The 49,571-nt window shown below is 67.6% G+C and carries 40 protein-coding genes (1 of these 40 cut by a window edge); 20 read left to right on the forward strand and 20 right to left on the reverse strand.

Annotated features, from left to right (window positions below):
* Window positions 1-977, forward strand: partial view of a polymorphic toxin-type HINT domain-containing protein gene (locus QHF84_RS22465; protein WP_281315416.1) — the 3' end only. Its footprint begins 1,036 nt before the window's first position; 977 of the gene's 2,013 nt are visible here — the last part of the coding sequence; its start codon lies off the left edge, out of view; it ends in the stop codon at window positions 975-977.
* A 73-nt stretch (window positions 978-1,050) separates the two neighbouring features.
* Here the strand turns inward: QHF84_RS22465 and QHF84_RS22470 are convergent, their stop codons facing one another.
* The 3 genes from QHF84_RS22470 to QHF84_RS22480 form a co-directional block, all read right to left on the reverse strand.
* A complete protein-coding gene (locus QHF84_RS22470) occupies window positions 1,051-1,926 on the reverse strand; it encodes a phytochelatin synthase family protein (protein ID WP_281315417.1) in 876 nt (291 codons plus the stop codon).
* A 61-nt stretch (window positions 1,927-1,987) separates the two neighbouring features.
* On the reverse strand, window positions 1,988-2,749 hold the full coding sequence (locus QHF84_RS22475; protein ID WP_281315418.1) for a glucose 1-dehydrogenase: 762 nt from the start codon (window positions 2,747-2,749) through the stop codon (window positions 1,988-1,990).
* Window positions 2,750-3,430 carry a TetR/AcrR family transcriptional regulator gene (locus QHF84_RS22480; protein WP_281315419.1) on the reverse strand — a complete coding sequence of 227 codons (681 nt, stop codon included), beginning with the start codon at window positions 3,428-3,430 and terminating at the stop codon, window positions 2,750-2,752.
* 264 nt (window positions 3,431-3,694) lie between these two features.
* On the opposite strand from QHF84_RS22480, the gene lepB reads away from it, so the two are divergent.
* The gene (lepB, locus tag QHF84_RS22485) at window positions 3,695-4,252 is read left to right on the forward strand and encodes a signal peptidase I (RefSeq protein WP_281315420.1); all 558 of its coding nucleotides are present in this window, start codon (window positions 3,695-3,697) and stop codon (window positions 4,250-4,252) included.
* Here lepB and QHF84_RS22490 read toward each other — a convergent pair.
* From QHF84_RS22490 to QHF84_RS22505, 4 genes are all read right to left on the reverse strand, one after another.
* Window positions 4,233-6,662 carry an ATP-binding protein gene (locus tag QHF84_RS22490; RefSeq protein WP_281315421.1) on the reverse strand — a complete coding sequence of 810 codons (2,430 nt, stop codon included), beginning with the start codon at window positions 6,660-6,662 and terminating at the stop codon, window positions 4,233-4,235. The genes lepB and QHF84_RS22490 overlap by 20 nt on opposite strands.
* A gap of 175 nt (window positions 6,663-6,837) precedes the next feature.
* Window positions 6,838-7,545, reverse strand: coding sequence for a hypothetical protein (locus tag QHF84_RS22495; RefSeq protein WP_281315422.1), 708 nt, complete (start codon window positions 7,543-7,545; stop codon window positions 6,838-6,840).
* A gap of 162 nt (window positions 7,546-7,707) precedes the next feature.
* Window positions 7,708-9,060 (reverse strand): radical SAM protein, encoded by a 1,353-nt coding sequence (locus tag QHF84_RS22500; protein ID WP_281315423.1) that lies wholly within the window; start codon window positions 9,058-9,060, stop codon window positions 7,708-7,710.
* Between the two features lie 99 nt (window positions 9,061-9,159).
* Window positions 9,160-9,984, reverse strand: a complete 825-nt coding sequence (locus QHF84_RS22505) for a metallophosphoesterase (protein ID WP_281315424.1) — start codon at window positions 9,982-9,984, stop codon at window positions 9,160-9,162.
* Between the two features lie 99 nt (window positions 9,985-10,083).
* On the opposite strand from QHF84_RS22505, the gene QHF84_RS22510 reads away from it, so the two are divergent.
* A complete protein-coding gene (locus QHF84_RS22510) occupies window positions 10,084-10,497 on the forward strand; it encodes a DUF3224 domain-containing protein (RefSeq protein ID WP_281315425.1) in 414 nt (137 codons plus the stop codon).
* 52 nt (window positions 10,498-10,549) lie between these two features.
* Window positions 10,550-11,152, forward strand: a complete 603-nt coding sequence (locus QHF84_RS22515; protein WP_281315426.1) for a hypothetical protein — start codon at window positions 10,550-10,552, stop codon at window positions 11,150-11,152.
* A 267-nt stretch (window positions 11,153-11,419) separates the two neighbouring features.
* Here QHF84_RS22515 and QHF84_RS22520 read toward each other — a convergent pair whose 3' ends face one another.
* Entirely contained in the window at window positions 11,420-11,854 is a 435-nt protein-coding gene (locus QHF84_RS22520) for a hypothetical protein (RefSeq protein WP_281315427.1), read from the reverse strand.
* 688 nt (window positions 11,855-12,542) lie between these two features.
* Between QHF84_RS22520 and QHF84_RS22525 the strand changes: the two genes are divergently transcribed.
* Window positions 12,543-13,364 (forward strand): hypothetical protein, encoded by an 822-nt coding sequence (locus QHF84_RS22525; RefSeq protein ID WP_281315428.1) that lies wholly within the window; start codon window positions 12,543-12,545, stop codon window positions 13,362-13,364.
* Window positions 13,365-13,374: 10 nt separating this feature from the next.
* Here QHF84_RS22525 and QHF84_RS22530 read toward each other — a convergent pair whose 3' ends face one another.
* From QHF84_RS22530 to QHF84_RS22550, 5 genes are all read right to left on the reverse strand, one after another.
* Entirely contained in the window at window positions 13,375-16,629 is a 3,255-nt protein-coding gene (locus QHF84_RS22530; protein ID WP_281315429.1) for a serine/threonine-protein kinase, read from the reverse strand.
* 8 nt (window positions 16,630-16,637) lie between these two features.
* On the reverse strand, window positions 16,638-18,059 hold the full coding sequence (locus tag QHF84_RS22535) for a sigma 54-interacting transcriptional regulator (protein WP_281315430.1): 1,422 nt from the start codon (window positions 18,057-18,059) through the stop codon (window positions 16,638-16,640).
* 106 nt (window positions 18,060-18,165) lie between these two features.
* Window positions 18,166-18,732, reverse strand: coding sequence for a hypothetical protein (locus QHF84_RS22540; RefSeq protein ID WP_281315431.1), 567 nt, complete (start codon window positions 18,730-18,732; stop codon window positions 18,166-18,168).
* Window positions 18,733-18,749: 17 nt separating this feature from the next.
* Window positions 18,750-19,520, reverse strand: coding sequence for an SDR family NAD(P)-dependent oxidoreductase (locus QHF84_RS22545; protein WP_281315432.1), 771 nt, complete (start codon window positions 19,518-19,520; stop codon window positions 18,750-18,752).
* Between the two features lie 49 nt (window positions 19,521-19,569).
* Window positions 19,570-20,427, reverse strand: a complete 858-nt coding sequence (locus QHF84_RS22550; RefSeq protein ID WP_281315433.1) for a hypothetical protein — start codon at window positions 20,425-20,427, stop codon at window positions 19,570-19,572.
* Between QHF84_RS22550 and QHF84_RS22555 the strand changes: the two genes are divergently transcribed.
* From QHF84_RS22555 to QHF84_RS22590, 8 genes are all read left to right on the forward strand, one after another.
* A complete protein-coding gene (locus QHF84_RS22555) occupies window positions 20,414-20,596 on the forward strand; it encodes a hypothetical protein (protein ID WP_281315434.1) in 183 nt (60 codons plus the stop codon). The two genes, QHF84_RS22550 and QHF84_RS22555, sit on opposite strands and share 14 nt — an antisense overlap.
* Window positions 20,597-20,943: 347 nt before the next feature.
* Window positions 20,944-21,732, forward strand: coding sequence for a GON domain-containing protein (locus QHF84_RS22560; protein ID WP_281315435.1), 789 nt, complete (start codon window positions 20,944-20,946; stop codon window positions 21,730-21,732).
* Window positions 21,733-21,785: 53 nt separating this feature from the next.
* Window positions 21,786-22,331, forward strand: coding sequence for a hypothetical protein (locus QHF84_RS22565; protein WP_281315436.1), 546 nt, complete (start codon window positions 21,786-21,788; stop codon window positions 22,329-22,331).
* Window positions 22,332-22,367: 36 nt separating this feature from the next.
* Window positions 22,368-22,820, forward strand: coding sequence for a GNAT family N-acetyltransferase (locus QHF84_RS22570; RefSeq protein ID WP_281315437.1), 453 nt, complete (start codon window positions 22,368-22,370; stop codon window positions 22,818-22,820).
* A gap of 91 nt (window positions 22,821-22,911) precedes the next feature.
* Window positions 22,912-25,092, forward strand: a complete 2,181-nt coding sequence (locus QHF84_RS22575; RefSeq protein WP_281315438.1) for a prolyl oligopeptidase family serine peptidase — start codon at window positions 22,912-22,914, stop codon at window positions 25,090-25,092.
* A 108-nt stretch (window positions 25,093-25,200) separates the two neighbouring features.
* Entirely contained in the window at window positions 25,201-25,701 is a 501-nt protein-coding gene (locus tag QHF84_RS22580) for a hypothetical protein (RefSeq protein ID WP_281315439.1), read from the forward strand.
* Window positions 25,702-26,095: 394 nt separating this feature from the next.
* Window positions 26,096-26,800 carry a peptidoglycan DD-metalloendopeptidase family protein gene (locus QHF84_RS22585; RefSeq protein ID WP_348652872.1) on the forward strand — a complete coding sequence of 235 codons (705 nt, stop codon included), beginning with the start codon at window positions 26,096-26,098 and terminating at the stop codon, window positions 26,798-26,800.
* Between the two features lie 164 nt (window positions 26,801-26,964).
* Window positions 26,965-30,396, forward strand: coding sequence for a serine/threonine-protein kinase (locus QHF84_RS22590; protein WP_281315441.1), 3,432 nt, complete (start codon window positions 26,965-26,967; stop codon window positions 30,394-30,396).
* A gap of 47 nt (window positions 30,397-30,443) precedes the next feature.
* Here the strand turns inward: QHF84_RS22590 and QHF84_RS22595 are convergent, their stop codons facing one another.
* On the reverse strand, window positions 30,444-31,400 hold the full coding sequence (locus tag QHF84_RS22595; RefSeq protein ID WP_281315442.1) for a hypothetical protein: 957 nt from the start codon (window positions 31,398-31,400) through the stop codon (window positions 30,444-30,446).
* Between the two features lie 281 nt (window positions 31,401-31,681).
* Here QHF84_RS22595 and QHF84_RS22600 point away from each other — a divergent pair, with 281 nt between their 5' ends.
* Window positions 31,682-33,028 (forward strand): sigma 54-interacting transcriptional regulator, encoded by a 1,347-nt coding sequence (locus tag QHF84_RS22600; RefSeq protein WP_281315443.1) that lies wholly within the window; start codon window positions 31,682-31,684, stop codon window positions 33,026-33,028.
* A 46-nt stretch (window positions 33,029-33,074) separates the two neighbouring features.
* Here QHF84_RS22600 and QHF84_RS22605 read toward each other — a convergent pair whose 3' ends face one another.
* The 6 genes from QHF84_RS22605 to QHF84_RS22630 all read right to left on the reverse strand — a co-directional run bounded on the left by QHF84_RS22605 (window position 33,075) and on the right by QHF84_RS22630 (window position 41,732).
* Window positions 33,075-36,203, reverse strand: a complete 3,129-nt coding sequence (locus QHF84_RS22605; RefSeq protein ID WP_281315444.1) for a beta-propeller domain-containing protein — start codon at window positions 36,201-36,203, stop codon at window positions 33,075-33,077.
* 446 nt (window positions 36,204-36,649) lie between these two features.
* Complete coding sequence (locus tag QHF84_RS22610; protein ID WP_281315445.1) at window positions 36,650-38,086, reverse strand: M23 family metallopeptidase; 1,437 nt, start codon at window positions 38,084-38,086, stop codon at window positions 36,650-36,652.
* A gap of 53 nt (window positions 38,087-38,139) precedes the next feature.
* On the reverse strand, window positions 38,140-39,579 hold the full coding sequence (locus tag QHF84_RS22615) for a glycosyltransferase (protein WP_281315446.1): 1,440 nt from the start codon (window positions 39,577-39,579) through the stop codon (window positions 38,140-38,142).
* A gap of 102 nt (window positions 39,580-39,681) precedes the next feature.
* Complete coding sequence (locus tag QHF84_RS22620) at window positions 39,682-40,182, reverse strand: adenylyl-sulfate kinase (protein WP_281315447.1); 501 nt, start codon at window positions 40,180-40,182, stop codon at window positions 39,682-39,684.
* Window positions 40,179-41,285 carry an aminoglycoside phosphotransferase family protein gene (locus tag QHF84_RS22625; protein ID WP_281315448.1) on the reverse strand — a complete coding sequence of 369 codons (1,107 nt, stop codon included), beginning with the start codon at window positions 41,283-41,285 and terminating at the stop codon, window positions 40,179-40,181. The genes QHF84_RS22620 and QHF84_RS22625 overlap by 4 nt, the downstream gene beginning before the upstream one ends.
* A 42-nt stretch (window positions 41,286-41,327) precedes the next feature.
* A complete protein-coding gene (locus QHF84_RS22630; RefSeq protein ID WP_281315449.1) occupies window positions 41,328-41,732 on the reverse strand; it encodes a CBS domain-containing protein in 405 nt (134 codons plus the stop codon).
* A 193-nt stretch (window positions 41,733-41,925) separates the two neighbouring features.
* On the opposite strand from QHF84_RS22630, the gene QHF84_RS22635 reads away from it, so the two are divergent.
* The 6 genes from QHF84_RS22635 (at window position 41,926) to QHF84_RS22660 (ending at window position 49,422) form a co-directional block, all read left to right on the forward strand.
* On the forward strand, window positions 41,926-42,330 hold the full coding sequence (locus QHF84_RS22635; RefSeq protein WP_281315450.1) for a hypothetical protein: 405 nt from the start codon (window positions 41,926-41,928) through the stop codon (window positions 42,328-42,330).
* Window positions 42,331-42,613: 283 nt separating this feature from the next.
* On the forward strand, window positions 42,614-43,504 hold the full coding sequence (locus QHF84_RS22640) for a PAS domain-containing protein (RefSeq protein ID WP_281315451.1): 891 nt from the start codon (window positions 42,614-42,616) through the stop codon (window positions 43,502-43,504).
* A gap of 104 nt (window positions 43,505-43,608) precedes the next feature.
* Entirely contained in the window at window positions 43,609-43,956 is a 348-nt protein-coding gene (locus QHF84_RS22645) for a hypothetical protein (protein WP_281315452.1), read from the forward strand.
* Between the two features lie 27 nt (window positions 43,957-43,983).
* Window positions 43,984-46,224, forward strand: coding sequence for a TOMM precursor leader peptide-binding protein (locus QHF84_RS22650; protein ID WP_281315453.1), 2,241 nt, complete (start codon window positions 43,984-43,986; stop codon window positions 46,222-46,224).
* A 25-nt stretch (window positions 46,225-46,249) separates the two neighbouring features.
* On the forward strand, window positions 46,250-47,698 hold the full coding sequence (locus tag QHF84_RS22655; RefSeq protein WP_281315454.1) for a SagB family peptide dehydrogenase: 1,449 nt from the start codon (window positions 46,250-46,252) through the stop codon (window positions 47,696-47,698).
* Entirely contained in the window at window positions 47,695-49,422 is a 1,728-nt protein-coding gene (locus QHF84_RS22660; RefSeq protein ID WP_281315455.1) for a S53 family serine peptidase, read from the forward strand. The genes QHF84_RS22655 and QHF84_RS22660 overlap by 4 nt, the downstream gene beginning before the upstream one ends.
* Window positions 49,423-49,571 lie beyond the last annotated feature (149 nt).

A 49,571-nucleotide genomic window follows, 5' to 3' on the forward strand; every position in this document is an offset into this window, starting at 1 on the left:
TGCAAAAGGGCGACGTGCTCCTCACGGCCTCCGGGGCCCGCCCTCGCCTCGCCGCAGCCCCCAGCGAGGCGGATCGGATCGACGCGGCTTTGATCGATGTGGGCTCGCCGGACGATTGTTTCATCGACGACCTCCTCGTCCGCGACGAACGGCCGAGCAAGGCGCGCGCGGGTGAGCCCGAAAAACTCGCCATTCCATCGGCCGGCCCCATCGAGCTCGTCCCCGCGCCCTCCAGCTACGATTGCATGCTCGATGTGAGGCTCCAGGTCCGCGAGCTCCCGCCGGAGGCCCGCGCCGTCGCCATCGTGGCCGCGCCGCGAGAAACATCGCCCGGCGCGCGCGCCAAGCTCGCCTGCGATGCGGGCCCCGTGGTCCGTACGCTCGATCGGCGCCTGCTCGACGCGCTCGTCGGCGAGCGCGCGCTCCGAACGGCAAACGGCGTGGAGCTCGGTGTGGAGCTCTCCGGGGATCCCATCACGTGCGATGGCGGGTATCTTCTCATGCCCTGCGTGCGTGATGCCAAAGGCGTGATGCGGCCGGCGACCGATGCCGTCCATGCGATCGCCGGGTCGTCGTGTTTTGCCGCAGGCACGCCCGTCGCGACGCCGCGGGGCGAGGTGGCCATCGAGCGCCTGCGGCCCGGCGACGCCGTGATCGGGTACGACGTCGAGCGCGGAGCGCGCCGCGTTTTGCAGGTCCGTCGCATGGCCGAGCGCGAGGAGCGGCCGGTGGCGACGTTCCGGCTCTCGAATGGCGAGGAGCTACGCGTGACGGCGGAACATCCGATCTTCGTCGTGGGTCGCGGATACGTTCCTGCGCGCACTCTCGAAATCGGGGAGGTATTGCTTGGCGAGAATGGCGCGCCGGTGACGCTCGAAGCGCGTACCGATTTCGTCCACCGAACGACGGTGTACGATCTCTCCGTGGACGGCCTCCACAATTATTTCGCCGGCGGCGTCCTGGTGCACAACTACTGACGGACGTCCGATACGGATCCAAGAAAAGCGACACTGCGGCCGACAGCGCGCGCCACGCTCCGCAGCTTCATGGTCATGACCCCGACGCGTACGCTCGGAGCTTCCGGCGCGTCCGCCACGCCCCCACGACGGCGCCGAGCCCGAAGCCCACGACGAACACGGCCGCGACGATACCGCCCAGAATGCGCAGCGGACTGCGCGCCGAGCGTTCGCCCGACGGACCCGGCGGCTTTTCCGCCGCGGCCACGGCCAGGTATCCGCGAGAACGGCCGGACACGAGGTCCGTCGTGCGAATCGCCTTGTAAAGCGCCTCGGTCCGCACCCAGGTGGGCGGATACTTGTATCGCGCCACGTCCATCACGAGCACGCGATCCTTTGCGGCGTTGTAGGCGCCGAGCGGGGAATGGTGGCCAGTATACTCCTGACCGACCTCCGAACGTAGATAGTTCACGACGATGAAGTTCGTCGGGTCCGCGAGGTTCTCGGCGAGGCGCTTGCGGAAATCATCGAGCGTCGTTTCCTCGCCGTGGACGACGTCGACGCGCACGGGATGGCAGCGGAGCAGGTCCGCGAGCTGCACGAGCGTGGTCCCGCCCTGCGCGACGGATTCGGGGGTGAACACGGTGCGCGCGCACGTGTTGAAGAAATCGCCGTGCGTATAGGTCTTGACACCGAGCTTGTCGTCGAGCGGCGCGGGGACCTTCAGCGCATTGAGGATCGTGACGGCGCTCGCGATGCCACACGCGGACGGCGTCTCCTGCGTCGTGTGATGTCCCGCGAGGTGAAAATAATCGGCGCGGGCCGCCGATTCGACGAGGAGCGCCTCCCCCTCGGGTGTGTCGAGCGCGACCAGGTCGGCCGGGAGCACGCTCTGCTGCGCATGCGCGGGCGCGGCGGTAAACCAGGTGATCGCGGCCAGCGTGAATGCGGTTCGTCGGACGGTCATCATGGAGGGACCTGCCCACATGAGAGCCGACCTGGCGGCGAATGGCAAGGCCTGCGCGCGCTCGTCACGCGGCGAGAAAGCCGCCGTCGACGAGCAGAGGCGCGCCGGTCACGTATCCCGCGCTCTCGGAGCATAACCAGAGCACGGCCCCGGCCATCTCCTCCTCGGTGGCCATTCGACCCATCGGATGCTGGGCGACGAGCTGATGGACGAGCTCGGGGGCCAAGGTCTCGAACTGGCGCATGCTGGGCGTCGCGGTGACGCCCGCGCAAAGGGCATTCACACGGATTCCCTTCGTCGCAACCTCCAGCGCCACCGACCGCGTCATTCCGACGACCGCGTGTTTCGAGGCGACGTACGCGTGCTGGGCAGGCCTGCCCGCCATGCCGAAAATCGAGCTGATGTTGACGATGGCGCCGCCTCCCGACGCGAGCATTGCCGGGATTTCATGCCGCATGGCCAGCCAGACCCCTCGGGCATTGACGGCCATGACGTCGTCCCACACGTCCTGCTTGGTATCCTCGACCGTAGCCATGTCCCCGCCGCCGGCGCAGTTCACCGCGAAATCGAGCCGACCGAAATGCTCGACCGTTTCTTTCACGGCGCGCGCCACGGCGGCCTCGTCGCGCACGTCGGTCCCGACGAAGAGGGCCCGCGCCCCCTCGGCCTGCAGCGCCGTACAGGCCTCGCGCCCGGCTTTCTCCCCGCGGGCTGCAATGACGACAGCCGCGCCCGCTCGCGCGAATCCGCGCGCCGAAGCGAGCCCGATGCCGGAGCTGCCGCCGATGACCAGCGCGACGCGCCCCGAAAAATCGAATCGGATCATTCACGTATCCTTTCCACGCTGAGGCTTCTCCGCGCCCAAACCTTTTCGAATGAAGTTGACGGCCTGGTGGGCCAGCGTCCGGCGGCGTTTGGGCCCGAGCCGCTTCCGGAGGGAATCCGATGCCAGCACTTCGTGGAGCTCGGCACCGAGCTCCTTCAGCACCACGTCGGTCAAACCAGGGCCGATGATCGTGGCCACGAGGCGCGTCGCGACGTCCAGATCGGGCGCATGGAGCGCGCCACTCTCGGCCCCCGCTTCGAGCATGGCGCGGAGCTCCTGAATGCCTGCCTCGCAAATGGCCTTGTGCAAGCCGCGGACCTCCGGATTCGCCGTCGGATCGGCCGCGGCCGCGGAGAGACGCGCGAGGCGCGGGTGCTCGACCAGGAACGCCATTCCGCGCTCCACGAAATCCTCGAGGCGCATCCAGAAATCACCTTCCTGGCTCGGTTTGCCCACGAACTCGCGCTTCAGGCGCGGCGCCTCCTCGGTGAGGAGCCACCGGTACAGGTCGAGTTTGTCTTCGAAGTATTGATACACGCTGCCCTTGGGGATGTTCGCGCGCCGCGCGATTTGAGATAGCGACGCCTCGGCGTACGTCCGATCCGCGAACTCGACGATGGCCTCGTGCACGAGGCGCGCGCGCCGCTCCTCGGGGAGCCGGAAAAAGGTGCTCTTCGGCATGCGACCGACCAGTCATATGACCGATCGGTCGTACTGTCAAGGCTGCCGTGGACGAGCGGTCGGTCTCCTCGATCGCGCGCGTTCGGGGCGCTCGCGCGGCCGACCGCAAGATCGCGGGAATAGACACGAACGCAGCCGGTTTCAGGCGCGATGGCCGACCCTCGTTCTGCTCGCCCTTCCACCCCTCCCCCCGCACCTTCGTCCTCGTCGTCGCCCCGGTCGGGCCCCGGTCGCCGCCGTCACGTCCTCAAGGAGGTCTTGCCGATGGCCACCGCCGCCGCCGTCATGCTCCTCGCGCGGACGTCGCTCGCCGACCATTACGTCGTTCCGAGCGGCTCGATGGAGCCCACGGTCCACGTCGGCGACCGCATCCTCGTCGACAAACGCGCCTTCGGGGTCCGGCTGCCCGTCCTCGACACGTATGTCCTGCCAACCGCAGAACCGGAGCCGGGGGACGTGGTCGTCCTGGCATCGCCCGAAAACGAAACCACGCTGCTCAAGCGGGTCGTCGCGGGACCCGGGGACATGGTGGCCGTGAAGAGCGGCCGCGTCACGCTCAATGGGCAAGAGGCCCCCGTCAAGCACGAGCCCGGCGGTGATTACGAGGAGCTCGGCGATATACGCCACCCGCTCCGCCTCGGCTTCGGCGGACCGGATTTCGGTCCCGTGCGTGTCCCCGACGGTCATTACCTCGTGATGGGCGACAACCGCGGAAACAGCCACGACGGCCGGGTATTCGGCTTCGTGGCGCGCGACGCCATCCGCGGACGCGCCGTGCGGGTCTTTCTCCGGAACGGCGATTTCACCTGGAAATCTCTCTAGCGCGCCCCGCGGAGACGTCGTCGACCTCCGCGCCCCCGGAGACCCGAGCCTCCCCGATTGGCAACCTCACGACGAACGTCGCCCCTTTTCCCTCGCCGTCGCTCGTCACCCGCACGGTGCCGCCGTGGAGCTCGACCAGGTTCTTCACGATGGCGAGCCCGATGCCGAGCCCGCCGTGCGCCCGCGTCGTCGAGCTGTCTGCCTGGCGAAACCGCTCGAAGACGTGCGGCAGAAACTCTGGCTTGATGCCTTGCCCCGTGTCGGACACGGTGATCTCGACGTGATCGTCGATCCGGTCGAGTGAGACCTCTACCTTCCCGCCGCTCGGGGTGAATTTGACGGCGTTGCTCACGAGGTTCCAGACCACCTGTTGCAATCGATTCGAATCGCCGCGCACCACGCCCGAGAAGGGCCCCGAGATGGATAACAGCTCGATCCGTTTTGCCGCCGCCGAAGGGGCGACGGACGAAAGGACGAGCGCCACCACGTCGTGGAGGTCCACCGGTCGCATGTCCAGGCGTGCCGTGCCGGAGCTGATGCGGCCCATGTCGAGCAGGTCGTCGATGAGCTGCGCCAGGGCGCGGGCATTGCGATCGATGACCGCGAGTCCCTTGTGGAGGTCCTGCTCTTTGCCGTTCGACCGACGACGCAAAACCTGCGACCAGCCGAGGATGGCGGTGAGCGGCGTGCGGAGCTCGTGGCTGACCGTCGCTAAAAACTCGTCTTTGAGGCGGCTCGCGCGCTCCGCCTCCGCGCGGGCGGTCCGCTCGCTTTCCAGCAGTCGCTCACGCTCGTTCTCGGCCCGCTTGCGCGCCGTGATATCCATCCCGGAAGGAATGAGGTGGGTGACGTGACCCTCGTCGTCGCGCAGCGGCGCGAGCTGGAAGTCGACGCAGATGACGGAATTCCCTGCCATCCGCGACGTCACGTCGAAACGAACGACTTCGCCGCGCCTGGCGCGGTCCATGGCATCGTGGAGCCGCGCCTGCGCTTCGGGCAAACCGCTCCACCAGTAGCAATCCCAGAACTTCTTTCCGAGGACGTCGACGGCGCTGATGTTCGCCGCATCGAGCGGCGCGCGGTTGCATTGGAGGACCGTGCCGTCGAGATCGAGCACGCCGACGAACGCGAAGAGGTTATCGAGCACGCGGCGAACGTGCGCTTCGCTCTCGTGCAGCGCCGCCTCGGCGAGCTTCCGCTCCGTGATGTCGCGGACGACGCCGAGCATCACGAGATCGTCCCCCTTGCGCTCGATGGCGCCGCTCGACTCGAGCCACAGGATGGTCCCGTCCGCGTGAATGACGCGAAATTCATCCTTGTAGGATTGGGGCACGCTCCCCCCGGACCGAGCTTGCTCGATGGCCTCGCGGACCTTGCGGCGGGCGTGCTCGCGATCGTCCGGATGCACGCTATCGATCCACCGCTCGAAATCGACCGCGCAGCCCTTTCCGTGGCCGTAAAGCTCGCAGGCCTCCGGGGTCCAGAATACCCTCCCCGTCGTGAGGTTCCAGGTCCATACGCCCGTTCGCCCGGCCCGACTGGCCAGCCGCAACCGCTCCTCGTTTTCGCGGAGCAGCTCGCTCCTTCGCCGTTCGTCGACGACGGCGGCCAGGACCAGCATGGTCACGGAGGCCACGGCGACGAATTGCTGGAGCAGCACGAGCCGCAAACGCTCCGAAACGGCGGCAAACGGCCCATACCCGGCCGTCGTGCCCCACACAGCAGCCGCGGCGGCCGATAGCATGGCCGTTGTCGCTCCCCGCACGCCCGCCGCCAAGGCCGCCCACACGAGCGCCGGGAAAATCGCCCATGCGAGTGGCAGGTGGGGCACACGAGGCCCGAATATCAACCATGCGACGATCCCCGCCGTCACCGCGCTCAGCGATAGATGCAGCCACCACCGAAACGACCGACCGATCGGCTCGCTGCGCGTCCAGCTCAGCACGAGGGGCGTGATGACGAGCATGCCCGTCACATTGCCCGCCCACCAGTTGAGCCACAAGAGCGGTGCCACCCCGAAGCCATGCAAGACGACGCTCGTGAGCGCGGCGCTCCCGATGGTGGCGCCGACGGCCGAGCTGACGAGACAGGCGTTGATCAAAGGCAACACGTCGCGCAGGCGCGTCAGCGCGGGCCGGACACGCGCACGCGTGAGTAGCCTGGCTCCGACCACCGCTGCAATCGTGTTTCCCGCCGCAATGACGCACTGGGCCCACAGCGGGAGGGAACGCCCGTCCATGAAGAACGCGGCCATCCTGCCGACGAACACGGCCGGCCACAGCCGCAGGCCGCCGAGCCAAAGGCCGGCAAGGGCGACCCCTGCCGCGGGAAACACCGGGGATCCCGCGCCGCGGACCGTCGCCCACCGGAGCCCCCAGTCTGCGAGGAGAAAGTAACTCGTGAACAACATGGCGGCAGGACCGAGGCTGCGGGACCAGGCCGCCTTACCGCTTTTCGCCATGCCGTTCCCCCACCCTTCCGTAGCGCGCGACGGCTTTCGTCGCCGCTCTCCGCGCGAAGACGGGGAGAAAATCTCGGCTCGAATGAGCGAGCGCGCGCCCCGAGCGTATTCGATACGAACGAGCTCAGCGCTCGAGGAGCCACGCCATGGCTTCGGCCATGATCTCGTCGATATTCTCCGAATAGTGATGCCCTGCGCCGGGCATGATCCACAACCTCGCCGGATACCCTTGCGCGACGAGCCTCGCCGTCGTCCTGCGCTCGCCTGCGACCTGGCCACTTCGCTCGCCCGCAATCATTGCCACCGCGCGCACGCCCGCCTTGCGCAGTGCCCCGGCGTCGAGCTGCACGTCCGCCTCGTTCAGGATGAGATACGGCCAGCGCCCCGGATGCGCCTGCGCGATCCGCACCGCGGCATAGGCGCCCCGGGAAAACCCCGTCAAGATGGCGCCCTCGCGGGTGATCTCGCCGGGGTGCGTCGCGTCGACCACGGCAATCGCCTTTTCGAGGTCGTCTCCCATTTTCTCGTACGACCCCGCCCACGTCGGCGCATCGTACGCGGCCTTGCCGCATGTCGCGTCGCCGGTCGGGCAAACGAGGAAGCCGACGCGTGATGCCGCGTTCACCCAGTAGCCGCAGGCATATGCGGGTGGATTGCAGACGCCGTGCAAGTTCGCGATGAGCCGGTGCCCCTTCGCGCGCTCGCTCGGCCTCGCAAAGAAGACCGCGCGCTTGCCTAGGAACGGAATCTCGAAGGGACCGATTTCGCGCTTGGGCTCGACATCGGGCGCCGCGTCGACGATGGGGTCCGCGCCCGCGCCCTCGATCGCCATCGGGGGCGGGCTTGCATCAACGGGGCTCGATCGCGAGGCCTCACACGCGGTGAGAAGAGACAACGAGATGGCGAGGCGCGTGGCGGTCGTGATCACGCCTCGGATATCGCTCGAAGAGGCCGGTGTGTGACGAAGCGCCATCCCGCGACGAGGCCCCGCCGATCAGCGCGGGCGGACGTGACCATTGGCGCGGTGGATGCCGGTCCGCGGCAATACGCCCATCTTTTCGGCGACCTCGACGTTGATGGCGTGGATCGCCGCCCGATCGTCGTCCGCCACGCCACGCTCGTGCATCGTCCGGGCGATCATGTTGATCGCGACACGCACGCTGCATGCGTGGCCGATGGTCCCGCCGAAGACCTCGGGCTCGACGAATCGAAGGTGCGCGCCGACGCGCCGCTCGGCGTGCAGCTTGTACACGAACGCGTCCTGCATGTGGTTGAGCAGATCGACGATGTCCCGCTCGTGCACGTTGCCGTAACCGTCGCCGCCCTCGATCAGCGGGCAGAGCGCGATCTCGCCGGTCGCCTTGATGCGCAGCGTGGGCGCGGGCCGAAAGAAGTTCTTGCAGCGGAGTTCTTCGTCGGTGAACGCCGCGAGGTCGCCGCGCGAGCGCCGGAGCTTCACGCCGCCGCCGACGTCGATGAAATTGCTCACGTAGTTGGAGTCGTCCTGTACGAGTAGCTGCGTGGCCACGCGGTCGCCCGCCTGGTGACCATAAATGCGCCGCGAGAGGCCGGCGATCCACGCCCGCGTCTCCGCGCCGGAGGTACCCATGCCGACCACGAGGGATACACGCGGCTCGAGGCCGGCATCGCGCACTTTGTCGAGCCCGTCGATCACGCGATCGTAAAGGCCAGGCACCCCGCGGCAAGCGTCGTGCGCCGCGGCGGGGCCGTCGAGGCTCACGACGACGTGGGTGAGGCCGCGGGCGCGCAGATCGGCGAGGTATTCGCGATCGTCGGCATAACGTTTTCCGGCCGCGCGAAAATCCGTCACGCCGAAGAACCAGCCGCTCGTGATGACCGACGCGTGCGTGCCGCCCTGCGCGCGAATATACGCGACGAGGTCGAGCCAGCCCTTGCCGTACAGCGTGACCTCGCCGCCGATGAAATCGAAGCGGCCGAGGCCGAGAGGCAACACGGCGTCGACGACCCGCCGGAGCCGCGCCGGCTCGGCCTCGGCGTGCGCCTCCAGGTTCGAATTGCGGCAGTGGTTGCAATCGAGGTTGCAGACGGTCGTGTACTCGAAGACCACGCGCCGGAGATGCTCGAGCGGGTTGCGCTCGTACCGCAGACGGGCGGCGTCGCGATCCATGCCCTCGGGCGCAGGCTCGATCATGCCGCGCGCCACGAGCGCCGAGAGCTCGGGGCTCTCGGCCTCCTCGAGGATGCCGCGGCCGAAGATCTTGCAAAGCCGGCCCACATCGTCCGCTTCAAGCGCCTTCTCGAGCGCGCCCGAGCGCGTGAGGTGCAAGAGATGGCGGTGCCCGTAGTTGCTGAGAATGAAGCGCATTGACGCCTCCCGCGCGGAGAGTGGGAGTCTACTCGTTTTTGGCCCCGAGCGCGACCGGGTTCGTCACCTTCGCGCCGACCGAGCGCCGCCTCCTCTTCTTCATCCAGCCACCAGCCGAAACACGGGCAACTCCGGTCGGCACGTGAACCGCACGGAGAGGACGCTCGTACCGATCCCGCGGCTCACATAAATCTGCCCCTTGTCCGTCGTGTACATTCCGGAGCGGAAACGCCCCGAGCCGGGCGGGACCCATATCGGCGCGCCGAATGCGCGCACCTGCCCGCCGTGTGTATGTCCGGCCAGACCGAGATCGAAGCGCGGCGTGCCTTTCGGTAGCTCGTCGAAAATGCCGGGCGCGTGCGTGAGGAACAATCGTGCAGCTCCCGCGGGCGGGTCACGCAAGGCGGAGGCGAGGTCGTGGTGGCCGCTGCAAGCGTCGTCCGTGGCGACGACGGCAATGCCGCTCGTGAGCCGCGCGGATTCGTTCCCGAGGAGCTTCGCGCCGACACGCACGTATGCCCGGCGTAGCTCGACCATCGGGACCTCGCCCCAGTGCTCCCAGTTCCCGACCGTCGCCACCACCTCGCGCCCATTCGCGGCGAGCGCGCGGCAGAACTCCGAGAGCACCCCGAGCGCATTCGGATCCTCGACGGAATCACCCGTCAGGACGACGAGGTTTGGCTGGAACGCCTTCATGGCCGCCAGAACGGCGTCGTGGACGCTTCCGAGCGAGCTCAGATGCAAATCCGAGAGGTGGGCGATCCGGAAGCCCTCGAGGCCCCGCGGCAGGCCCGGGACGGGGACGTCGTGCTCGGCGATCTCCAGCCACGAAGGCTCGAGCGCGAAGGCGTCGAGCGCGGCGATCCCGACCGCACAACAACCCGCCACGCGCAGGAGATCCCGTCGGCTGAGGCGCTTTGGCATCCGAAATCCTAGCAGCTTCGCCGGCCCCGCGCCCGTCCGGCGAGCGTACAGGGCGACGGAGCTTGCGCGCCGGGGTCTGTCCCGGTACATTCCGCTGCCATGAACGACAAGGCCCAAGGACGTTTCGATATCACCCGCACCGCCGAGCCGCCGTACGATACCCGCGAAGGCGCCACGCTCGGGCGCAGCCGCTTCGAAAAACGATTCGAGGGAGGGCTCGTCGCGACGAGCGTCGTGGAGATGATCAGCGCGGTGTCCGGCGTGAAGGGATCGGCGGGGTACGTGGCGATCGAGCGCGTGGAAGGCGCGCTCGACGGGCGCGCCGGGAGCTTCGTGCTGCAGCACAGCGGCACGATGGACCGCGGCGCCGCCTCGCTATCGGTGACCGTCGTACCCGATACCGCCACGGGCGCGCTCACGGGGCTGCGCGGCCGGATGCAAATCGACATCGTGAACGGCGAACACCGCTACACGTTCGACTACGATCTCCCCGACGCGCCCGCGGCCTCATAGCGCACGCACGAACCATTTGAAGTGGGCCCCTTCCTGCCTTATCGTGGCCGCCATGACCACGACGCCCTGGCGCAACGATCCTGCCTTCCAAGGCATGTTTCATCCCGACTTCCCCGACGATCTCCAGGTCATCGTGCACGACGGCGAGCCGCGCCGCACCCAGCGGGGCCTGGAGGCTTGCTGGGTGCGGGTGACCGGCGCGCACGGGAAATTACGAATGCCGGTCGCGCCGCCGGACGCCAAGCCGCCGATCCGCGCGGCCCAGGTGAGCTGGGACGAACGGAGGGTCTATACGGGGACGCTGCTGAACCAGCCGAAGCAGCTCCAGACGGCGCGCGAGGGCGAGAGCATTCTTTTCGTGCACTCGCCCGGCACGCCGCATCCGGTCCGGGTCACGCCACAATACCTCGTCGAGCGGAGCCAATGGTGCGTCCTTGCCTGTGACAAGTGCGGCGCCGACCAATCCCTCGACCCGCCGACGATCATGGCCAAGACGCGGTTCCCGAATGCGCCCGAGGGAGCCATCATGGCGGCCTTCACGGCGTTCTGCCCGTGCGGCGGGACGATGGTTCTTTCCCTGGTCGAAGGCGCCGAGCCTGCCGCGAAGGCGCCCGCGCCGGCGCAGGCCGAGAAGCCCTGGTGGAAGTTCTGGTGAGCGGAGCGCTCAGCGCGCAAAGAAAAACGACGAGAGCAACGCGGGACTTTGCGACGCGGACGATGATTGCAAGCACGCGGGGCCGCGTTGCTCTTCGCGGCGGCGCCGGTCGCCAAGTGGAAAGAGCAGAGGGATCCGCCGATCGTCACGGGCGTGGCGGTCGAGCTTCTTCCGGCCGGCTTCGAATACGCGGCGCCTTCTGAATGCGTCAGCGACGTGCTTCTTGCAGAGGGCTTCACCGCAGCGGAGCAGCATACCGGTCTTTCATCAGCAGTGGGTCTTGGCGCACGAGCCGCCGCTGCATACATAACACGCCGTGCTCCGGTCGAGCAGCGTGATCTTGCAGTGGTCGGTGGTCCCGAAGAGCACGCGGCACTGGATCATCATCGTACCCGGGGCGCGCTCGACGTTCTGCAGGTCCTCGAGCGCATAAAGCATCGTCTCGCCATAAGCAGGATCGCACCCGACGAGCGCGCCGGTCGCGTTGATGCCGCAGACCGCGAGCGTCGCGTCGTCGGCCACGCTGTCGCCCACGTTGTACACCGTGAACGGCGCCTGGCCGTCGGCGGTGGCGACGTACTTGATGCCGTCGGTCCGCGTGATGATGGGGATGTAGCCCGCCGCGTCACCGTAATAACGTCCCACGGTGGCGAGCCGATCGGAGAGCGAGTTCGCCACCTGGGCGATCGCGGTGCTCGCCACGAGAGCCACGTAGAACCCTTGAGCGATACCGTTTTTCTTCACGGGTTTCCCCGGCGCCGGCGTTTTCAATGCGCGATACCACCTCGCACGGGACGTGCCAGGCGAGGAGACCGCTCCGGACATCACAGTCGATCCGCGTACGCTCGGAGATCACGTCGCTTTTGCGCCGTTCCCCTCACCACCCGCTGTCACGATCCCATGACACCCGTCACGCCGCTATGACAGCGAATGCCTCGCGAACGTCACGCGAGCCTGACGATCCCCCATCACCCGCCAAACGCGGGGCCCTCTTTCCACGAAACATCATGACGAGCTGCGGCCCTGGCACGAGCGCTGCAATGGCTCCCTCCCCGACGAGGACCACGTCGCCTCCACGCGCGGCGGGCCGATCGAGGAGAATCCCCGCCGCATCCCCGTGCGCTCACCGCGTCCCTCCCTCCGTGGCCGATGGTGGCTGGGCCAGGATCGCTGCCCAAAACCCCTGTCACCACGGCGGAACACCGGCTGTCACGACGGTGTGACAGTGTCGCGGCGCCGTGTCACGCGCGGCTGGTCGAGGTGCTTGTTTCGTGCAATGGAGGCAAGCGCGAAGCCGCTCAAGGGCCTGGCATGGGTCTTGTTATGAGGGGACGTATCCACGCGACGGACGAAGACGTCGCCAAAGCTTCAAGAAAAGGACTCGCACGCCATGACGCGTCACCGCTTCTTTCTTCTTGCTTCTGCCATCGGTTCCGGTCTCCTCACCGCGGGGTGTCTCGCCGAGGAGAACGTCGGTCCCATCGACGGCGTCGGGCTCGAGACGCTCGAGGGCGGCGATCACGGAATCAACAGCCTCGGCACCGACGACTTCCACAGCCACGCGGATACGCTCTGGGCGGCGGCAGACCTCAGCCTGAGCGCACCGGACAATACGGCCTTGGCCGAGCTCCTGGCCGACACGGATAGCCGGACGCTCGAGTATGCTATCCATTGCGCATTGCCGCAGGGGACCTACGGACCCGGCGGTCACGTCGGGCGGGGCCACCTGAAGACCACGAAGGAGTGGGCGACGCGCGGCCTCACCCTCTCCGAGAAGCTGGACCTCTTCACGTGCATGATCGTGAACATCAACCCCAAGGAGGAGGAGGTGCAGATTCGGATCACGGGGGATTCCGTCACCTCCAACGGCTTGTCATTCTTCCAGGCCATGTCCTACAACGTCGAAGAGGCCCTCTGGGTGGCTCGTCTGTCGGATACGGGAGAACGCGAGTATTTCGTCTGGCCCTTGGACGAGATCGTCCTGCCATGCGAGAACACGTACATGTCGCTGCTGACGCGGACTTGCGCATCGGGGGACAACCCGGGCGACGCGATCCCCGGCTGCAATGTGGAAAGCCGATCGAGCATCGATACGGATTGCACGCAGAACCCCGTCACGAAGAACTGGAGCTGCCTCGGCCGTCCCGCCATCAAGACCTGGCTCAGCACCATGGCCATCTCCGCGGGCCCCAAACAGTGCGACCTTCCTTGATGAAGCAATCTCAGGGGCCGCGCGTCGGCGCCTCCTGCGCAAGGCGCCGCGCGGCCGCGATGGCCTGCCGGTCCATCCTCTCGACGAGCGGATTCTCCCGGACAGCCGCCGTGAATGCCTCCATCGACATTTTCGCGGCCTCCCGCGCCTCGCGCGCTCCCTTCGCCGCCGTCGCTCGCAGGAGCAGGAGTCTGCCCTTGCAGGCAAGCGCGCTCGGCATCCGCGGATGCATGGAAAGCGCCTGCGTGAGGAACCCGAGCCCCTTCGCGATTTCGCCCTCCGCATCAGCGCCCCGGCCGCTCCGAAACTGGCCTCTGAGCTCATGGATTTCGCCAAGCGCGACGTAAAGCCGAGGCTCGGCGCGCGCGACCTCGAGCAGCGGCGAAAGGGACGCGATCACCGTGTCGAATTGCGCGTCGCTGGCCTCGTTCCGTCGTATCGCCCAGCGCAGGGCGATCGTCTCCCCGAGGGCGCCCCACACCCGGTACTTCAGAACGTTCGGCCTCGCCTCCATGGCCTTTCCGAAGGCATCCCTCGCTTCGAGGATCCAGGGGGACGGGTCCTCCCCGCACTCGAATTGAAGCCGCGCGCGAATCGTGGCGGCTCTGCCGCGAAGGTCGTGCGTGAGGGAGGAGGTCGGCGCGAGTCGGGCATGCTCCGCGGCGCCCGCGTCGGCCCGGAGCAATGCGGGCGCTGGATCGCCGCCCGATTCCAGCAGGTACGTCGCTTCCGTGAGCGCCAGCATGGCGCGGAAGCGATGCGGCACGGGCGAGCGCGGCGATTGCTGCTGGAAAGCCTCGATCAGCGCCTCCGCCTCCTGCACGACGTCCCGGGGGGATTGCCCCGCCGCCACCATTTGCTCCGCCAGGAGCAATCGATGATCGATCGCCGTGAGCTTCGCATAGGAGAAGCTCGGGTCGATCTCGAGCGCCTTGCTACAGCGCCGAAGGCCCTCCTCGATGGAACGGCGCGCGTCGATGCCGTGCATGAATTCGTGCTGGGCGCGAAAGTAATACGCCGAGCAGCTCTCGTTGAGCGCCCACACGAAGGCGGGATCCCGCTCGAGCGCCTCGTCGTACGCCGTGATGGCGTGGTCGACCGCGGGCACGACGTCGATGCCGCGATCGCTCGCATGAAGGACCCGCGTCCGCCACACCGCGGCTGCGATGTACCACGCCATCGGATCGCCCTCGGCGCCCCTCCGCGCAGCCTCTTCCGCGTGCTCGATGGCCTTCGCAATGGCGACCTCCGGCTGCTCGTCGGGCGCGTCCCCGACGGCGACGTGCCACGCGAAATTCGAGTGTAGCTGCGCCAGTCGGAGGTGTCCGAGCCCCATCACGGGGCTCGCGGCGATCGCTCTTCCACACGCCTCCTCGGCTGCCGCGAAGCTCGGCCGGAGGGCCTTGTGCGCGGCGCGCGCGCCGTTCATCTCCTGCGTGAACAGCTCGCACATCGCGACGTGCACGGCCGGATCGCTGCTCCCGATATCGGCGGCGGCGCGATAGGCCTCCCGCGCCCGCCCGAACCAATGCGACATTTTTTCGTGTTCGAACGCCGCGTCGTGACCGTATTTCCTCCCCATCGCGAAGAGCACGTCCCCTTCGAGCTTCCGCGCCTCGTAAAGCCAGGGCGCCTTCTCGAACGCCTCCCGCGCCTTCACGAGCGCCTCCTCGTGCCGGCCCTCGTGATAGGCGATGAGCCCCTCCACGTAGGCCGGCGCCTCGATCGTACCCCCGAGCGCCGCTTTGAGGTGCAAGAGCGCCGGCTGCTTGTACTCCGCCTCGATCACGGCGATACGTTGCTTCTGTCGCTCCCCCTCCATCCGCTTCGTGTCCGCGAGCTCGTTCTTGTAGACCTCACTCAGCGCCATCCCCATCGCGTAATCGAGCTCCACCGACCGATATCCCGCGGCCTCCGCCTGCTTCAGGTGCGCGAGCGCCTCCGCGTGCTCCTGCAGCGCGAGGTACCCGTACCCGAGCGCAGAATGCACCGGCCCCACGCCGACCTCCCCCGCGGCGTCCAACCACGAGGCGATCGTCTTCAGCCGCTCTCGCACGATCCGCCGCTCGCGATCCACATCGTGAAGGGGCAAGCCGTACGCGTTTCGCAGGAAAAACTGCATCTCCTTCACGCTCTCGCCGAGCTCGCGCGAAAGCTTCACCTGGTCGGAGGCCCTCTGCCGCTCGCGTATCCAGGCCCCGACGAGCACCGCCGCGACGACGAGCATGAGGCTCGCGAGCGCCACTCTCCCTTTGTGCCGCCGCGCGCGCTTCCACAAGACGTATCCGATCGATTGCCTGCGCGCCTCCACCGGATCGCCGTCGAGGAACCGCTGCAGATCGTCGCCCAGCGCTTTCGCGGATTCGTATCGAGCCGAAGGCTGCTTTTCGAGGCATTTCATCACGATCGCCTCGAGATCCTGCGGTACGTCGCGATCGATTTGCCGGATCGTCGGCGGCTCGTCGTGGACGATGCCCTGGAGAAGCGCCGTGAGGTTGTCGGCGACGATCGGTGGCCGACCGGCGAGGACGTCGTAGAGCGTCGCGCCGAGGCAATACACGTCGGTGCGACGATCGAGGGAGCGCACCTTCCCCGCCGCCTGCTCGGGCGCCATGAACGAGGGCGTTCCCATGAGCGCGCCCGTCACCGTCGCCCCCGTATCGCCCATTTCACGGGCGAGGCCGAAATCCATGATGTAAGGCTTCCACGCCCCGTCCTCGCCGCGCTCCAGCAGGATGTTCGCAGGCTTGACGTCGCGGTGCACGAGCCCGAGCCTGTGCGCCTCGTGCAAAGCCAAGGCGACCTGCCGGACGATACGCACCTTCTCTTCGAGCGTCATCGCCGAACGGACTTTGTCGAGCGGCTCGCCATGAATGAGCTGCATGACGATGAACCGCACGTGATCGGCCGTCCCCGCCTCGTACACCTCGCATACGTTCTCGTGCGTGATGCGCGCCTGCGAGCGGGCCTCGCGGAGCAGGCTGCCGCCGAGCTCGGAATCGGCGCCGAAGAGGAGCTTGATGGCGACCTCGCGGCCGAGGCGAAAATCCCGCGCCTTGTAAACGGCGCCCATTCCGCCGCGCCCCAGGAACTCGAACGCCTCGAAACGCGAATAAAGCGTGGGCGGGATTTCCGACGTCTCGGGCCCCGCATCCGGCGGCGCATCTTCCACACGCTCGGCCTGCGGCGCGGCGAGCTCCGCCTGCCCGACCGTCACGTCCTGCGTTTGTCCGGGCTCGTCCCGTCGCAGCCGTCTGTATTTCATCACGCCGATCAGGCCCGCCGGGGCGCCGGGTTCTCGGGGATGCCCTCCTTGGCTTTGATGCCGTGCCGGTCGAGCAATCGGTGCAGGAGCTGGCGCGAGACGCCCATGGCCTCGGCCGCCCGGGAAATGTTGCCGTCGTACTTGCGAAGCTTGGCGGTGGCGTACTTGCGTTCGAGCTCGGCCAGCACGGCCTCGCGCGCCTCGGGGAGCGATAGTTCGAGCAATTTGCCGAGCTTCAGGTCCTCGGGGTCCACCTGCGCCGCCTCGCCTTCGGTCGGCGGCCCGGAGCCGGCCTCGGGCGCGGGTCCCGCCAATGGGTCGAGGATTTCGTGCAATAGCTCGGGAAACACCACGAGGCGGGCAATCACGTTCCGGAGCTCGCGCACGTTGCCCGGCCAGTCGTACCCCGTCAGCATCGGAATCGTCTCGGGCGGCAAATCCGAAGTGTTCAAGGGCGGATGGCGGCTCGAAAGGAAACGCTCGACGAGAAGCGGAATGTCTTCCCGTCGCTCGCGCAGCGGCGGCACCGAGAGCTCGAGCACCGAGAGGCGGAAATACAGATCCTGCCGGAACTTGCCCTCCGCCACCATGGCCTTGAGGTTCCGATGGGTGGCTGCGACGATCCGCACGTCGATGGCCCGCTCCTGCGTCGATCCGAGCCGGCGCACGGTCCGAGCCTCGATCACGCGGAGCAATTTCTGCTGCGCTTCGAGCGGCAGCTCGCCAATCTCGTCGATGAAGATCGTCCCCTGATGCGCGGCCTCGAAGAAGCCCGCCCGGTTCACCGCGCCCGTGGCCGCGCCCGGGACGGTCCCGAAGAGCTCGGCCTCGATGGTGGAGGGCGGAATGGCCCCACAATCGACGATCACGTACGGGCCCTGGTTGCGCCGGCTCTCCTGGTGAATCGAGTGGGCCAGGATCTCCTTGCCCGTGCCGGATTCGCCGAGCAAGAGAATGGTCTCGTCGGTCTTTGCCACGCGCTCCAGCCGGGCGAAAAGCGCCCGCATCGCAAGGCTTTCGCCGACTGCGTCGCCGAAGGTGCCGCGCGTGGACAGGGGAAGGACGGCGGCCCCGCCGGACGGCTGCACGACGATCGTCGAATCGCCGAGCGTGGCCTGCACGCCCGGCGGAAGAAATGCCTCGACGACGCGGATGTCACGAATGAACGTGCCATTCCGGCTCTGCATGTCTCTCAAGAGGACGCCGTCCTCGGTGAGGCGTACCTCGCAATGCACCCGCGACACCTTGGGATCGGTGATCACGAGATCGCATTCGGGGCTCTTGCCGAGCACGAGGGGCGCGAGCCCGAGGGGCGCCGTGACGGCTTGCCGATCCGGCGGCGTGACCGTGACCCGCAGGTTCGGCAGCCGGAGAGATCGGCCCTCGTCGAGGCTCGTCAAGGTGAAGGAAGCGTCGCGTTCGCTAGGCACGGCGGCATCCTATCCCCCCTCGCCGAGGGATTTCAACCGTGGACCCAGCGTCGAAGCCGTGCCCAGGAACTCGATAACGTATGCGCGGACGAGCCCGCGCGTCGCGTCATTCCCTCCGCGGCGTCACTTCTCCCAGATCGATCACGGCGCCCGTCGACGTGCCTGCGGGCAGCTTCGGCGCGTCGTAGCCTTGCGTGCCGGGGAGACCCGGCTCGCGATGGAGGTGCGCCGCCGGGTAGCCGTGGAAATCCCGGGTCGTCAGCCGGATCTGGCAATCCGCCGCCGGAAGCTCCAGGACGGCGTGTGTTCCATTCACCTCGAGATCCGATTCGACGATCTCCTTCGAGGTCGGACAAATGGCGACGAGGCAATCGCGCCGGCCCTTGCCCGTGCGGGCGCTCGGATCCGAACCCCAGCTGTCGGGATTGAGGTACCGTACGGTGATCTTCGTCGGGTCGGGCGGCGGCCACCCGGATGCATCACGCGCGCCGGCTTTGGAGAAAGCCTGCCCGCGCGTCCAGCGAAAATCTTTGCCGAGGTCGGCGTACGTCAGGTCCTGCTGCTGGAGAAGTTCGCCGAGCGGACGCGCGGCCGGTGCCTCCTTCGCAGGGCCTTCGCCCGTCGGCTTGCAAGAAACGACCATGAGGCAAACGGCGATTGCAGCGCGCTTCATCGTGCCCCTCCCTCTCCTCATTTCGGCCCGACGAACGAGGCGCGTTCGAAGGCGTCCATGTCCTCGTAATACCGGCGGACGTTGTCGGCGTAGACGGGGCGCGTGTACACGTCGATCCGCGGATTGCGGATCACGTCGATCACGACGTCGGCCACCTCGTCGACGCTCTGCGCGCCCGGCAGCGACCGCGAATCGACCCCGCCGTGCACGGCATTGAGGCCAAAATCCGTCGCGACGATCCCGGGGGAGACGGTGGTGACGATGATCCCCGGGTACATCGGTCGCAGCTCGGCGCGAAGGCCTGCGGTGAGGGCGTTCAGCGCGTGCTTGGAGGCAGAGTACGCGGTCCGGGCCGCGAAGTACGGGATCCGGCCGAGCATCGAGGACACATTGATGATCTGCCCCGCGTTGCGCTCCTTGAAATGGGGCAGGATGGCCTGCATGCCGTAGAGAGCGCTCTTCACGTTGTCGCGCATCATCAGGTCGAGATCGTCGTCCGTGATCTGCGACGGGGCGCGGGTGATGCCGCGGCCCGCGTTGTTGATCCACACGTCGACGCGGCCGAACCGATCGAGGGCCTTCTGCGCGAGCGATTCCACGTCGGATCGTACGGTCACGTCCGTGACGACGGCGAGCGCATCGGGGCCGGACGCGGTGGCGACCTCCGAGAGCTCCTTTTGCCGGCGCGCGGCGAGCACGACACACGCGCCCTCGGCGCCCGCCTTGCGCGCGATCGCGGCGCCGATACCGGCGCTCGCGCCCGTGATGACGACGATCTTGTCTTTCATGCACGCGAGCATGACACGAAGAGTGCGCGCAGGGGAAGCGCCGCCGTCGTCACTTCGAATACGCCGCGTCGAACTGCCGCCGGAAGGCCGAGAGGCGCGCCGGCGGGACCATGAAGACCATACGTGATTTTCCGTTCAGATGCGGCACGACCCAGGCAGGGAGCTTCTGGTACCGTTCGAGCTCCACGGGCAAGCTCTTCGAGCTGACCACGAAATCGTTGCTGTAGCTGTTGCCCCCGAGGCCGCCGACATACGGCGCGTAGGCCGAGAAGCGGTAGAGCGCGAGCCCCGCGCCGAGCGGCCCATACATGAGCACGACGCCCGCCGGCTGGACCTCCTTCAGCTCGACGCTCAAGCCCGCCGCCGCGGCCTTCGCCAGCGCGGCTTTGTCCTTCTCGGGAGGACCGAGGTCCACGGCCTTCCCTGCATCGAGATCGATCGACACGAGATTCTGCCCGCGAATTCCATGCGCGCCGCCGTGGTTCGTATACGTGTTGACGCTGGCCACGACGAACGGACCCATGCCGCCTTCGAATACCACGCGAACGCTGTACTCTTCGAGCGAGCTCTCGCATTGGGTTCCCACCGTCGGATATCCGTGGCCGTCTTTCCAGGGCGCCACGCGCTTGCCGTCCTCGGCGCGCACGAGCTCGGGCATCTCCAGCTCCGGATTCACTCGCACCGGCTGCCCGTTTCGAACGACGACCTCCCCGTTCGCGTCGAACGCGTACTGCGAGCATCCCTTCACGATCGTCGTCCCGAGCGACCAGATCGAGGTCGACGAAACCGCGATGATCCCCGGACGTTCGCCCTTGACCTCGGGTTTGTCCGCGATCCGCTCCACCCACGACGAGCGAAATCCGCCCTGGGCCTTGTCGTCCTGCTGCCAGACGATGACGGCCGTCACGCTCTCCGAATCGAACGGCGGCTCGGGTCCAGAGGCCGCCGCGCTCGGCGCCGCGCTCGACGATGCGACGGGAGGCGGAGGCGCCTCCACCACGGGCGCGGCCGAGGCGCTCGGCGCCGCCGAGGAGGCCGAAGCGCGCGACGTATCCGCGTCTCCCCCTCCCCGCTGACAACCCGACGCGAAAAGCGCGAGGAGCAGACCCACACGACGAGCGGCGCGCGCGGCTTCCATCGTCGAGGACGGTACCATGGAGGCGCTCGACCCCGCCATCACGACGGCCGAGGACCCGGTTGGAGGCGCCAGCCTCCATGCTTGGCGGTTGCCACCCCCAACGGCGCCGCCGCGAGCTTCGTGCGCCCCGGAGGCACTCGCCATGAAATGGCGCGATTCACGCGCAAATCGCGGGAAACACGCGGCCAGAACACCTCTGGCACGCCCGGTGCAATTGCCATGGTCACGAACGACGGGGGATGAAGGTCCCCTAAGAAAAACACTTTAGCCCTCCCGGAGCTGACCATGAACCTCGCTCAGAACCTCATCTCGCGTTACGCCCTTTCGTTTGCCATCCTCGCCCCTTTCATGACGGGCTGCATCGCCGGTAGCGATTCCGATCTCGACGCCGCGGACCTCTCGGAAGATTCGCTTGCCGAAACCGAGCAGGCCCTCGGCCCGCAGCCTCCGCCTCCGCCGCCTCCGCCGCCCCCGGCGACGTGCCAGGAGATCCGGACCCGGAACCCCAATGCCGGCAACGGCCATTACCTCCTGCACATCGACCACGACGTGGCAAAGGGCTGGACCGCGTACTGCCACAACATGGCGTCCTCGCCGGCCGAGTACCTCACGCTGCCGAACACCAGCGCGTCGGCGAATTTCTCGCAGTACACCGCGGGCGGCGCCGTCTCGGGCTCGAACGTGCGGACGAGCTACACGAAGATCCGGATCGATCCGGAGACGCTGCTCGTCGATATCGGCGATCAGACGTTCTCCTCGTCGAGCGGCTCGCTCGTTCACGGCGGCGGGGCGGTCACGTCGATGCCGTACGGCGTGGGCATGTCCTGCGACGCCTCGCCCTCGGGCATCGGCAACATCGACCTCACCGGCACGCCGTTCGCGGTGGCGGAGGACGCATTCCAGGTCGGCGGCGCAGGCTCCTCGGGCTCGGCCGTCTACAGCTCGGACAACCGCGTCGTGAATCTGAGCGGCGGCGGCTTCTGTGGCTGGATTTGCTCGAACCCGGCGACGTTCAACCCCTTCAATGACGCGGGGGACTTCCAGCTCGCCCTCGAGTTCGTTCCGCCCCCCTGAACCCACGACGAAAAAGATCCGGGCCGCGCGTCTTTGCGATACCATCGCCCTCGATGGTGGACGAACAAGCGAGCGGCCCGGAACCGGACCTCCCCGAAATCCCACTCGAAAAGCCACGCCGAAGCCCGTATCGGCGCCTCGTGCTGCTCGCGCTCTTCTTGCTCACGCTCCCCTTCGAGTGGGGCGAACGCTCCTCGTGCCAGGGGAGCCCGAGGACGTTCACCGGGATCGACGTCCTCACCGAGCATCCGCAGAACGGCATCAGCATCGCCGTCCTCTTTCTGACGCCGGTCTTGCTGGGCTTGCTCCAGCATCGCATACGCAATACGGTGGTGCGCCTGCTCATGGAGTTCGTCTCGATGCTCTTTGCCTCGCTCGGGACGCTCTTTTGCTTCGTCAACGCCGTGTTCTCGGGCGGCTTCGGCTCGTCCGGTCGGTTCTACCCGGCGCCGTGGCTCGCCACGCTGGCCCCGCTCTTCATGGTCATCAACGCCTGCCAGGGCGCGGTGGGGCGAATCAGCGACATCGTTCAAGAACGAAAACGACGGCAGCAGGTGGCCACGAACGACGAGCCCGCAAAGCTTTCCCCCGAACCTTGACGCGCGGCCCTTCCCCCGACACGGTACGGCAATCCCATGATCTTCCGTGATGCCCGCCGCGACGACGTCCCGACCGTGGTCCATCTCCTCGCCGCCGACGCGCTCGGCGCGACCCGCGAGACCACCGAGGGCCCGCTGCCCGACACCTATTATCGAGCGTTCGAGGCAATCGAGCGCGACCCGAACAACCGCCTCGTCGTGGTCGAGGACGGCGGCGCCGTCATCGGTTGCTTGCAGCTCACGTACATCCCGGGTCTCACGTATCAGGGCGGGCTGCGGATGGTGGTCGAGGGCGTACGCGTGGCCGAGAGCCGTCGCGGCGCGGGCGTCGGCCGGCACATGCTGAACTGGGCCATCGAAGAAGCGCGGGCGCGCGGCTGCCGGCTCGTGCAGCTCACCACGAACAAGGCCCGGACCGACGCCAAGCGCTTCTACGAGAGCCTCGGCTTCACCGCGTCCCACGAAGGCATGAAGCTCGACCTCGCCTGACTTCGTGGAAGGGAGTTTCGGGTATCCCGGGGAGAAAACGGCTGACCGAGTGGGCTTCCGGCGGGCCCGGAAATACGCTTTACTGCGCGCCATGCGAACCCTGGCTCCTTTCCTCGGCGCGATCCTTCTCGGCGCCTGCGCAACGCCCCAGGCGCCACCCCCCACGCCGCCGCCCGCCGCGACGGTCGCGAACGAAATGCCGGCAAAGACGGAGGCCCCGCCGATGAGCAAGTCCGAGCCCAAGGTCGAAGATCCTTACCTCTGGCTCGAAGAGGTCCTCGGGGAGAAGCCGCTCGCATGGGTGGCCGAGCGAAACGCGAAGTCGAAGGCGGAGCTCGAAGCCGCGCCCGGGTTCGGCGCGCTGCGGGATCGATTGCGCCGCATCTATGATTCCAAGGAAAAAATCCCCATGCCGAAGGTGCTGGGGAAATACGTGTACAACTTCTGGCGCGACGACACGAACCCGCGTGGCATCTACCGGCGCGCCACGCTCGCCGAGTTCAAGAAACCGGCCCCGAAATGGGAGGTCGTCCTCGACCTCGACGCGCTCGCCAAGGCCGAAAACGAGAACTGGGTCTGGCACGGCGCGGATTGCCTGTACCCGAAGTACGAGCGTTGCCTCCTGCACCTCTCCCGCGGCGGCGCGGACGCGTCCGTGGTCCGTGAGTTCGATACCGTCAAGAAGCAGATGGTCGAAGGCGGCTTCACGCTGCCGGAGGCGAAGAGCGAGATCCACTGGAAGGACCTCGACACGGTGTACGTCGGGACCGACTTCGGCCCCGGCTCGCTCACGGATTCGGGTTATCCGCGGATCGTGAAGGAGTGGAAGCGCGGCACGAAGCTCGAAAGCGCGAAGACGCTGTTCGAGGGGCAAAAGGCCGACATGGTTGTGAGCGGCGAGCGCCAGTTCGACCACGGCAAGGAGCACGACCTGGTCTACCGCAGGCCGTCGTTCTTCACGGAAGAGCTTTATCTCCGGAACGGGGACAAATACGAGAAGATCGACAAACCCGAGGACGCGGAGGCGAGCGTCTGGGATGGCAACCTCCTCCTCCGGCTGCGCAGCGCGTGGACCGTCGCTGGCAAGACCTGGCCGGCCGGCGCGTTGCTCATCGCCCCGCTCGCGGAGGTCCGCGCTGGAAAACGCGAAATGACCGCGCTGTTCGAGCCGAAGCCAAACACGTCGCTCGAGAGCTACATGGGCCTGAAGACGACGTTCGTGACGGTCGAGCTCGAGGACGTGAAGAGCTCGGTCTTCGTGCATACGCGAACGAAAAATGGGTTCGTCCGGACGAAGCTCGACACCGCGCCCATGAGCTCGGTCTGGGCCTTTGCCTACGACGAGCACACCTCCGACGATTACTGGCTCATGGAGAGCAATTTCACGGCGCCGGCGACGCTGGCCCTCGGGAACGCGATCAAAAAAGCCCGCGCCGAGGCCGTGAAAAAGAACCCCGCTTTCTTCGAGGCCGCCGGGCTCGACGTCATCCAGCGGTTCGCGACCTCGAAGGACGGGACGAAGATCCCCTACTTCCAGATCGCCAAGAAGGACCTGCCGCTCGACGGCACTGCGCCTACGCTCCTCGAAGGGTATGGCGGGTTCGAGGCGTCCATGACGCCGTACTACCAGGCGTCGACGGGTGCCGGGTGGCTCGAACGCGGCGGCGTCTACGTCGTGGCGAACATCCGCGGCGGCGGCGAATATGGTCCTGCCTGGCACAAGGCCGCGCTCAAGGAGAATCGGCAACGCGCGTACGACGATTTCATCGCAATCGCCGAGGATCTCATCGCGCGCAAGGTGACCTCGGCGGCGAAGCTCGGCATCATCGGCGGCTCCAATGGAGGCCTGCTCATGGGGGTCATGATGACCCAGCGGCCGGATCTCTTCGGCGCCATCGTGTGCCAGGTGCCGCTGCTCGACATGATGCGCTACCACAAGCTCCTCGCGGGCGCGTCGTGGATGGAGGAGTACGGCGACCCGGACAAACCCGAGGAGCGCGCCGCGCTCGCCAAGTTCTCGCCCTACCAGAACCTCAAGAGCGGCACGCGGTACCCACGCACGCTCTTCACCACGTCGACGCGGGACGACCGGGTGCATCCCGGCCACGCGCGCAAGATGGTCGCGCGGCTCCTCGAGCTTGGGCAAGATCTGCTCTATTACGAGAATACCGAGGGCGGCCACGGCGGCGCCGCGAACAACGAGCAACGCGCCTACATGGACGCGCTCGCGTTCACATTCCTCGGCAAACAGCTCGGTCTGCCGGCGAAGTAACCCCCTCCCCTCGCAATCTCACCCGCAAGCGCCGCTCTCGGCACGCGTATTGCCCATGTGACCTCGAAACGGGCCCCAAACCCGGGTTCCGAGAACGCGAGGTATGACATGCGAGGCAGGGCGACGAAGTGGACGTGTGGCATCGCGGCGGCACTCGGCGCGGTGGTACTGGCGATGGGGTGCAGCGGGAGCGACGACTACGGGCCGTGCCCCGTGGACGACGGGAGCGACGTGGTCTGCGTCTGGGAAGGCGGCATCACGTTCGTACCGGACAAGGTCGCGGTGCAGAATGGGTTCGTCTTCGTCCACGGGGAGATGATGTGGTCGCCCTGTGCCATGACCCCGGGCAAACAGATTCGTTCGTACCGCATCGACCCGTCAACTACGTTGACGACGAGGATGGACGTGCCCGCCGACGCGGAGCCGGTGCCCATCCCCCCCACGGGCAAGATCGAAGTGAAGGTGGAGGGGACCACGCGCCGAATCATCATCGACCCCGACGCCACCATCTCCGTGACCCAGTCGAAGCTCCCGATCGGCGAGCTCGTGAACGACGACAACGGAATCACCGCGCCGATCGAGATCGAAGCCGTCTGCAGCAATGAATGAACGGCCCAGGGTGGGGAACGGTTGCCCCAAGGGGTGGGGAACGCGTGCCCCACCCTGAGCCCCGTTTTCGTGATGCAGCACGCCGGCGCTTTTCGTAAAAGTTCCGCGAATGTGCAGCAGAGGCCCGATTTCGTGGTCCGGCCCCCACGATTGCGGGTCGGTACGCGCATTGCTGAACCCGTCGTCCATGCGAACGACGTCGAAGTGGTCCCTTGTCTCCAACGTGCTCGTCCTTGCCTCCGGCCTCGCGCTGAGCGGCTGCGTCGGCGAGCCCCCGGACGAGCTCGATCCGGCCTCGGCGCTCGGCGGTGACGAGTGGCTCGACGACGGGCCTCCGCCGGGAGAGGAAGCCGTCGACGAGGAGGTCGGCAGCACGAGCGAGGGCGTGAGCGACATGCCCGCCTTCCAGCTCCCGTTCCCCTGCGGGCAGGTCTGGGCCGGACAAACCCGGACGAACCACAGCCCCCAGAACTCGGTCGATTTCAACCGCAACGACGACATCGGCGACGCGGTCGTCGCTTCGGCCGGCGGCAAGGTCACCCGCGTGGCGAACGAGGGCAACACGAGTTATGGCCGCTGGATCGAGATCGACCACGGCAATGGCTATCGCAGCCGTTACGCGCACCTCAATTCGCAGCTCGTCTCGGTCGGGCAGAGCGTGAGCAAGGGGCAGAAGATCGGCACCGTCGGCAGCACGGGCGGCTCGACCGGCCCGCACCTCCATTACGAGGTGCGCCGCAACGGCGTCGCCATCCGGCCCGTCTTCAATGGCGCCACGGCGTTCTTCTACGGCACCAAGAACTACACGAGCAAAAATAGCTGCAGCGGCGACGGCGGCGGCGGCGGGTCGTCCGTCATCGGCACCGTGAACACGAACGGCGCCGCGCTCACGGTGCGCGCCGACGCGAGCACGAGCAGCGCCGCAGTCGGATCGGTCGCGGACGGCGCGAAGGTCACGATCACCTGCCAGAAGAAGGGGACTTCGGTGACGGGCACCTACGGCACCTCGACCCTCTGGGACTTCATCGGCAACGGGTACGTGTCGGACGCCTATGTCTCGACCGGCTCGGACGGTCAGGTCGCGCCGACCTGCAAGTGAGCCTGCCTCCCCTCGGTTCGTCCTGACATAAAGCTTTCCTCCCGCGCCCTCCGCTCCGCGTGTTCCTTGGTCTCCCGGTTGCAAGGGAGTTTGCCACGCGACCGGCGCCGGCTTGCGCATGTAGCGCTTGACGAGCGACGGCATTCCGAGACCAAGGTGACGTGATGGGCCAGCCCCCCAAAAAAGGCCAGGATCAGAAGACCCTCTCGGGTCCGGATGCGCTCGCGATCGCCGATACGATCGTCCCCGCCCCTCCGGAAAAAGCGGCCCCCGTCACCGTGAAGCTGGCCCGCGAGCGGCGTCGCCGGCGCGGCGCGGCGCGGCCGGATTCCACGCCGCCGCCGGCCAGCGCATCCCCCGCAGAAGCTCCCACCGAGCCGCCCCCGGCCGCGGCGCCGGCCGAGGCTCCCGCGGACATCCCGGCCGATCTTCCCGCCGCCTCCGAGCGCTCGCCGCTCGCGGATCCCAGGCGCTGGGATCGTTACGAAATCGTACGATTCCTCGGCCGCGGCGGCATGGGCTCCGTCTACGAGGCGCGCGACCGGCGGCTCGCGCGTCACGTCGCGATCAAGTTCATCCACGGCGCCGATCCCATCACGACGAAACGTTTTCTGCAGGAGGCGCGGGCGCAGGCGCGTATCGATCATCCGAACGTCTGCAAGGTCCTCGAGGTCGGCGAGGTCGAGGACAAGGCGTACATCGCGATGCAGCTCGTCGAGGGTCTCTCCCTGAACGACGCGGCGAAAGGGATGACGCTCGACGAGAAGGTGCGCGTGATGAAGACGGTGACCGAGGCCGTACACGCCGCGCACCGCATCGGCATCATTCATCGCGACATCAAGCCCGCGAACATCATGGTGGAGAAGAGCGCGAGCGCGGACGGGCCCGCCTCGTATCGCCCCGTGCTCATGGATTTCGGCCTCGCGCGCGAGGCGAGCGAGACGAAGGGCCTCACCGAATCGGGCACGGTCATGGGGACGCCGGGGTACATGCCACCCGAGCAGGCGCGCGGGAGCGTGCGCAGCATCGATCCGCGCAGCGACGTCTACAGCCTCGGCGCGACGCTCTACGACATCCTCGCCGGCGCGCCTCCGTTCGAGGACGAGAGCGCGGTCAACGTGCTGCTCAAGGTGCTGATCCAGGATCCGATCCCGCTGCGGGAGAGGGATCCGTCGATCCCGCTCGCGCTCGACATCATCGTCGGCAAGTGCCTGAACAAGGAGCCGCACCAGCGGTATCCGAACGCGGCCGAGCTCGCCGACGATCTCGAACGGTTCCTGAACCGCGAGCGCGTGCTCGCGCGCCGCCTCGGCCTGCCGACGCGCCTCTACTGGCGGGCCAAGCGCAACAAGCCGATGGCGTTCGCGGTGATCGCGCTCGTGTCGAGCCTCGTGGCGTTCGCCGGCTACGGCGTCCGCACGGTGATCGTCAATGCGCGGAACGAGGCGATCGCGCAGAAGCGCGCCGAGCTCGGGCAGAAGCTCGGCCAGGCGGTGAAGGACCTCGAATGGCTGGTGCGCAGCGCGTACCTCGTGCCGCTGCACGACACGGGCCCCGAGAAGGCGGTCGTGCGCGCCCGCATGGCCGAGATCGAGGCGGAGATGCGGAGCTTCGGCGACCTCGCGGCGGGGCTCGATCATTATGCGCTCGGCCGCGGCTACCTCGCGCTGAAGGAGTGGGATCGGGCGCACGCGGAGCTCACGCAGGCCGCCTCCCTCGGCGTGCGCGAGCCCGAGCTCGATTACGCGCTCGGGCGGGTGCTCGGCGAGCTCTACAGCCGGGCGATCGAGGAGGCGCGCAAGAGCGGCGACAAGAGCTATTTCGAGAAGCGCAAGCAGGAGCTCGACAAGGAGTACCTCGAGCCGGCGCTCGCGCACCTCACGCGCTGCCGGGGCCTGCCGACGGTGCCGGCGAGTTACCTCGAAGGCCTGATCCATTTCTACAATCGGCGCTACGACGAGGCGCTCGAGAGCGCGCGCAGCGCCCGCGGCGGGCTGTCGTGGCTCTACGAGGCCGAGAAGCTCGAAGGCGACGTGTTCATGGCCCGCGCGCTCGACGCGAAGGACCGCGGGGAGAACGAAAAGGCCGCGCGTGATTTCGCCGACGCGGTCGCGCATTACGAGCAGGCAGCGGACATCGGGCGCAGCGACCACCAGATTTACGAGGCGCTCGCCGAGGCCTGGATCCGGCAGGAGGAGATGGATCTCTACAGCGGCCGTGATCCGAAGCCGAAGCTCGACAAGGCGCTCTCCGCAGCGGACAAGGCGCTCACGGCCGCTCCTGCCGAGTCGGATGGGCACACGAAAAAGGCCTTCGCGTACCATTTCCAGGCGCGGTATGCCCAGGACCACGGCGCGGCGCAAGCCGAGGTCGAGCGGCTCTTCCGCGCGCAGCTCGACGCGGGAAAGCAGGCGATCGCCTCGCACCCCGCCGATGCCTTCGCGCAGGAGGCCATCGGCGCCGCGTACACCCGGCTCGCCCTGTACCAGCTCGACCAGGGAAAACCCGTGCAGGACCTCCTCGACCAGGCGTACGCCCATTTCGAGGAGGCGATCCGCATCAAGCCCACGTTCCCCTGGGCTTACAACGACTACGGGTATGCGCTCGCCCTCTCCGGCTCCAGCATCCGATTGCGAAATGGCGACGCGCGCGACGTCCTCGGGCGCGCGATCGACATGACCAAGAAGGCATTCGAGCTCGATGCGCAGTACCTGATCGCCTACAACAACACCTCGGCCTGGCTGACGGAGCTCGCCGAATGGCAAGCCGATCACGGAGAGAGCCCGGAGAAGACCCTGCGCGAAGCCATGCAGATGGCGGACCACGTGCTCGGCGTCAACGACAAGCACCTCCTCGCCTCCGTGAACTCTGGAATGGCCTCCGCGAGGATCGCCTCGTATCGGCTGATGACGGGCGAGGACGGGCGAGCGCCGGCCCAGGAGGCCATCGAGCGCTTCGGGGCAGCCCTCGCCATCGATTCGAATTTCCTGTTCGCCCAGCTCGAATCCGGGCGCGCGCATTACCTCCACGCGAGCCACGCGCGCCTCCAGGGAGGTGATGGGCGCCCGAGCCTCGACGAGGGGCTGCGCGCGCTCGGGCAATGCCATCGCATCGATCCCGGCAACGCGGATTGCACAATGGTGGAGGCCCAGATCCGCGCGGAGGAGGCCGAATGGGCCCGGCAGCAAGGGAAACCATCGCTTCCGCCCCTCGAACAAGCGCAGCGGCTCTCCCACGAGGCGACGCAAAAGGCCCCGGAACGCCTGGATCCGTGGCTCGTGCTCGGACAGGTCTGCCTCCAGCGGGCCGAGGCGCTCCTCGCGGCGGAACGGCCGAGCGTGCCGGCGGGCCCCGTCGTGGACGAGGGCCTCCGCGGAATCGAGCAGGCGCTGAAGCTCGCTCCGGGCCTGCCGCGCGCGCTCGCCATCGAAGGGGCGCTCCACCTGTCGCGAGCGCAGATCGATCCGGTGCAGGGAAAAACCTCGCTGGAGCGGGCAAAGGCGAGCCTGGCAAAGGCCTTCGCGGGGAACCCGCTCCTCCGGCGCCGCTATGGCAAGGCCGCGGCCGAGGTGGACCGGTTGATCGAGGGGCGATAGAGAGGAAAAAGGCGGGGGACGGCGGAGAGGGAAGAGACCGGCAGGTTTTACAGGGCCGGCGGGACGAACGTCGTGAACACGTTCGTGTAGCTGCGATTCGGCTCGCGGGTCGAGAAGAACGAGGGGCAATACAAGAGCCCGCCGCCTGCGTCCACGAGCGGCGCATTGCAGCGCTTGTTCGCGAAGTTCTGATCGGGCGAGCCCAGGATCGCGCCGGTCAGCACGATGCGGCGCGTGCAGCTCGTATCCTGCTCGGCGCAGCAGTAGTTGCCCCGCGAGCCGAAACACGCACGGCCGCTGTCCACCGGATCCGCGGTGTCGGGCCCGGCGACGTACGCGGTGGGATTCTCGGCGAACAGGTTGCCGAAGAACCCGCCCTCGCGAATGTCGAGGCGCGGATCGCTGCAGGGATCGCTGAAGGGCGAACCGCCCGGGCCGATGATGCAGATGTCCAGGGTCGCGTTGTTGCCGTTGAGGAGCGAGAGAAGGCAGGAGCTCACGCGCTCCCGTTTGTTCTCGCCATTGAGGCGATTCGTCTTCCAGTTCCCGTAGAGCTCCCACTGCCCCGCGAACGTGAGCGAGCCGTCGTTCGTCGAGACGATGAACGTCGAGCCCACCGCGCACTTGACGATGCCCTTCATCATCGGGCCGCGGTTCGTCGAATCCGCCGCCATCCATGACTCCCATTCCGGCTTCAACGTGCAGCCCGTCGCGGTCACCGTGCCGTTCTTGCAGAGCGGGAGCGGATCCGGATTCGTGGACGACGTGATGCCATAGGTGTTGGTCACGCTGCGCTTGAGAGGATCACTGTCGATGGCGAACGGCGGGAGGTTATTCGTGCCGCCCGGGCCGATCGCCTGCTCAGCCTCGTCCACCTCCGCCGCCTCGAAATCCTCGACGTCGACGAGCTCACCACCGCAGGCCGGAAGAACCAGCGCGGACGCGAGGAGCGCGCCCCCGAACCCGAACCGCGAAACCAGATGCGTGCGCTGCGTCGTCGTCATGATCATCGTCCTCCGCTAAGTCCTTGGCATCTCGGCTATCCACGTTCCGTGCCACGGCCTAAAACGCCGCGGAAAAAGCAGCGCACGCGAGCGATTTCCCTCGCGCGCGCTGCTGCCTGGAGGGCCGCGCCTCCAGGCTTGGAGGAGCGAACCTCCATGCCCTGGAGGCCCGAGCCTCCATGCCTGGAGGCCCGACCCTCCATCCCCTGGAGGCCAGGCCCTCCATCACGCGCGCCTCGACCCGCCACCCTTTGGCGAGCGCCGCGTGGTAACGTGCGAGCATGTCGACGGATGGCACCCTGCTCCTCCGCCCCAGCGCGAAAGAGCTGCGGCTCGAAGGTTTTTCGCTCACCGTGATCGAAGGCCCGGACACGGGGGCCACCCTGCGCGCCGAGAAGAGCGAGGTCTCCGTGGGCACCGCCCAGGGCAATGACCTCGTGCTCTCCGACCCGACGGTCTCTCGCCACCATATCAGCATCACCGCGACGCCCGACGGCTTCTTCCTGCGCGATTTCGATTCCTCGAACGGCACCTGGATCGGCAGCACCCGCATCCTCACGGGGTATATCGACGACGGCGCGCGCGTCCGCGTCGGGCGCACCACCTTGCGCGTCGACCTGCTCGACGAGGACATCTGCGAGGCCCTGAGCCCCGAGGATCGATTCGGCTCCGTCCTCGGCGCGAGCGACGCCATGCGCCGCATCTTCGCCGCCTTGCCCCGCATCGCGCAGTCCGAGACCACCGTCCTGCTCGAAGGCGAGACCGGCACCGGCAAGGGCGTCCTCGCCGCGGCGATCCACGAGGCGAGCGCGCGTTCCCGCGCCCCGCTCGTGGTGCTCGACTGCACGGCCATCGCGCCGACGCTCATCGAGAGCGAGCTCTTCGGCCACGTGAAAGGCTCCTTCACGGGCGCGAGCGCCGATCGCCCCGGCGCCTTCGAGCAGGCCGCCGGCGGCACCATCTTCATCGACGAGATCGGCGAGCTGCCGCTCGACATGCAGCCGAAGCTCCTGCGCGCCCTCGAAGAGAAGACCGTCAAGCGCGTGGGCGGCAATCAGCGCATCAGGCTCGACGCGCGCGTCATCGCCGCGACGAACCGCGACCTCCGGACCGAGGTCAACCGCGGCACGTTCCGCGCGGATCTCTACTATCGCCTCAACGTCGTGCGCATTCACATTCCGCCGCTGCGCGAGCGCACGGGCGACGTCGAGCGGCTCGCGCGCCATTTTTATGCCGAGCTCGCGCCGAACCGCACCATGCCGGCCGATTTGCTCGAATCGTTCTGCCGGCAGGCGTGGCCGGGCAACGTGCGCGAGCTTCGGGCCGCGGTCGAGCGCGCGGTTTTGCTCGACGATCCGGCCCTCCTGGCGCTCGGGAGCGGACCATCCGAGGGCGGCGCGGGGCCCGTCACGGGGGACGAATTCGATCTGCGCGTGCCTTACCGCATGGCCAAGCAGAGGGCCGCGGACCGCTGGGAGGAGCGCTACGTGCGCGAATTGGTCTCGCGCGCCAAAGGCAACGTATCCGAGGCGTCGCGGCTCGCGCGCATGGACCGGAGCCATTTGCGGACGCTCATCCGGAAGTACGACATTCGCAGCGGGGACGAGGCCGACGGCGGCGAGGGGTGAGGCCGAGGGCCCAGCGCACGGCGCGCGCCGGGCCCTCCGTCCGACCTCAGTTGTCCTGGAGCAGGTTCGATTCGTCCTCGCCGATCTGGAAGACGCCGAGGCGCCCGGCCGCGGCGAGGATCTGCCCGTTGTGGACGACGGGCATGCTGCTGTAATAGTAGACCGGGAAGAACGCCTGCGCCGTCACCACCGCGGGATCCTGCGCATTCGCCACCAGCGTGCCGCCGGCGACCGACAGATACCAGCGGTGATCGTCGACGCCGATGAGCGACATGCTGTTATCGAGCTTCGTCTCCCCGAGGAGGTTGAAGCCCGACTTGTTCCCATTCTGGGGATGGAAAACGCCGACCGAGGTTTGTCCGTAGGTCCACGTCGACACGTAGCTGACGACGGGATCCTCGTGATTGTCGACGGCCATGAACCGCAGGTACTTGCCGTCGAGCTTCCGGTACTTCTCGAGCTGCGCGGCATTGCCCGTCAGCTTGACCCGGGTCACGCCCTCCTCGTGCCAGCGGCCGCCCCATTGCCGATCGCGGGTGAAGATGCGGTTGTCGTAGGCATCGATGGGCGTCCCGGGGATGTTGAGGCTCGACACGAGCACGGGCGCCGAGGGGTTCGATAGGTCGTACCGCTTGAGGAAGTTCTTCGTGTACGGCCGCGGATCACTCGGGTTCGAGGCCGGGGTCCGGACCGTGACGTAGAGCTCGTTGCCGACCGTGCGCGCGTCGGCGAATTCCTCCGGCGGCGCGATCTTGGTCGGGTTGATCGTCGGGTGCGCCGGATCCGAGAGGTCGAGGATCTGGAACGAGGCGCGCATCGGATAGAGCCACGCGTCGCCCTCGTAGGATTGCCAGATGGCGTTCGGCGCGAGCGTGTTCCAATCGACGGGCACGCACGTGGTCTCCGCGCCGACGTGGACCGTGCATTCCGCGTACCCGCCCGCGCAGTACTCCTGCCCGCCCGGGGGCGTCTGGCAGGAGCGCTGGCCGGTGAGGTACTTGCAGCCGTCCTGATCCGAGGGGCACCAGGCCGGGAAGCCGCTGATCCACGCGTCGCGGGACTGGTACCAGCCGAGGTTCTCGTAGTTGCCGCTGTTCGTCTGATAGACGAGCGCGTTGTCCGTGACGAGAAGGCTGGTGTTCCAATAGTTCGTCGTCGGCAGCGCGGTCGTGACGAGCGAGCCCTTCTCCACGGGGTGCAGCGGGTCCGAGAGGTCGTAGACTTTGATCGTCGTCTCGTAGTTCGGCCAGAGCCAGCGGGCCTTCGAGGTGACGAGGTAATCACCGACCTTGTAAAAGGACGAGGACATGGGGACCTCGAACGTCGCCTCGGGCTCGGCGAGGTCCGCGTGCTCGTCGTTCGGAATGACCTCCGCCCGCGCGTTCGCGTCGTTGTTCCACCAGTAGTAGTAGCCCTCGGGGTTCCGGATGCGGATGCGGTAATCGCCCCAGGGGATGATCTTCGTGTAATCGGGGGCGAGGTCGATCTGCGAGAGCTGCTCCGGAGCGTCCACGTTCGATTGGTCGTGGAACGAGAGCACCGTGTCGGAGATGACCGCGGCGTTGTTCGTCCCGTCGAGGGGGGTCGAGCGGCGCACGTTGTCCACATGGTCGAGCGTCCCGCGGCGCGTGATCGTGCTGTTCGAGAACGTGAAGAGCTGCACCGCCGAGCGGTAGATGTACTTGTTGTTCTCCCACTTGTAGCCCGTGAAGGGCAGCATGATGAGGCCCGTCTCCGCCTCGCCCGTATCGGCCTGCACGTTCACCGCGCCTTCGAGGATCTTGAACGCGCGGTGATCCCACTGGGCGTCGGAGTAGTTCCAGGTCCCGTTGTCCTCCTCGGTCTCGGCGCGCTCGAGGAGCGGGTTCGGGTTCTGGAGGTTCGTGATGTCGTAGAGGCTCGCCGCCATCTTGCGACCATTCTGATCGTTCACGCCGATCCCGATGAGCCGCGTGCCGTTCGCCACCGGGCGAAGATAATCGTTCCAGCCCGAGACGATGAATTCGCTCTCCTCCGTGACGTTGCCGTTCGGATCGATCGAGAAGGTATGGAACGGATCGGTCTGCCGGTAGGTGACCGCGAACGCCTTGTCGTTCATGAACACGGCGCCGTAGAGCCGCTCGTTGACGCCGAAGGGCTCGTTCGCGACGAGGACGGGATTGTCCTTGTTCGTCGCGTTCCACGTCTGCAGATAACTTTGCTGGTTCCAGCCGCTCCACTCCGGACCGGAGAAGACGCGGAGCTGATTGTTGCGGAAGTCCATGTGGAACTGCGTGCGGACGTAGCCGGTCGCGCTGACCGTGCCGCGCAGCGCCATCGAGCCGTTGATGTCCGAGATGTCGACGATCGAGACATTGCTCGTCGTCGGCCAGGTCGCCATGCGGCGCGCCACGAGGAGGACGTTTCCTTCGCCCTGAATCGCGGTCACGTTGCCGCCGAGCTGGAGCTCGGTCTTCGACGTCATGGCCGTGCTCGTGACGTCGAAGCTCTTGACCACGCTCTCGTTCCTGTACTCCCAGTAGCCGTTCTCGTTGACCCAGCCGTTCTTCACGGCGGCGACGTAGAGCGAGTTCTTCGACGAGCCGTTCGCGTAACGGCTGGTCGTGATCCTGCCGGCCACGTTGTACTCGGAGATCAGCGTCGGGGATGTCGGATCGCTGATGTCGACGAGGGCCACGAGCCCACCTGCGCGCTCGCGCGCGGCGAGCTTGCCGGGATCGGCCTTGTATCCGTACCACTCGTTCAGCAGCACCACCGCGTGGTTTCCGTCGACGTACATCTCGACGGGCGTGCCCGAGATGGGCAGCTTGCCGATGATTTGCGGGTGCGAAATGTCGCTGTAGTCGACGACCTGAAGACCGCGGTAGCGGTTCAAGTTGAGCAGCCGCCCACCGCCCATCACGCGGTAGATATCGCCCTCTTCGAGCTCGCGATCGTCCTCCTCCTCTTCCTCTTCTTCCTCCTCTTCTTCCTCTTCTTCTTCCTCGCCCCACCAGATCTGAGCGAATTCGCCGGCCGTCAGGAACGACGGCGCGCTCTTGACCGGCGCCCCGTCCTCGGCGGTCCTCTCCTCGTCGCCGGGGCCCCCGCTCCCCGCGCAACCCGGCCCCACGAGCAAGAGCAACGCGCCGAGCCACGCCGTGCTCGTCGCAATTCTTCTACGGAAAAAAGCCATCGCAGCGCCTTCTTTCTTCCTTCACATGAAATGAAGGAATATCGATTCCATCATAGTCTTCCCGCGGCGCCCGAGGAGGTAAAAACGGGTGATTCCAGAGCGTCAGTATTCTGCCGGCCTCCCCGTCCGAGGCGCGCCCGCGTGTCCTCGCCAACGTCGCCCTGAGGCATTTCCCGACACCGGCGAGGCTGCGGCGTGACACGGGCGAAATCTCTTGAGCCCAAGACACGCCTGTGCCTTCGCGCGGCGGTTCGTGGCAGAATGCGGCGGACGCATGCCAGCGAGCCCGCATTGCCCGAGAAGCCTCCTCGCTGTCGTCCTTTTCGCGGGGGCATGCGACCGTGCCACACCCCCGCCGCCTCCGTCCGCGCCGCCTCACCCGCTTCGGCGACCTTCGCTCCGAACGCCACGACGGCGCCGCTGGAAGCTTCCGCGGCGCGCCCGACTCAGAAGTGATGCGCGTCGATAAAATCGTGCGGCGCCAGGATCTGATAGCCGCTCAGGCTGCACCCATTGTTCGTTCCCGAGGCCGTGTACGACTCCGGCGCATTCGCGAGGTCGGCGTGCCCGAGCCCCGGAACGCCGCCCGATCCGTCGTATCCGCAAGCGCCTCCACCGTTCAGGCCCGCGATCTTGTCGCAGAGGTTCTTCGGCGCGATGAAATAATGCAGGTGGGAGTTCGAGCCCTGGTCGAGGACGGTGCCGATCTGATCGCCGCGCGCGACGGTTTGTCCCGGAGACACCGTGCGCGTGGCGAGATGCCCATAGAAAGAGCACACGCTCGTTCCATCCGGCATCGGGTGCTGCACGAGGATCACGTTCACGTACGAGCTCCCGTTCGGCGCGGAGACCAGCACGACCCCGTCCGCCACCGAGTACACGGGCGCATTCGCGGCGCCGGCCTTGCCGATGTCCTCCGCGAGGTGCGCGCCGCCGTAAACGTCCCAGTAATGCCCGAGGACTTGCCAGACCTGCCATCCGGCGCCGCCTGCGGGGCTCGTGCTCTTGTCGCCCACGGGGTATCCGAAGGCCCCGCCGGTCGGCGGCTGCGAGTTCGGAATCCCGGGGCCGCAGCACCCGGCCTTGCAATCCCAGGTGATGACGCCCGAACCCTTGCAAGCGCCGTTGTTCCCGTCGTCGCAGCTCGCGCTCGAATTGTAGAGCCCCGCGAGCACGCCGCACGAGGGACTGCAGCAGCGCACGCAATCACTCGTCGGCGTGCCCGTCCCCGCACACCAGTTGTGGGTGCCGTCGTCGCACGTGAAGGTGCCCCCGGGCCACCCATTGGCCGCTGCCAGATCGGCACAGCTCGCTTGCCCCCCGCCGCCGCTTCCGCTCGACCCCGGATTCGAGCTGCCCTCGACGAGCGCCTCGATCTGGCATTGCGCGACGGGATTGCCCGGATTGCCGCCGTTCTCCCCCTCGACGAACGTGAACGTCAAGGTGCCGGGATCGTAACCGTACACGGTGTACGTCCACGTATATGGCCCCGAGCCCACGACGCCGCCCCATTGCGAGGCGGGCGCGCCCGGCCCGGTCACCTTCATGTCGACGTAGGCATACGGGGTCTGATTCGTGTACGAGACCGTGAGGATCGGCGAGGTGATGGGATTGCTGTCGAACGCGAATCCCGCGTCACACGGCAGCATCGGCAAGCTACCGCCGCTCCCCGAGCCGGGCCCCACGCCGGTCGAGGACGTCATTCCGCCCATACCACCGCTGCCGCCCATCCCCGCGCCGCCGGAGCCGGGTCCGGTCGCGCCTCCGCTTCCCCCTGCCCCGCCGCTGCCCGAGGGCGAAGACGAGCCCGACGAGGAGCACGCCAGAGGAATCCATACCAGCAGAAAAACGCCCGAGCGGATGGTTCGTGCTGCGAAAGGCATGACGAGGGCGAGACTATCGAAGGAATGAGAGTGAGGAAAGCCCTTTCACCCCCTCATGCCGCGACGAGACGACCGATGATCTCGCCATACTGGACGAGGTGCCGGACCCCGAGAAATCGCTGCCGCACACGCTCGCGCGCCGCGGCGCCGAGGCGCTCCGCGAGCGCCCGATCCGCGAGGACCCGGTGGAGCTCGCCCGCGAACGTGTCGAGATCGTTCGGATCCCGCAGAAGCACCCCGCTCACCCCATCTTCGATCTGATCCTGGATGCCGCCGACCGCGCTGGCGATCACGGGGCGCGCCTTCCACATCGCCTCCGTCACCGTCAGGCCGAAGCCCTCGTGCAGGCTCTTCTGCACGACAATCGCCGCATGGCGCTGCAGCGCATTGACGATCACCGCATTCTCTTCGACGTCCGCGGTCGGCAGCATCGCGAGGTGGACGTGGACGCGGACGGCCGGCGGCTCTTCGAGAAACGCACGGTAGACCGAATCGAACACCGCGGGCCCCTCCGGGTCGTCGGCCACCGCGCGTACGTTTGGGCCCGCGAGCACGAGGTCGACATCGGGGGCGGCGTGGTTCTCGACCATCGCCGAAAAACCCCGGAGCACGCCGAGCATGTCCTTCAGGGGATCCCAGCGGGATACCTGGACGACGAGCGGCGTCTCCCAGGCGGGCGCGCGACCGAGCCGAACGATGTCGGCCGAGCGCTCCACGCGCCCGGGCGTGTCGTCGCTGCGCGAGAATCCATAATGAGGCGAGGGCGGCGGAGGTCCTTCGAGGATGCCGACGTGGACGAGGATCGAGCGGACGGTGAGATCGTCGAGGTCGATGTTTTTCGCCGAGAACGCGTCGATGCTCGGCTGGATGATCGACGCGCGGCCATCACGATACCGCGCCGGAACATACGTCTCCCGGGAGAAGATCATGACTCGGACGACGTCGAGGTAACGCGCCAAAAACCGCCAGCCGAGCTCCGTGTCGTCATTGGTCTCGTCCGCGCCGATATGACACCGCCAGAGGACGCGCGCGCCCGCCGCGAGGAGCGTCGGCGCGAGGCCCGCGGTTTGAGGATCGTGGAGCAGCACCACGTCGCCGGGGCGGATGAGCTCGCGCAGCTCGACCGCATTGTGGCAGAGATTCGACGCGTACACCGCGTGCTCCGCCTCGTCGAGGGGAGAGCCGTCGCCGCGCTCGCCGTGGAGCGCGTGGTGGAGGCGCTTCGTGATTCGAAAGAAATCGGGCGAGCCGCCGATGGTCAACCACCGCACGTCGAGGCCCGCGCCACGCGCATACCCGAGGAGCGAATGCAGCATTTCCGCGACGCCGCCGCCCACGGCGGTCGAGTTGACGTTCCAGATGACGCCGCCGGCCAGCCGCTCGAAGAGCCAACGCGCGAGGTTTCGCGCCTCGTCGACCGCGGGTTGGCCGAGGAGGGGCACGAAGCGCTCGAGCGAGCGGATCTGCGCCTGGACTTCGTGCACGAGGGGCATCCATCGCGCTTCTAAGACCGACGGTCGGTCGCGGGGATCGCTTGTCAGGTCGAATGCGACGGAAACACCGAGCAGGCGGTAGCGATGCGCGTGAAAACGGGCTCAGCCGGACAGGCGGACGATGTTCTGCACCGCCTCCTCGTCGTGCCCGCCGAGCGCGACCACGTCGGGCGCCTCGGGCGGCTCGTACGGGAGATCGAAGCCCGGCAGCCCCGAAACCTTGCCCTCGCGTGCCGCGGCATAAAGCCCCTTGGCGTCCCGCTCCGCGCAGCGCTCGACCGGAGCGCAGACGTAGACCTCGAAGAAGCGGGGCGCGACGGCGCGCGCTTTTTCACGAAAGACGCGCAGGTGCGCCGTCGCCGGCACGAGCACCACGTGGCCTTGCTGCGCCAGCATCGCCGCCAGGTTCCCGAGCGTCTCGTAAAAATGGGCCCGCGCCTCCTCGCCGTACCCCGGCGGCGGCCGCATCGCCGCGCGCACCGCGTCTCCATCGAGCAGGATGCTCGGCCGGTTTGCCTCGACGAACCGCTGAAATGTGGCGCGTGCCAGCGTCGATTTCCCCGACGAAGGGAGCCCCGTGATCCACACGACGACGCCGCTCACGGGAAGAGCCCCTCCGCCTCGTCGGGGTCGAACCACGGCGCGTCGAGGACACGCTCGACGAACCCGAGCAGCGCGTCCCGCGTGCTCGCGTGGATCGACGGATACCAGCGCGGGTTGCACAACACGAGCGCTCGCCAGGCGAGGAAAGGCGCGGCCACGGAGAAGAGCTCCCGATCTCCGGTCACGTCGAGGTAGGTCCGGAAAAACGTCCGCCAGAGCGTCCGGAACGCGCCGTGCCAGGAGCCGGGCGCTTCGAGCGCGAAGAACAGATAATTGATCGACAAACAGGTGACGTCGTCCGCGGGATCGCCGGTCGAGCCGCGGCTCGTGTCGAGGAGCCGGGGTTCGCCCGCGCGGTCGAAGACCACGTTGAAGGGATGGAAATCGCCGTGCGTGCGGCGCAGGCGCTCGCCGCGGCCCTTGAGCTTCCACCGCCACGACAGGCAGCGCTTTTCGATGCCGAAGAGCCGCTCGGGCGGCGCCATCGGCACGCCGTTCGGATACCCGTCGACGAGCCCGAAAATGCCCTCCCCGTGCCCGAGGAGATCACGGATCGCGCGCCGGTACGTCGCGGGTCCGTCCTGACGAACCGCGTGCACCTCCGCGCAGAGACGCGCGAGCGCCTCACAGCGCGCGACGTCCCGGTCCGTGAGGGCGCGCTCGCGGGCGATCCGCCGGAGATCGTCGGCGTAGACGTGGCCCTCGACGTATTCGGTGACGAGGTAAAACTCACCGCTCCGGCAGAGCGACGCGAGGCGTCCATCGTCGAGGACCGCGCCCACGTCGAGCGCGCGCACGTGCCGCGGGATCTTCGAGAACGTATCGTACGCGAGCAGCATGTTCGCGGCCCGGTCCGCGCGCCGGTCGTGCCCGAATTCGTCCGGGCCGGCCGTGTGCAGGCAGAGGTCGCACTCCGTGCCGTCGGGTCGGCGCACGCGGATGCGCAAGGGCACGCCGTATCCGATGGCCTTGCCCGTCGCGCCGCCGTCGTCGTCCTCGTCAGGGCCGAGGCGCGAGACCCGCAAGACGGCCGCGCCCGGCATCACACCGGCGACGAGCCCACGGATCTCGTCCTCGATCTCGGGCGGCCTTTCTCTCGTCATCACGTCACCTCCGAAATGCGCTCCGACGAGCGGGCGGCGTCGTCATCCTTTGCCGTCGAGCGCGTCGGCGAGGGCGCGCAGCGCGTCGGTCGTCGTGAACACGCCAATGACGTGTCCCTCCCTCATCACGACGGCCGCGCCGTAGCGGTGCTCCGCCATCTCGCGCGAAACACCCGCGAGCAGGGCGTCCGGCGCGACCGTGAACGGCAGCGGGGTCATGGCCTCCTCCACACGAAGCTTCTGCGGATCCACGTCGCGCAGCGCCTCGACGAACGCGAGATCCCGCTCGGAGAGCATTCCGACGAGCCTGCCGCCCCGGAGGACGGGCAGGTGCCGGATGTGGTGCTCGCGCATGAGCTTGTGCGCCTGCACCAGCGTCTGATCGAACCCGATCGAGTGGGGGCTGCGGGTCATGTAGTCCGAGACGGTGGGGTTCTTCGTGTTCATGGGGTCCTCGACGGTGAAGCGCTAGCAAGACCGTGACCAGACGTGCTCGCGCGGCGCCTCGCGAAAAACGCGACCGAGGAGGCGCCAAAAATGCGCCGCCGCGCAGACCGTGCGCCTCGGGGCCCGCCTCGGGGCCGTCCTCCCGCTCGCCTTGTCGAGCCCGGACGTGCCGGGCACAATGGCAATCGAGAACATGAAAGCCCCGGAAGATCGCCTGCAGGACCTCCACGACGCGCTCCGGCGCGCGCTCGCGACGCTCTCCACGCATCCGTGGAAGAACCGCGTGGACGACGTCGCCCGCGCGGTCGCCGCGACCGATGTCGGGCTCCGCGTCATCCTCGCCGCGCAGCTCACGGCGAACCTGTGGCATTCGCGCCAGTACGACGAGGACGAGGCGTATCGCGAGGTTCAGGATACCTACCACGGCGCGGTCGCCGCTGCGGCGACGGTGGCGCTCGAGCTGCTCGCGTACGAGGAAGCCGAGGGGTACATGCTCGCCAACCCCGGGAGCCGGGAGGTGCAGGGGCTCCTCTCGTACAAGGAGGCGACGGAGCGAATGCGCGCGAGCGTGATGAGGCAATGCCGCGCCACACGCTGATTCGTTGCCCTCACCGTGTGGTAGCGCGCGATACCGGTCGTACGATGTGATTACGGACACACGGTCTCCACCAATCATCAGGCGCGGGCAGCCGCCCGCGATCCCCTCGACGTACGCGCATGGCCAGATGGTACCCATTCATATGTACAGCCCAAGCCGGCTCTCCACACCCGATTGATGGAGGATTGAAGCGGCGCCCGGATCGGCGGTATCATCGGCGTGGGGGTCAGTGCGCGTGAGAGCATCGCTTCTGAGGCGCACGGACTGGGGGAGAAAAATGACCATGGAAGAGCAAGCACTGAGCGCCGAGGCGCTTCGTTCCGAGGTGGCAGCGCTGCGGGCACGCCTGCAGGAGGCCGAGATGCGCAGCCGCATGCTCCGGGACCTCATCGACTGCGTGCCCGGGGCCGTCTGGGAAAGCTGGTTCGTCGAGGATCCGAGCCGCGGACGCGTCGGGTACGTGAGCCGGCCGATCCGAGACATCACCGGCTACACACAGGAAGAGTGGCTCGCGCAGCCAAGCCTCTGGTCCGATCTGGGGCACCCGGAGGACAGGGATCGCGTGCTCGTCGCGAACCAGCAGCTCGAACGAAACGGCCGCTCGGTCCTTCGTTGCCGCTGGATTCGCCGAGACGGCGAGGTCCTCTGGGTCGAGGCGCAGACCGTGTGCGTGCGTGACGAAGACGGGCGAGCCGTGGGGCTGCGCGGGATCATCATGGACGTCACCACCGTCGTTCGCGCGGAGCAGGACCGCGCCACCGCTCTCCTTCAACAGGAGGCGCTCCGTGTGAAAGAGGCGGCGCTCCTCGAGCTCTCCACGCCCCTCATCCCCGTGAGTGACGCGGTGATGGTCATGCCGCTCGTCGGCGCCATCGACCCGGCGCGCGCCGAGCGTGCGATCACCGTCCTCCTGGAGGGCATGGCCCGGAGCGGGGCGCGTGTAGCGATCCTCGACATTACGGGCGTCCCGCAAGTCGACGCCGAGATCGCCGACGCCCTCGTGCGCGCCGCGCGTTCGGTCACGCTACTGGGCGCCGAGCCGATGCTCACAGGCATCCGTCCGGAGGTCGCGCAGACGCTCGTCTCGCTGGGAATCGACCTCTCTGGAATCAGCACGTACAGCACCCTGCAAACGGGTGTCGCCAGCGCGATGCGCCGCGCCCGCGCGCTCTAAAGATAACGTCACGTTACAGACGCACCTCGTTAAAAAAATACACCACAAAGAGGAGTAGCACACGCGGTAAGAATGCGTTAAGGTTTTGACTTTAGAGGCGTATCATGGATAAACAGCATACACTCAACAAGGTGCAGTGGGGGTTCCTCGTCGCTCATGCCTGGGCGGAGGCGTCGTTCCGTAAAGAGCTCGAGGTGGACCCTTCGCGCGCGATCAAGAGCTTCGCCCAGGAGCAATTCGGCCTGGAGCTAGCGCATGACGTCGCGCTCCCGATGGACTTGCCGCTGCCGCCCGCGGATCTCACGGTCGAAGCGCTGGGAATGGAGCTCGGCCCGGCGCCCGCGACGGGGTGCGGCTCCGCGACCGGATGCGGCTCCGCGACAGGGTGCGGCTCCGCGACCGGATGCGGCTCCGCGACCGCGGGGGACGTGCATACGAGCAAGAGCAACTGATCAAAACCGGCTGCCGCCCGACCGCACATGCTCACGCGCCCACGTTTCAAGCATTCCTATCGCGTCGAGCTCATCGAGGGCGAGGGCGTCTACCTCCTCTGGGAGGGCGGCAGCCACGTACTCCATGGCCGAACCTATCAGGTGCTCGCACCTCTCCTGACCGGGACGCTGACCGAACAGGAGATCTGCGAGCGCCTGGAGCCGCACGCCTCGCCCGCCGAGGTCTTTTACGCCATCACCATGCTCCGCAAAGGCGGCTTCGTCACGAACGATGCGGCGGAGATGCCTCGCGCGGAGGCCGCTTTCTGGGAGGCGCTCGGCGCCGAGCCCGCGCAGGCCCAGGCGCGCATCCGCCGAGCCCGCGCCGTCCTCGTCGCCATGGGCGACGTCGATACGAGCGAGCTCGCCGAGGCCCTCGCCGAGCTCTCGCTGGAGACGGGCTCCGACGGGGATTTTCCCATCGTCGTCGTGGACGATTACCTGCGCCCCGAGCTCGACGCCTGGAACCGGGCCCAGCTCGACAAGGGAAAGCCTTGGCTCCTCGCTCGACCGGCCGGCCGTGATGGATGGCTCGGGCCGCTTTTCGTTCCGGGCAAGACGGGATGCTGGCGCTGCCTCGCGCATCGCCTGGAGGGACATCGCCGGGTCGAGCGATATCTCGAGCGCCGCACCGGCAAGCCTGTGCATCCGCCGGCCCTCGCGGCGCTCCCCTCCACGCGTCGCGCCTTCGCCTCGACCATGGCCACCGCCGTCGCGCGCTGGGCCGCTCTGGGCGGGATCCCGGACCTCGAAGGGCGTGTCATCACGTTCGACACGACCACGTTCGAGAGCCGCACGCATACCCTCGTGCGGCGCCCGCAGTGCCCGGCGTGCGGCGATCGTGACATCGTCGCGCGGGGACAAACCTCCCCCGTCGTCCTCGAGCCCACGCCCCGCACGTTCTCGGCCGACGGCGGATTCCGGCAGGCGACGCCCGAGGAAACGTACGAGCGGCTCGCGCATCACCTGAGCCCCATCACGGGCATCGTGAGCCGCCTGCGCCGCACCGTGCGCCCCGAGGACGACCCTCGGCTCGTCTTCTCGTATTCGACCGACCACAATTTCGCCCAGATGGCGCACGACCTCTCGTCGCTCCGCGGCAGCATGCGCAGCTATTCCGGGGGCAAAGGTCGGACGGACATCCAGGCGAAGACCGGCGCGATTTGCGAGTCGATCGAGCGATATGCGGGCGTCTTCCAGGGCGAGGAGGCGCGCGTCCGCGCCGACCAGGCGGCGCTCGGCGAGGAGGCGATCGACCCGGTCCTCTTGACGGGGTACAGCGCGCGTCAATATGCCGAGCGTGCGCATTGGAATCGACACGGCGAGGTGTGCACGTGGGTCCCCGAGCCCTTCGACCCTGCGCAAGCGATCGAATGGAGCCCGGTCTGGTCATTGACCGAGAAGCGGCGGCGCTTCGTGCCCACGGCGTTCTGTTATTACGGCTATCCGTTCCGGGAGGGCCCCGTGTTCACGCGGGCGGACTCGAATGGAAACGCCGCGGGCAACACGCGAACCGAGGCCGTGCTGCAAGGGTTCTTGGAGCTCGTGGAGCGCGACGCGGTCGCGCTCTGGTGGTACAATCGCCTGCGCGTGCCGGGGGTGGACCTCGGGAGCTTCGAGGAACCTTATCTGCTCGACACCGCCCAGCACTGGCGCAACCGCGGGCGTGAGCTCTGGGTCCTCGACCTGACGAGTGATCTCGGCATTCCCACGTTCGCGGCGATTTCACGACAGCTCGGCGGGCCCTTTCCATCCATCATGTTTGGCTTCGGCGCGCACCTCGACGCGCGCCTGGCGTTGCTCCGCGCGGTCACCGAGCACAACCAGCTCATCCCGTTCGTGTTCACGGGCGACGCGGGCAAACCCTCGCCGGGCGGGCTGATCGTCGACTGGTTGCGGCAGGCGACCGTGGAGTCCGAGCCTTATTTGCGACCGAGCGTCGCTCCTCCCCGCACGCCGCGTGATTTCGCTCCGCCCGTGGGTGAGGACCTCCGCGAGGCTGTGGAGTTTTGCGTGGAACGGGCCCGCGACCGCGGGCTCGAAACCCTGGTGCTCGATCAAACCCGGCCCGACACGAGCCTCGTGGTGGTCAAAGTGATCGTGCCGGGGCTCCGCCATTTCTGGCCGCGCTTCGGCCCCGGCCGGCTGTACGACGTGCCTGTCGCCATGGGCCGGCTCGAAGCGCCTCTCCCCGAGGAATCCATGAATCCTCATCCGATATTCATCTAGTGCGTGTCGCGGAGCTGATGTTGCGATGATGGAAACCTGGCGCAGACGGCTCGGCCTCCGCTTCCGCGAGGGCGTCACCTGGACCCGCGACGAGGTCGGCGCCGCTCGATTGACGTCGCCCTCGTTCCCCCCGATTCCGCTCGGCGCGCTTTCACAAGCGTTGCTCGCCGCGTTCGAACGCCTCGGCGCCGAGGGCTCCACGCTCGAAGCGCTGACCGAAGGTATCGCCGAGAAGGACGGGCCCCTCGCGGTGGCGACGTTGCTCCATCACCTCCGCCGCCTGGAGCAACTCGCGCTGCTCGCCTATGCCGTGCGTGACGGCGATACCACGATCGCGGTGCTGCAGCCGACCTCGCCCTCGTTTTCGCTGGGCGGCGGAGGCATCGACCCCGAGCGCCATTATGTGCTCTCCCGCTTCGCATACCAGCGTCGCATCGGTGAGGGCCTCGTGCTGGAATCGCCCCGCTGTCATGCGCTCCTGCGCATCGAAGATGCCCGGACCGCCGCCCTTTGCTTTGCGCTCGCCCGCCCGACCGCGCCCGCGGCCCTCGCCGTGCCCGGGGCGAGCTCCGAGGCCATGGCCACCCTCGTCGGCCTGCTGGTCGCTGCCGGATTCGTGATCCCGGTCGAGCATGCGGGAGAGACCGAGGAAGAGCAGGTATTTCAGCTCGCGAGCTGGTCCTTCCACGACCTGCTCTTCCACGCGCGCAGCCGCCCCGGCCGCCATTCCTGGCCTTGCGGCAAGACGTACCCCTTCCGCGATCGCGTCCCGCCGCCTCCCGCCCTGCGGCCGCGGCGCGACTCGGCCGAGCCTCTCCTTTCGCTTTACCGCCCGGACCTCGACGCGCTCCGCGCGAGCGACCGCCCGTTCACGGCCGTGCTCGAGGGCAGGCGCAGCGTATACGCGCAGGGGCGCGAGCCCATTTCGGTCGAGCAGCTCGGTGAGCTCCTCTATCGGTCGGCGGGGGTCCGCGCGCATATCCCCGCGACGCCCGAATCCGGCTACGACATCACCATGCGCCCGTCCCCCTCCGGCGGCGCTTGCCACGACCTCGAAATCTACCTCGCCGTCGATCGCTGCCGTGGCTTGGAATCGGGCCTTTACCATTACGATCCCGCCGGGCATACCCTCGCCCGTGTCCGGGGTCGCACGCCCGAGGTCACGGCCCTGCTCACGGGCGCTGCGTTCTCGACGCGCCACACCACATTGCCGCAGGTGCTCATCTGCCTCGCGAGCCGATTCCAGCGCGTGTCCTGGAGCTACGAGGGCATTTCTTATTCGGTCACCCTCAAGAACGCGGGCGTGCTCTACCAGACGTTTTACCTGGTCGCGACCGCGATGGGCCTCGCCTGCAGCGGCGTGGGTCGGGGTGATTCGGACCTGTTTTGCAAGGCCGCCGGCACCGATTATTATGCGGAGACGACGGTGGGTGAGCTCGTGCTCGGCAGCCGTCGCGAGGGAGACGAATCATGAAGCGCGATCGTGTCGACATCGAAGGCAGCGCCCGACCGCCCCTCTTCGGCGCTGTCTTCCAGGGCAACGTCACCCCCGACGAAATCGTGACCGCCGTGCTTTGGCTACGCACCCCGCAAGGCTCTCCACCTCTCGTGGAAACAGCCTGGCACGTGGTCCGGACGCGCGAGCCCTGGTCACACGAGCGTTATGCGGCCACCTATGCAGCGAGCGCGGACGACCTCGCCCGCATCGAAGCGTTTGCCCGCGAGCACGACCTCTCGGTGGTCGACGCCCATCGCGCCGCGCGGACGGTGACGCTCCGCGGAACCGGGAGAGCTTTTCAGGCAGCGTTCGGCGTGAAGCTGAAACGTCATGCCTACCAGGGGGAAGTCGACATCACCCACGACGCGCCCCTCTCTGTCCCCGCGAGCCTCGAAGGCCTGATCCTCTGGGTCTTCCTGCCCCGCCACGCGCCCGTCGTGGAGGACGTCCCGCCGCCGCGAAGACGCACCGAAGCCCCCAAAGCGTCCCCTGCCGCCGCTCCGGACAAACCGTGGCGATTCCACCCGCCGCCCCATTTCGCCGATCTATACGATTTTCCGACCGAATTCACCGGCGAGGGCGTCTGCCTCGGGGTGCTCGCGCTTTACGGTGGCTTCTCCCCGGACGACATGCAGGTCTATTTCGAAGGCCTCGGCATGCGCGTGCCGGACATCGTCACCGTGGGGCCCAACCGCTGGGCGACCGGGCACGACACCTGGGCGAATTACGAAGTCAGCATGGACGCGCAGATCGCCTTCTCCTGCGCGCCCGGGGTCCGGCCCGTGGTTTATTTCTCGGGCGCACGCGGAAACGACGACACCACGAGCTACACTTATTTCCAGCTCTTCAACGCCGCGCTCTTCGATACGGTGAATCGGCCCTCCGTGCTCACCCTCAGCGCCGGGCTCCCCGAGGATCTGCCCGGCGTGTGGACCCGGGCCGAAGCCGTACGAATCAACGAGCTGTTCGTCATCGCCGCCATCCTCGGCATCACCATCTGCCTTCCCTCAGGCGACTCGGGATCCATCTTCCCCATGGCGCAGGGCATGTTCTCCGCCCCCTCGCTGGTCTATTTCCCCGGCTCGAGCCCCTGGGTCCTCTGCTGCGGCGGCACGGCGCTGGTCCTCGACGAGCACGGCGCTCGGAAGGACGAGGTGGTGTGGAATCGCCTCGCCGACACCATGTTCCTCGCGTACGGCAATGCCGGCAGGATCGCCAACCTCGGCAGCGGCAGCGGCGGCGTGAGCTTTTATTTCGAACGCCCCGAATGGCAGGCACGCGCCTCCGTCCCCGCCCGGACCTTCGCCACGTTCCGCGACTGGATCTTCACCGAGCCCGCGAGCACGTTCGCCGGCCGCGGCTGCCCCGACGTCGCCGCCCACGCCGATTTCCTCGAAGGGTACCGCATCTTCGTGGACGGCGCGTATCGTTATGGCGGAGGCACGAGCGCGGCCGCACCCCTCCTCGCGGCGCTCGTCGCCCGCCTCTGCCAGGGCGTGGGGAGACGCCTGGGATTCCTCAATCCGCTGCTTTATCGATTGCAACTCGAAGAGGGGGCGAACGTCTTCCGACCCATCGTCGCTGGCAACAACGGCGGTTATGCTGCCTCCCCGGAGGCGGGCTGGAACGCGTGCACCGGTCTCGGCGCCCCCCGCGGGCGAGCGCTGCTCGAAGCGCTCCGCAAGGTGTACGGCGTCTAGCAGCCCGTGGATCTACGCCACCCCAATCGCGATCCCAACATCCCGCCCATGACCCGGCTGCATCCCGTCCCACGCAGCCCGGGAAAATCGTGCCAATTGCCTCGGCATGCGCCGTACCAGAGCCACCATGGCGGCCCATATCACCAAGA

This window comes from Polyangium sp. y55x31, assembly GCF_029946505.1.
GTDB lineage: Bacteria > Myxococcota_A > Polyangia > Polyangiales > Polyangiaceae > Polyangium.

Excerpts from the sequence above, each read along its gene's own strand:
- QHF84_RS22470 (WP_281315417.1), bottom strand. The coding sequence starts at position 1,926 with ATGATGACCGTCCGACGAACCGCATTCACGCTGGCCGCGATCACCTGG.
- QHF84_RS22475 (WP_281315418.1), bottom strand. The coding sequence starts at position 2,749 with ATGATCCGATTCGATTTTTCGGGGCGCGTCGCGCTGGTCATCGGCGGC.
- QHF84_RS22480 (WP_281315419.1), bottom strand. The coding sequence starts at position 3,430 with ATGCCGAAGAGCACCTTTTTCCGGCTCCCCGAGGAGCGGCGCGCGCGC.
- lepB (WP_281315420.1), top strand. The coding sequence starts at position 3,695 with ATGGCCACCGCCGCCGCCGTCATGCTCCTCGCGCGGACGTCGCTCGCC.
- QHF84_RS22490 (WP_281315421.1), bottom strand. The coding sequence starts at position 6,662 with ATGTTGTTCACGAGTTACTTTCTCCTCGCAGACTGGGGGCTCCGGTGG.
- QHF84_RS22495 (WP_281315422.1), bottom strand. The coding sequence starts at position 7,545 with ATGGCGATCGAGGGCGCGGGCGCGGACCCCATCGTCGACGCGGCGCCC.
- QHF84_RS22500 (WP_281315423.1), bottom strand. The coding sequence starts at position 9,060 with ATGCGCTTCATTCTCAGCAACTACGGGCACCGCCATCTCTTGCACCTC.
- QHF84_RS22505 (WP_281315424.1), bottom strand. The coding sequence starts at position 9,984 with ATGCCAAAGCGCCTCAGCCGACGGGATCTCCTGCGCGTGGCGGGTTGT.
- QHF84_RS22510 (WP_281315425.1), top strand. The coding sequence starts at position 10,084 with ATGAACGACAAGGCCCAAGGACGTTTCGATATCACCCGCACCGCCGAG.
- QHF84_RS22515 (WP_281315426.1), top strand. The coding sequence starts at position 10,550 with ATGACCACGACGCCCTGGCGCAACGATCCTGCCTTCCAAGGCATGTTT.
- QHF84_RS22525 (WP_281315428.1), top strand. The coding sequence starts at position 12,543 with ATGACGCGTCACCGCTTCTTTCTTCTTGCTTCTGCCATCGGTTCCGGT.
- QHF84_RS22530 (WP_281315429.1), bottom strand. The coding sequence starts at position 16,629 with ATGAAATACAGACGGCTGCGACGGGACGAGCCCGGACAAACGCAGGAC.
- QHF84_RS22540 (WP_281315431.1), bottom strand. The coding sequence starts at position 18,732 with ATGAAGCGCGCTGCAATCGCCGTTTGCCTCATGGTCGTTTCTTGCAAG.
- QHF84_RS22545 (WP_281315432.1), bottom strand. The coding sequence starts at position 19,520 with ATGAAAGACAAGATCGTCGTCATCACGGGCGCGAGCGCCGGTATCGGC.
- QHF84_RS22555 (WP_281315434.1), top strand. The coding sequence starts at position 20,414 with ATGACGGCCGTCACGCTCTCCGAATCGAACGGCGGCTCGGGTCCAGAG.
- QHF84_RS22560 (WP_281315435.1), top strand. The coding sequence starts at position 20,944 with ATGAACCTCGCTCAGAACCTCATCTCGCGTTACGCCCTTTCGTTTGCC.
- QHF84_RS22565 (WP_281315436.1), top strand. The coding sequence starts at position 21,786 with ATGGTGGACGAACAAGCGAGCGGCCCGGAACCGGACCTCCCCGAAATC.
- QHF84_RS22570 (WP_281315437.1), top strand. The coding sequence starts at position 22,368 with ATGATCTTCCGTGATGCCCGCCGCGACGACGTCCCGACCGTGGTCCAT.
- QHF84_RS22575 (WP_281315438.1), top strand. The coding sequence starts at position 22,912 with ATGCGAACCCTGGCTCCTTTCCTCGGCGCGATCCTTCTCGGCGCCTGC.
- QHF84_RS22580 (WP_281315439.1), top strand. The coding sequence starts at position 25,201 with ATGCGAGGCAGGGCGACGAAGTGGACGTGTGGCATCGCGGCGGCACTC.
- QHF84_RS22585 (WP_348652872.1), top strand. The coding sequence starts at position 26,096 with ATGCCCGCCTTCCAGCTCCCGTTCCCCTGCGGGCAGGTCTGGGCCGGA.
- QHF84_RS22590 (WP_281315441.1), top strand. The coding sequence starts at position 26,965 with ATGGGCCAGCCCCCCAAAAAAGGCCAGGATCAGAAGACCCTCTCGGGT.
- QHF84_RS22595 (WP_281315442.1), bottom strand. The coding sequence starts at position 31,400 with ATGACGACGACGCAGCGCACGCATCTGGTTTCGCGGTTCGGGTTCGGG.
- QHF84_RS22600 (WP_281315443.1), top strand. The coding sequence starts at position 31,682 with ATGTCGACGGATGGCACCCTGCTCCTCCGCCCCAGCGCGAAAGAGCTG.
- QHF84_RS22605 (WP_281315444.1), bottom strand. The coding sequence starts at position 36,203 with ATGGCTTTTTTCCGTAGAAGAATTGCGACGAGCACGGCGTGGCTCGGC.
- QHF84_RS22610 (WP_281315445.1), bottom strand. The coding sequence starts at position 38,086 with ATGCCTTTCGCAGCACGAACCATCCGCTCGGGCGTTTTTCTGCTGGTA.
- QHF84_RS22615 (WP_281315446.1), bottom strand. The coding sequence starts at position 39,579 with ATGCCCCTCGTGCACGAAGTCCAGGCGCAGATCCGCTCGCTCGAGCGC.
- QHF84_RS22625 (WP_281315448.1), bottom strand. The coding sequence starts at position 41,285 with ATGACGAGAGAAAGGCCGCCCGAGATCGAGGACGAGATCCGTGGGCTC.
- QHF84_RS22630 (WP_281315449.1), bottom strand. The coding sequence starts at position 41,732 with ATGAACACGAAGAACCCCACCGTCTCGGACTACATGACCCGCAGCCCC.
- QHF84_RS22635 (WP_281315450.1), top strand. The coding sequence starts at position 41,926 with ATGAAAGCCCCGGAAGATCGCCTGCAGGACCTCCACGACGCGCTCCGG.
- QHF84_RS22640 (WP_281315451.1), top strand. The coding sequence starts at position 42,614 with ATGGAAGAGCAAGCACTGAGCGCCGAGGCGCTTCGTTCCGAGGTGGCA.
- QHF84_RS22645 (WP_281315452.1), top strand. The coding sequence starts at position 43,609 with ATGGATAAACAGCATACACTCAACAAGGTGCAGTGGGGGTTCCTCGTC.
- QHF84_RS22650 (WP_281315453.1), top strand. The coding sequence starts at position 43,984 with ATGCTCACGCGCCCACGTTTCAAGCATTCCTATCGCGTCGAGCTCATC.
- QHF84_RS22655 (WP_281315454.1), top strand. The coding sequence starts at position 46,250 with ATGATGGAAACCTGGCGCAGACGGCTCGGCCTCCGCTTCCGCGAGGGC.
- QHF84_RS22660 (WP_281315455.1), top strand. The coding sequence starts at position 47,695 with ATGAAGCGCGATCGTGTCGACATCGAAGGCAGCGCCCGACCGCCCCTC.